The following is a 56,014-nucleotide window of genomic DNA, read 5'->3' as shown; positions in this document are numbered from 1 at the left end:
GTCCTTCCAGCGCTCCATCCTGCTCCTGACGGACAGCAACCTGGCGGCCCAGGCAATCGGGGCTGCCTACCTGGTCCTGCCGGTCATTGGTGCATGGGCCCTGATCCGGGAACTGATGTTCGGGGCCCGGACCGAGCAGATGGCAAAGGTCCTGGAGGCCGAGGGCGGTCTTCCGGTCGACGAGCTGCCCCGCACTCCCGCGGGACGGATCGTCCGCTCGGCAGCGGATGCGGAATTCGAGAAGTACAAGGCCGAGGCCGAGGCCGCTCCGGACGACTGGCGTTCCTGGTTCCGGCTGAGCTGTGCCTATGACGCCGCGGGGGACCGCAAGCGTGCCCGGGCCTCCATGCGCGACGCCGTCAGGCTTTTCCAGGGCAACGCCCCTGCCTAGGAGGGCAGCACTTTAGCCTGGAGCCGCGGCTCTGCCCTGCTACTCACCGGACAGCAACTACCGGACAGCAACTACCGGACAGCCCTGACCTGGCCCCGGCCCACCTGGTTTGCCGCGTGCCCCAGCCATTCGAGAGGGCCGCGCCACTTGAGCAGCACGAACACCATGCCCACAATGACGGCGGTGGCGGCCTGGGCAAAGTACATCCCGTCCTCGGTCCAGCCGGCGGGCAGGGGCTTGAGGTAGAACCCGGAAACCACCCAAACGTGGACGGTGTAAAGGCTCAGGGTCATCGCACCCGCGCCGCGCAGCGGCAGCAGCAGGTCCAGGTCCACCCACTCGGCCAGCCGGCCCAGCAGGAGGCAGGCCCCGATCACGGCCACGGCCACGGCCGATGTGTGCAGCAGGTCCAGGGTGGTTGCCGAGTGCGGCGCGGCAGACGCCAGCCACCACCAGGAACCCTCCTGTGGAATCCCCGTCAGGTTCACCTGCAGCACGCTGTCCAGCGGATACCCGGGGGAATTCAGCACATCCTCCAGGGCGGCGCGGCCGCCCCAGCTTTCCATGGCGGTGACCCCCAGGGTCTTGGCCAGGACGGCAACCACCGAACCGGCCACCAGCAGGACTACCGGAACCATCGCCCTGCCCAGCACCAGCCGGCCCACGATGAGCCCCACCAGCAGGTACGAGAGCCACTGGAACACGGGGTAATAGCCGGTGAAGAACAGGTCAGCCAGTAGCCGTGACGGGGTGGCGAGGTCCTCCCAGGACGGGTTGTGACCCAGTTTGAGTGGAGGCTCGGCCGCCAGGAGCCACGGGCGCAGGAGATACGCCAGGACGGGGGAGCCCAGGATCCAGCCGCCGGCCCAGGCGCAGAGCCGCTTCAGGCCCATCCCGAGGAAGGGCAGGACGCACAGGAACAGCACCGCGTAATGGACCAGGATGATGGCAAGGTTGACTTCCAGCCCGCCCAGGGTAAGTCCGACGGCGGCAATCACCAGGGCGCGGAGCGCGATGCCGCGGCGGGCGGCGGAGAGCTCCGGGCCCTGCACCGGCTTGTGCTTTCCCGTGGACAAGGCCAGGCCCACCCCGGCCAGGACGGCGAACAGCGCCGCCGCCCTGCCCGAAAACGTGAGACCGATCCACGTGGGGGTGAGGTCGGCGTTGGATTCGAAGGTGGGAAGCAAATGGGTGGCCATCATCCCCAGCAGCGCGAGGCCACGGGCCGCGTCGATGCCGTGGAGGCGCCCCGAGGCGGGCTGCCCGCCGGATTTCCGGGACGTTCTGGCCGCATTACGGGACGTCATGACCAGATCGTCTCACACCTCCCTGCGCCGGAGTGGCTGGCCCAACCTCCTTGTATTCGAATATATGTTCGAATAGGATTGCCGCCATGTACACTCCATCATCCGGAAGCCCTGCCGATAAGTCCGGCAGTGACGGGCTCGCCAAGGCCATGAGCCCGGGGGTTGTTGACTACCTGTTCCGCCAACTGGTGGCCGGCCGGCCGGCCGAGGATGTCCAGTGGGAGCAGGAGGGCATCAGCCTCGCCGCCCAGCCCGAGGGGGCGGAACTGGCCCGGCGCCTCGCCGAGACGGACATCGATGCCCTGACCCCTGTTGAGCTCTTCCACTACGTCAGGGCCGCCCAGCGGCTGTCGTCCTGGGCCGAGGACCTCCGCCAGGCCGCCGTCGGACGGTATTGCCACCCGCCGGCCTACCACCCGCCGGCGGAGCCATCCCGCCCCCGGCATCCCGCCTCCTGACCGGCGGTGCACCGCACCTCCTGGCTGGCAGGGCACCCCACCTCATGACCGGCAGCAGCTCCGGCTGCTGGGTAGGTGCCGGGCCGGTGCCCGGAAGATGGGTGGCGGAAAAGGGCGCGGCGGACGTTACGGTGGTTGGGCCAGTCTGTTATTTGACGTGCATCACGCCCCCGGCATTGTCCTAACCAGCCGCGGACAGGGTAACGTTTTTTCCATGGCTGACACATCCGCGCATCTCCCTGCCCTTGGTACTCTCCTGACCGCCATGGTCACACCGTTCACCAAGGACGGCGCAGTGGATTATGAGCAGGCTGCAGCACTGGCCAGCAAACTGGTGGACGACGGCTGCGACGGGCTGGTAGTCACTGGAACCACGGGCGAAACCTCCACCCTCACCGACGAGGAAAACCTCGGCATGTTCCGAGCCGTCAAGGAAGCGGTGGGCGGCCGGGCCGCCGTCATCGCCGGCACAGGCACCAACGACACCGCCCACTCAGTCCACCTGTCCCGGCAGGCAGCAGCCCTCGGCGTCGACGGCCTCCTCCTGGTGACGCCGTACTACAACAAGCCCAGCCAGGCCGGTGTCCGCGCGCACTTCGAGACCGTTGCCAACGCCGTGGATGTTCCCGTCATGCTGTACGACATTCCCGGACGCTCCTCCATCCCCATCGAGCCCGACACCATGATCCGGCTGGCACAGCACCCGAACATCGTGGCGGTCAAGGATGCCAAGGCCGACTTCGTCGCTGCCACCCGCGTCATGGCCGAGACGGATCTCCTGTTCTATTCAGGCGACGACGGCCTGACCCTTCCGTGGATGGCCCTGGGCGCCGTCGGCCTTGTCGGCGTTACGACCCACGTGGCCACGCGCCGTTTCCGTGAGCTCATCGACGCCGTCAACGCGAACGACCTCAGCACCGCCCGGAAGATCAACTTTGAACTCCTGCCCGTGGTGCGTGCCACCATGACGCGGGTCCAGGGGGCCGTTGCGGCCAAGCAGATTCTTAAATGGCAGGGAGTCCTGCCCAACTCGATTGTCCGTTTGCCCCTCGTGGAGCCGGACGAAGCCGAGATCGAAACCATCCGCGGGGATTTGGCGGAAGCGGGGCTGGTCTTTTCCTGAGGAGTAAGACCAGCACCCTTCCGCCTGGAAAGTAGTGCAATATGACCCAAACTGCCCTTACCGGCCTTGTCACCCCTCCCCGCCTGCCGCAGGGAACGCTCCGGATTGTTCCGCTGGGCGGACTGGGGGAAATCGGCCGGAACATGGCCGTGTTCGAGATCGACGGCAAGCTGCTGATCGTGGACTGCGGCGTCCTCTTCCCCGAGGAAACCCAGCCCGGCGTTGACCTGATCCTGCCCGATTTCTCGTACATCGAGAATCGCATGGATGACATCGTGGCCGTGGTCCTGACCCACGGGCACGAGGACCACATCGGTGCTGTTCCGTACCTGCTGCGGCTCCGGAACGACATCCCGCTGGTGGGTTCGCAGCTCACCCTCGCCCTGATTGAGGCGAAACTGCAGGAGCACCGCATCCGGCCTTACACGCTCACTGTTGAGGAAGGGCAGGTGGAGAAGTTCGGCCCCTTCGAATGTGAGTTCGTGGCGGTCAACCACTCCATCCCTGACGCCCTGGCGGTGTTCATCCGGACCGCCGGCGGCACTGTGCTGCATACCGGCGACTTCAAGATGGACCAGCTGCCGCTGGACGGACGCATCACGGACCTCCGGCACTTCGCCAAGCTCGGCGAAGAGGGCGTGGACCTCTTTATGTCGGACTCCACCAACGCTGACGTCCCGGGCTTCACCACCGCGGAAAAGGAAATCGGCCCCACACTGGAGCGCCTCTTCGGCCAAGCTACCAAGCGGATCATTGTCGCTTCCTTCTCGTCCCACGTCCACCGGGTCCAGCAGGTCCTGGACGCCGCCGCCAAGCACAACCGCAAAGTGGCCTTTGTTGGCCGCTCCATGGTCCGCAACATGGCGATTGCCGAAAAACTCGGCTACCTGGACGTCCCGCCGGGCCTCATCGTCGACATCAAGAACATCGACAACCTGCCGGACAACCGCGTGGTGCTGATGTCCACCGGGTCCCAGGGCGAGCCCATGGCAGCCCTGTCCCGCATGGCCAACGGAGACCACCGCGTGGTGGTGGGCGACGGCGACACCGTCATCCTGGCCTCCAGCCTTATCCCCGGCAACGAGAACGCTGTCTTCCGGATCATCAACGGATTGCTCAAGCTGGGTGCCGACGTGATCCACAAGGGCAACGCCAAGGTGCACGTCTCGGGCCACGCCGCGGCCGGCGAACTCCTGTACTGCTACAACATCCTTGAGCCGCTGAACGCCATGCCGGTGCACGGTGAAACCCGCCACCTGATCGCCAACGGCAAGATCGCCATCGAATCCGGCGTCCCGGAAGCGAGCGTCATCCTCGCCGACAACGGCACCGTAATCGACCTTAAGGACCATCGGGCAGACGTGGTGGGCCAGGTTGAAGTCGGCTTTGTCTACGTGGATGGATCCAGCGTTGGCGAGGTCACCGAGGCCGACCTGAAGGACCGCCAGACCCTGGGCGATGAAGGCTTCATCTCCATCATCACGGTCATCCACCGCGCTACCGGCAAGGTTGTGTCCGGCCCGGAGATCCACGCCCGCGGCGTGGCAGAAGATGATTCCGTGTTCGACGAGATCATCCCCAAGATCAACGCCGCGCTGGAGGAAGCCGTCCTCAACCACGCGGACCACACCAGCCACCAGCTCCAGCAGGTAGTCCGCCGGGTGGTGGGCACGTGGGTCAACCGCAAGCTGCGCCGCAAGCCCATGATCATTCCGGTGGTGCTCGAGGCCTAACACCGGCCGCCGCTACCGGCCCGCGTTCCCGTGTCCAACGGGACCGCGGGCCGGAGGCCTTTAAGGGCCGCGAACCGGGGACCGGCGGCACCCAAATCCCCGGAAATCCGGCCCAACTCGGGTACCGTGGCTAGTATGGCCACTCGTACTACTTCCGCGCCCAATGGATCCAGCAGGGGCCGCGCCGGCAGCAAAACCGGCAGCTCCTCCGGCCGCGGCGCTGGCTCCACGGCCGCCAAAACCGGACGTGCCGGTGGCTCCACGAGCACCGCACGCACCCGCCAGCTTCCCGCCGTCGAGCACCACCAGCCGTGGCTGCTGCGCGTGGTGGGCGGGGCCTGGCTGGGCCTTGGCCACCTGGTGGGCGGAGGGGTGCGGCGCATCGGCCATGACGTCAGCGACCTGCCGGCAGAGGACCGCCGGGACGGCGCGGCCCTGTTCAACCTGGCCCTCGGGATCTTCATCGCCACCTTCGCCTGGTGGGGCCTCACCGGCTGGTTCCCGGACGCCGTGTATGCCGTGGTCAACGGGACCTTCGGCTGGATATCACTCCTGCTTCCGCTCATGCTGTTTGTCTGCGCGTTCCGGCTCTTCCGCCAGCCGTCCGACGGCCGGGGCAACAACAGGGTGGGCATCGGCTTCCTGATCATGACCTTTGCCGGCTGCGGGCTTGCACACATCCTGGGCGGGCAGCCCACCGTTGCCCAGGGCTTTGACGGCCTCCGCCAGGCCGGCGGCATGCTGGGGTTCCTTGCAGCGTCGCCCCTGGCCGCCATCCATTCCGCTGTTCCGTTGGTGCTCTACTCCCTGCTGGCGTTCGTCTCATTGCTGATCATCACCGCCACGCCGTTCACTGCAATCCCGCGCAGGCTGCACGCCGCCTACGAGCACCTCATGGGCATCGACCTGCTGGATGAACAGGACCGGGACAAGCACGACCGCAGCTACCTGGAACGCACCCCCGCCGCCGCACCCCCCAAGAATGCCAGGAAGAAGAAGCGCCGCTTCTTCGGCAAGGATGAGGAGGACGGCGACGCCGGCCTGGAAGGCTACGTGGGCGACGAAGCGTTCGAGCACGCCGTGATCGACGACGACGACCCGAAGCCGCCGCGCCCGGCCCCCGGTGTCCGCCGCCCCACCCAGGCGGAGATCGCCGTCGAAAAAATCAAGGCAGCCCAGGGACTCGGGGCAGGCGCCCCCTCTTCCCCCGGGGAGAACGCCACCGAAGCCATCCCGATGATCACCCCCGGCATGGCCCCGCCCGCCGCAAAGCCGGCCGCCGCGCCCACCGTGCCCTCCAACCCGGTGGCACCCGCGCCGCCGCCGGTTCCCATCCCGCAGCGCACCGAGCAGCTGTCCCTCGCCGGCGACGTCACCTACACGCTCCCGGCCTCGGACTACCTGACCCCCGGGTCCATCCCGAAGGAGCGCACGGAAGCGAACGACGCCGTCGTCGCTGCCCTGACCGACACCCTCCAGCAGTTCAACGTCGATGCCACGGTCACCGGCTTCAGCCGCGGCCCCACCGTGACCCGGTACGAGATCGAGCTGGCCCCGGGCACCAAGGTGGAACGCGTCACCGCACTGTCCAAGAACATCTCCTACGCCGTGGCATCCAGCGACGTGCGCATCCTCAGCCCCATCCCGGGCAAGTCCGCCATCGGCATCGAGATCCCCAACACTGACCGCGAAACCGTCTCCCTGGGCGACGTCCTCCGCAGCCAGAACGCCCGCCGCACGGACCACCCGATGGTGATGGGCGTTGGCAAGGACGTGGAGGGCGGCTATGTGGTGGCCAACCTCGCCAAGATGCCCCACCTGCTGGTGGCCGGTGCCACCGGTGCCGGTAAATCATCCTTCGTGAACTCGATGATCACCTCCATCCTGATGCGCGCCACCCCCGACGAGGTGCGCATGGTCATGGTGGACCCCAAGCGCGTGGAGCTCACCGCCTACGAGGGCGTCCCGCACCTCATCACGCCCATCATCACCAACCCGAAGAAGGCAGCCGAGGCGCTCCAGTGGGTGGTCCGCGAGATGGACGCCCGGTATGACGACCTCGCCAACTACGGCTTCAAGCACATCGACGACTTCAACAAAGCTGTCCGCGCCGGCAAGGTGCAGCCGCCGGTGGACTCCAAGCGCGTCATCCGGCCCTACCCGTACCTGCTGGTGATCGTGGACGAGCTCGCCGACCTGATGATGGTGGCTCCACGCGATGTTGAAGACTCGATTGTCCGCATCACCCAGCTCGCCCGCGCCGCCGGCATCCACCTGGTCCTGGCCACGCAGCGGCCGTCCGTGGACGTGGTGACCGGCCTCATCAAGGCCAACGTGCCCTCACGCATGGCGTTCGCGACCTCCTCGGTGACCGACTCGCGCGTGGTCCTGGACCAGCCGGGGGCCGAAAAGCTTATCGGCCAGGGTGACGCCCTGTTCCTGCCCATGGGTGCCTCCAAGGCCATGCGCGTCCAGGGCGCATGGGTCACCGAATCGGAAATCCACAAGGTGGTTGAGCACGTCAAGGGACAGCTCCAGGCCACCTACCGCGACGACGTCGCCGCCGAAGCGCCCAAGAAGCAGATCGACGACGACATCGGGGACGACCTCGAAGTCCTGCTGCAGGCCACTGAGCTTGTGGTCACCACGCAGTTCGGCTCCACGTCGATGCTGCAGCGCAAGCTGCGTGTCGGCTTTGCCAAGGCCGGACGGCTGATGGACCTGCTCGAATCACGCGGAGTCGTGGGACCCTCGGAAGGCTCCAAGGCCAGGGACGTCCTGGTGAAACCGGACGACCTCGCGCCCGTCCTTGCCGCCATGAAGGGCCAGGAAGCCCCGGCAGCACCCGATTCGCAGACCGCCGCGCTGAGCGAGAACGCCAACGCCAACATCGCCCAGGGCGGCTACGCCGAAGACCTGGTGGCGGCAGACCTGGACCAGCGGAAGCAGAACGTCGAATATTACGACGGCTCGGATTCCCCGCCTGGCGGCTATGACGACGAGGACGGCTCCGAAGACGCCTGGTCCCTGACCGGGCGTTAGCCCGGGGACTGTAGCCTAGAAACGTGACTAGCACCGATGCAACCGCCGCCGGCCCAGGCCGTGCCGGGGTCTGGAACCTTCCCAACATCCTGACCATGATCCGCATCGCACTGGTGCCGTTTTTTGTCTGGTTCCTCATCGCGGACGCCCCCGGGCTGCGCAGTGAGGCAGGCGTGTGGCGCTGGGCGGCGGTCCTTGTGTTCGCCGTCGCCATCTACACGGACAAGCTCGACGGCGATATCGCCAGGAGCCGGAACCTCGTCACTGACTTCGGCAAGATCGCCGATCCCATTGCGGACAAGCTCCTCATCGGTTCGGCGCTGGTGATGCTCTCGGTGCTCAGCGAACTGCCATGGTGGGTTACCGTGCTGATCCTGGTCCGTGAATGGGGCGTCACGGCCCTGCGCTTCTTTGTGATCCGCTACGGCGTTATCCCGGCCTCCCGCGGCGGCAAGCTTAAGACCGTTGTCCAGACCGCGGCGATCTTCCTCTACCTCCTGCCGCTGGGCTCGTTTGCCCCGTGGCTCGTGTGGGTGGCGTTCGCGGTGATGATGGCCGCTGTGGTGATCACGGTGTGGACCGGCGTGGAGTACGTGGTGGAAGCCCTGCGAATCCGGGCCAAGGGAAAGCTGCAGGCACGCAACGATAAAGGCCAGGAGCCCGCATGACCAATCTCCACCATTTGTCCGCTGAAGCGGTCCGCAAAGCCCTCGACGCAGGGCGGACGGTGGCCACCGCCGAATCGCTGACCGCCGGCATGGTGTCCGCAGTCCTCGCGGACACTCCCGGCGCCTCCGGCATCCTGCAGGGCGGGGTGGTTGCTTACCAGAACTCTGTCAAGGAAAAGGTCCTGGATGTCCCGTCCGTACTCCTGGCGCGCGTCGGATCCGTGGACCCGGACGTTGCCGCGGCCATGGCGGCAGGAGCCCGGACCGTCCTCAGCGCTGACATCGGCATCGCCACCACAGGCGTTGCCGGGCCGGAGGCGCACGACGGAAAGCCCGTGGGCACCGTTTACGTCGGCGTAGCCACCGCAGACGGAACGGCGGCGTTCGAATACGCGTTTTCGGGAAGCCGTGCAGAGATCCGCGGACAGGCGTGCGGGGCGGCCCTCGAAAGGCTCCTCGAAGCCCTGTCCGGGTAGGGTCCGTACCCCCGAAGTTACTGGGCGTAAAGTTGCCGGGAACAAAAGCCGGTACCGATTAGTTATTACATTGTGTCGCTTCCGGAGAGCGGAGGCGCCTAGGATGAAATGACCACGACGGTTCGCCTTAGGGCGGACCTGACCAATGAGGGAGCAAGGCGATACAGATGGTAAAGCAGCCCGTATCCGTAAACGGCGTTGTCCGCTGGAAGGATGTGGGCCTCGCCGATCAGGGCAAGAGCGAACAGAAGGAGCGCAAGATGGTTGTACTTCGTCACGAAATTGGTGATGTCCTGCGCGATGTCCGCCAGCGTCAGGGGCGTACGCTCCGTGAAGTTTCGCACAGCGCCCGTGTCTCCCTGGGTTACCTCAGTGAAGTGGAGCGCGGCCAGAAGGAAGCATCATCCGAGCTTCTGTCCTCGATCTGCTCGGCCTTGGACGTTCCTTTGTCCAGCATGCTTCGCGAGGTGAGCGACAGGGTGGCGGTTGCAGAAGGCGTTGCCGTTCCGGACACCGTTCCCCAGGAATTCTCCCAGCGTTATGGCCGCGACCTTGAGCGCGACCTCAACACTGAACTTAACGACGAACTTTCCACGGGCCTTCTTTCCGGCGCCCGGTAGGGTCCCGCCGGAAGGCGGCTCCCGGAATGTAACAAGCACAGAAGCCCCCGGCCGCGGCCGGGGGCTTCTGTGCGTTTCGGCTACTGGTTTTCCACGGCGGGCGCCGGGCCATCCTTCGGGAAGCCGTCACGTTCGTAGGTGGAGTTCAGCTTGGCCATGCAGCGGGCCAGTTCCTCCAGTTCCGCAACCGGCCATTCGCCGAGGCGTTCCCGGAACACCTGCCTCCGGGCGTCCTGGACCTGGTGCATCTTTTCCTCGCCCTTGGGTGTCAGCCGGATCGCCTGCGCCCGTCCGTCCAGGGGGTCAGCCTCCTTGGACACAAGCCCCAGGCTCTCCAGGAAATTGATTTGCCGGCTGACGGACGGCTTGCCCACGCCGATGTTCATCGCCAGGTCGGTCAGGCGGATCGGCCCCTCCCTGCGGATCACCGTCAGGAGGCCGTACGCCGCCGGCTCCATGTCCGGATGGACCTCGCGGGAAAGCTGGTTGGAGATCGACCGTGCGCGCCGCCAGAAGAGACTGATCTGGTGTTCCACGTTCTGCACCGCGGCGTCCACGGTCGCCTCGTCGTGGCGGCCCTGCGGGGAGGGGACGTCAGGGGAGTTGCTCATGGCAACAATTCTAGTGCGCGGGATCGTGAGAGACTTTTCTGGTGCGAATCAGCGACTATTGGCGACTCATGGACGACGAATTCGGCGCCGGGTACTCGCGGGTCCTCAGCAGCAGCCTTGTCCTGGCAGGGGTGGGCGGGCGCACCGCGGACCAGGCGCTTGCCGCCGGCATAGAGCCCCGGAGGGTGTGGCTGGCCGTCTGCGACGTGCAGGATGTTCCCGCCGAGCGCCGTCTGGGCCGGGACATCAAGCCCCGCACGGACTAGCCGGTTTCTCCTGACACGCCGTGCGATTGTTCGAATACCTGTTCGGGTAAAGCTATGCTTTTGCTAGCGGGTTATCCACATAGCCGCCCTCACCCGGCCGGAATGTCAGTGGGTCCCAGTAGCGTCAGAGATGACCAATAAACGGCCGCTGAGGCCACTCCAAAGCGAGAAAGCATTAGAGGTGTGAACCATGGCGGCAGCCCCGGATCGTGCAAAAGCGCTCGAAGCAGCGCTGGCCCAGATCGACAAGCAGTTCGGTAAAGGCTCGGTCATGCGGCTCGGCGATGAAGTCCGGGCCCCGATCGAGGTCATCCCCACCGGATCCATTGCCCTGGATGTTGCTTTGGGAATTGGCGGCCTTCCCCGTGGCCGCGTTGTTGAAATCTATGGGCCGGAATCGTCCGGTAAGACCACCGTGGCGCTCCACGCCGTGGCCAACGCCCAGCGCCTCGGCGGCATCGCCGCGTTCATCGACGCCGAGCACGCCCTTGACCCCGAGTACGCCGCAAAGCTCGGTGTGGACACGGACGCGCTCCTCGTCTCCCAGCCGGACACCGGCGAGCAGGCCCTGGAAATCATGGACATGCTGGTGGGCTCCGGCTCCCTGGACGTCATCGTGATCGACTCCGTCGCAGCGCTGGTGCCGCGCGCCGAAATCGAGGGCGACATGGGTGACAGCCACGTTGGCCTCCAGGCCCGCCTCATGAGCCAGGCCCTGCGTAAGATCACCGGCCGGCTGAGCCAGACCAAGACCACGGCGATCTTCATCAACCAGCTTCGCGAGAAGATCGGCGTCTTCTTCGGCTCCCCGGAAACCACCACCGGCGGTAAGGCCCTGAAGTTCTACGCCTCCATCCGTATCGACGTCCGGCGCATCCAGACCCTGAAGGAAGGTGCCGATTCCGTTGGCAACCGGACCAAGGCGAAGATCGTGAAGAACAAGATGGCCCCGCCCTTCAAGGTGGCCGAATTCGACATCATCTACGGCCAGGGCATTTCCCGTGAGGGCGGCATCATCGACATGGGTGTCGAACATGGCATCATCAAGAAGTCCGGCTCCTGGTTCACCTACGACGGCGACCAGCTCGGCCAGGGCATGGAGAACTCCCGCAGGTTCCTCCGTGACAACCCTGAGCTTGCTGCCGAACTCGAGCGCCTGATCAAGGAAAAGCTCGGCGTCGGCGTCAAGCCTGCCGAGCCGGAGTCCAAAGACTCCCCAAAGCTGAAGGCCGTTGACGGGTTCTAGCCGTTGACCGGTTTTGACAATCCGCGTCCCCGCCGGACGAAAGCCGGCGGGCGGCGCGGAGCTTCACATGACGGCGCATTCCAGGACGGCCCGGATCCCGGCTCTTCCGTTGCCGGGGACGCAGAGCCGGATCCGGTGTCCGTTGCGCAGAATATCGTGTACCGGCAATTGACCGCGTCGGCCAAAAGCAGGCTGCAGCTCGCCCGGAAACTCGCCGAACGGAACATCCCGGAGGACGTCGCTGAGGCAGTCCTGGACCGGTTCCAGGAAGCACGCCTGATCAACGACGCCGAATTCGCGGACATGTGGGTGAGGAGCCGCTCCCAGTCGCGCAAACTGGCAAAAGGCGCGCTCCGCCGCGAACTCGCGGAGAAGGGCATCGACCAGGAAACCGCCGCCGCAGCATTGGACCAGCTGACAGACGCGGATGAGGAAGCCGCCGCCCGGCAGCTCGTGGAGCGGAAGCTCCGCCCGGGAACGGATCTGCAGGACCGGGCCGCAAGGGACAAGGCAACCCGGCGGTTGGCCTCCATGCTGGCGCGCAAGGGGTATCAGCCCTCGCAGGCGTTCCGGATTGTCAACGAGGTCCTGGACTCCTCGGCTGGAGCCGACGGCGCCAACCCGTAAAACCGTTACCCTTAACAGGTGAGTTTGACCATCCCTTCCCCTTTTTCCGGTACGGCCCCCTCTGCAGAAGCTGGAGGTGCTCCGCAATCCGGTGCCCCCAAGCCCCGCACCTACCAGGTGCGGACGTTTGGCTGCCAGATGAACGTCCACGACTCGGAGCGGATGGCCGGGATGCTGGAGGACGCAGGGTACGTGCCGGCAAACGGTGAGCAGGCCGACGTCGTGGTGTTCAACACGTGCGCGGTCCGGGAAAACGCTGACAACAAGCTCTACGGCAACCTTGGCATCCTGGCTCCGGTGAAGGCAGCAAACCCCGGCATGCAGATTGCTGTGGGCGGCTGCCTCGCCCAGAAGGACAGGGAAACCATCCTTAAGAAGGCACCGTGGGTGGACGCCGTTTTCGGCACCCATAACGTTGGCGCCCTGCCTGCCCTGCTGGACCGTGCCCGGCACAACAACGAGGCGCAGCTGGAAATCCTCGAGTCGCTGGATGTCTTCCCGTCCACGCTTCCCACCAAGAGGGACTCCGTCTACTCAGGCTGGGTATCCATCTCCGTCGGCTGCAACAACACCTGCACTTTCTGCATCGTGCCCGCCCTCCGCGGAAAAGAGAAAGACCGCCGGCCGGGAGACATCCTGGCGGAGATCCAGGCTTTGGTGGACGACGGCGCCATCGAGGTCACGCTCCTGGGCCAGAACGTCAACTCCTATGGTGTGGAGTTCGGCGACCGGCAGGCATTCTCCAAGCTCCTCCGGGCCTGCGGGGACATCGAAGGCCTCGAGCGTGTCCGCTTTACGAGCCCGCACCCAGCCGCCTTCACCGACGACGTCATTGACGCCATGGCCGAGACCCCCAACGTGATGCCGCAGCTGCACATGCCGCTGCAGTCGGGGTCGGACAAGGTGCTTCGGGACATGCGGCGTTCCTACCGGTCCAGCAAGTTCCTGGGGATCCTGGACAAAGTGCGCGAAAAGATCCCGCACGCGGCAATCTCCACCGACATCATTGTGGGGTTCCCCGGCGAAACCGAGGAGGACTTCCAGGCAACATTGGATGTCGTGGAGAAGTCACGCTTTGCCACCGCCTTCACGTTCCAGTACTCCAAGCGCCCCGGAACCCCTGCCGCTGACCTGCCGGACCAGCTGCCCAAGGCAGTGGTCCAGGAACGGTTCGAACGCCTGACCGCCCTTCAGGACCGGATTGCGGCAGAGGAGAACCGGCGCCAGCTCGGCCGCCGCGTTGAGGTCATGGTCACGGCGCAGTCCGGACGGAAGGCAGGGGAGACGCACAGGCTGTCCGGCCGTTCGCAGGACCAGCGGCTGGTGCACTTCTCGGTCCCTGAGGGTGCGCCCGCTCCGCGGCCGGGAGACCTGGTCACGGTGACCATCACCGAGGCCGCCGCTTTCCACCTCGTCGCCGATCCCACCCCGGAGGATTACAGCCTCCGGCGTTCCCGGGCCGGCGACGCCTGGGACAGGTCGCAGGCGGACTCCTGCGGAGCACCCGCACCCGGGGACGGGGCCGGCGGCAAGGGCGTTTCGCTGGGCATGCCCTCCTTGCCCGTCCGCACCCGCTGACCGGTGGGCACACCGCCTGTCATCGCCGTCGTTGGCCCCACAGGGTCCGGCAAGTCAGACCTCGCCGTCAGCCTTGCCCTTGAACTCGGCGGGGAAGTCATTAACGCCGACGCCATGCAGTTCTACCGCGGCATGGACATCGGCACGGCAAAAATCACGGACGCTGATCGCAGGGGAGTTCCCCACCACCTGCTGGACATCCTGGAGGTAACCCAGGAGGCCAGCGTGTCGCAGTTCCAGCAGCAGGCCCGGGAGCTCATCTCGGACATCCACGGCCGCGGCAAGCGGGCCATCCTGGCCGGGGGGTCCGGCCTCTACGTGCGGGCCGCGCTGGACGTCCTTGAGTTCCCGGGCACTGATCCGCTGGTGCGGGAACGGCTGGAAGCCGAACTCGCTGCGCAGGGGACCGCGGTGCTGCTGGAACGGCTGCGGGAGGTGGACCCTGTGTCCGCCGGCAGGCTCTCGGATGACCGGCGGATCATCCGGGCCCTGGAGGTCCACCAGCTCACCGGGCGGCCGTTCAGCTCCTTCATGCCGCAGCGCGAGTACTTCCAGCCTGCCGTCCAGATCGGCCTGGCAGTGGACCGCGAGGCGCTTCGGGACCGGCTCGCCCAACGCGTCCACCGCATGGTGGACGCCGGCCTGCCCGCCGAGGTCCAACGGCTGGACGCCCGCGGGCTGCGGCAGGGAAAGACCGCCCCCCGCGCGCTGGGGTACTCACAGTTCCTGTGGGTTATCGACGGCGAATGGACCGTTCCCGAGGCCGCGGAGGCCACCATCGTGGCCACCCGGCAATTCGCCCGGCGCCAGCTCACCTGGTTCCGCGCCGATCCGCGCATCCACTGGCTGGACTGGCAGGATCCGGCCCTGGTGGCCAAAGCGGCGGGGCTGTCCCGTTTTTAGGGCTGCACCGCCCGGCCGGTACCCTTGGAACCATGGACACAACCCTCGCAGAAACCACCGAGCCGGCCTTCCGCACCCTGAGCGGGCTCCGCTTTTCCAAGGGGCACGGCACCGGCAATGACTTCGTCCTGGTGGCTGATCCCGAGGGCGTCCACACCATCACTGCCGAAGCCGTGGCCGCCCTGTGCGACCGGCACCGGGGGATCGGCGGGGACGGGCTCATCCGGGCGGTCCCGTCGCGCTTCCTTCCGGAGGGCCGCGAGCTGCTGGCCGCCGCCCCTGACGCCGAGTGGTTCATGGACTACCGCAACGGCGATGGCTCGCTGTCCGAAATGTGCGGCAACGGCGTCCGCGTGTTCGTCCATTTCCTACGGACCGAGGGCCTGATCGAACTGCCCGACGGCGGCGCCCTGGCCATCGGCACCCGCGCCGGGGTCAAGACCGTGGTGCGCACGGGCGACGACTATGCCGTGGACATGGGGCCGTGGGAGTTCATCTTCCCCGGGGAAGCTACGGCAAAGGCCATGGATTCACTGGTGACCGCCGAGGGCCTGGAGGTTCCCCGCCCCGCCCTGTCCGTCAGCATGGGCAACCCGCACACCGTTGTTGCCCTCGCCGAGCTTTCCGAACTCGCCGGAACCCGGCTGTTCACCGCGCCCGTGGTGGACCCCGTACCTGCCAACGGGACCAACGTGGAATTCGTCGTGCCGTCCGAGCCCCTGGTGCATGACGGCGTCGGCTCGGTGACAATGCGGGTGCATGAACGCGGCGTAGGGGAGACCCAATCCTGCGGAACAGGTGCCTGCGCTGCCGCAGTGGCCATCCGCCACTGGGCAGGAGCGGAAGCCCCGGACTCCTGGCGGGTCCACGTCCCCGGAGGCGTCGTGGGAGTGAAGTTCTTCGCTGGTCCCGCAGGCCACGAACACGTGGAGCTCAGCGGTCCGGCAGTTATTGTGGCAACCGGGACGCTTTCCTGACCTTGAGGATCCGGAACGACTTCGACGTCGCTTCCCGGCTGACGCTGAACGATTCGTCCAGCTCAGCTGCGAGCCACCGCTGAAGCGAGTCCGCCCCCAGGTTTTTCTGCACCACCAGCCAGGCCGTCCCGCCCGGAGCCAGGCGGGGCAGCCACAGCTTCAGCAGGGAGTGCAGTTCGTCCTTGCCGATCCGGATGGGCGGATTGGACCAGATCGTGTCAAAGCGCAGGTCGGGGTCCACTGCGTCAGGGGTGCTGGCCGTAACGTTGGCCAGCCCCAATGCTGCGGCGTTCTCGTTTGTCAGCGCGATGCAGCGCTCGTTGACGTCCACCGCGTAGACCCGGGCGGACGGCGCCTTGAGGGCCATGGTCAGGGCAATCGGACCCCAGCCGCAGCCGATGTCCAGAAGGTTTCCCTGCGGCGCCGGCGCGGGCACCTCGGTGAGCAGGATGGCCGTGCCTTTGTCGATCCCGTCAGGGCTGAAGATGCCGGAGGAAGTCTGCAGCCTGCGCGTTTGCCCCGCCAGTTCAACAGTCAGGGGCTTGCGGGTGAAAGGGCCGGCGGGTGTTGCGCTGAAATAATGTGCGGACTCCATAACTGGCCAGAGTAGTTCCCCTTGCAGCGTAAAGGGAAACCGCGGGCAGGGCCCTCTGCTAGGCTGGAGGGCATGTTCCTGATCTTCGAGTAACCGGCACGGGCCACGCCCGTCCCGAAGCCTGCCCTCCAGCGGCAGCATGTCCCACCCAGCGACGCAGGTCCTCCGACCCTTCCGCTGCGTGCACCGGGCCAAGCGGATATCCCTTTGTTCCGGTCGCCGGACCACACTCGAAAGTCAGCCTCCTGCTGAACTTATCGCCGTTTTCCGGCTGCCTTTTTCCGCCGCGTAAGTGTACGTGGCACGTCTGCCGGCGCCGCCATCACCGGCGCCGGCCCAGCAAGCCAGGAGGCTTGGATGACCGCAGGCCGTCAGCCCAGCGCGAATACTTCCCCCACCACCAGCAATCGGCACTATTCTGGAACTGCCGAATCTTCAAAGGAGACCATGACCAGCCAGCCCAACACCGGATCAGATCCAGCCGCCCAGGACATGAGTCCCGAGGAAATCCAGGCTGTGATCGACCGGATTCTCTCCAAGGACGTACCTGCCAGGAACCCCAGCACGCAAAGCGGCGATGGGAAGGGCAGCGACGGAAAGGCAGTTTTCGGCAAGGCCCAGGCAATTTCCGGCCTGGACGAAGAACATTCAACGTACGACGGCGACCAGCAGGACCTTGAGGAACGGCGCGCCCTGCGCCGTACCGCAGGACTGTCCACCGAACTGGAAGACGTCACCGAGGTCGAGTACCGCCAGCTGCGCCTTGAACGGGTGGTCCTGGCTGGGCTCTGGTCCGAAGGCACGCTGGCCGACGCAGAGAACTCGCTCCGGGAGCTCGCTGCCCTTGCGGAAACAGCCGGCTCCGAGGTCCTTGACGGACTGGTCCAGCGCCGGGACAAGCCGGACCCTGGAACATTCCTTGGCTCGGGCAAGGCGCTTGAGCTTCGGGACATCGTGATGTCCACCGGCGCGGACACCGTGGTGGTGGATGCCGAGCTTGCACCTTCCCAGCGCCGAGGCCTGGAGGACATCGTCAAGGTCAAGGTCATCGACCGGACAGCCCTGATCCTTGATATCTTCGCCCAGCATGCCAAGAGCCGCGAAGGCAAGGCCCAGGTGGAGCTGGCGCAGCTTGAGTACCTCCTGCCGCGCCTCCGTGGCTGGGGCGAGTCGATGTCCCGCCAGGCCGGCGGCCAGGTGGGCGGCGCCGCGGCCGGCATGGGTTCGCGCGGTCCCGGTGAAACGAAGATCGAGCTGGACCGCCGTCGCATCCGCACCCGCATGGCCAAGCTGCGGCGGGAGATCGCCGCGATGAAGCCGGCCCGCGAGACCAAGCGGGCCAACCGCCGTCGTAATTCCGTGCCGTCCGTAGCGATCGCCGGGTACACCAACGCGGGCAAGTCCTCGCTGCTCAACCGGCTGACCGACGCCGGCGTCCTGGTGGAGAACGCGTTGTTCGCCACCCTGGACCCGACTGTCCGCAAGGCGGAAACCGCGGACGGGCTGGGTTACACGCTCGCGGACACTGTGGGCTTCGTCCGGTCCCTGCCGACGCAGCTGGTGGAGGCGTTCCGCTCCACGCTGGAGGAAGTTGCCGACGCCGACCTGATCCTCCACGTGGTGGACGTTTCGCACCCGGACCCTGAGGGCCAGATCGCTGCGGTCCGGAAGGTCTTCAGCGAGGTGGATGCCCGCAAGGTGCCCGAAATCATCGTGCTCAACAAAGCCGACGCCGCTGATCCCTTTGTGGTGGAACGGCTCCGGCAGCGCGAACCGCGGCATGTGGTGGTGTCCGCCCGCACGGGGCAGGGCATCGCGGAACTGCTGAAGGCAATCAGTGACGCCATTCCCAGGCCAAGCGTCAAGCTGGAGCTGCTCATCCCGTACGACCGCGGAGACCTGGTCAGCAAACTCCACGAGTCCGACGCCGAGATCATCAGCGTGGACCACGTGGAGCAAGGCACGCGGGCCGTGGTAATGGTCCGTGAAGGCTTTGCGGCCGAACTGGAACCCTTCGTCAGCAATGACTGACCTCGTGGCCACGGAAGCCACGGAGACGGCCGGCGAGCAGTTCGTGATCGAACTGCTCGACCGGGCCGTTGCCGGCATGGGCGGGCAAAGCCGTGACGGCCAGCATGAGATGGCCAGGCAGGTGGCCCGTGCCCTGGAAACGGGGGACCACCTCCTGGTCCAGGCAGGCACGGGCACCGGAAAGTCGCTGGCCTACCTGATACCCCTCATCGCGCACGCCCTGGAAAGCAACAAGCCTGCCTTGGTCTCCACGGCCACGCTTGCGCTCCAGACGCAGATCGTGGGCAGGGACCTGCCCCGGCTGCTCAAGGCCATCACTCCCGCCCTGGACAGGCCCGTCAAGGTGGCCCTGGTCAAGGGGCGGTCCAACTACGTCTGCCGGCACAAGCTGGAAGGCGGCTTCCCGAGCGAGGAACCGGCGGAAGGCCAGCTGTTCAGCCTGGGTGAGGACACCAGCGTCCCGCACTTTGCCGCAGCCGTGGGCGGGCCCTCGTCCCAGCTCGGCAAGGAAGTGGTGCGGCTGAGGGAGTGGGCGGAGAAGACCGCCACGGGCGACAGGGATGAGCTCCTGCCGGGCGTCACGGACCGCGCCTGGCGCCAGGTGTCCGTGACGTCCATGGAATGCCTGGGCGCCCAAAAGTGCCCCATGGCAGCAGAGTGCTTCAGTGAACTCGCCCGCCAGGACGCTGCTGAGGCCGATGTCGTGGTCACGAACCACGCCATGCTTGCAGTCAGCGCCTTTGAGGGGCTGGCGGTCCTGCCCGAGTATGACGTGGTGGTGGTGGACGAGGCGCACGAACTCCAGGACAGGGTTACCGGTGCGGTGTCCGGCCAGCTGTCGGTGGCCATGGTGCACGCCGCTGCCGCCGGCGCCCGCAAGCACACCGCCATCACCGTTGACGCGCTCAACGCCGCGGCCGCCAACCTGGAGCTCGCCCTCGCCGGCGTGCCGAACGGGCTGCTGCCCAACGGACTGAATGACGAACAGCTGGACTGCGTGGACCAGTTGCGCGACGCCTGCCGGGCCGCCCTCTCGGATTCGAAGGGGGACAGCACTGCAACGCCCGACGGCGGCCGGCAGCTTGCGCGGTCCCGCCTGATGCTCATCCTGGAACTTTGCGAACGGCTCCTCGCTGCCCGGGAAAACCGCGAAGTAGTGTGGTTTTCCCGCGCCAGCTCCTTTGATCCCGCGCAGGGATTCTCCCCGCCGGATGACACAGCGCCGGCGTTGATCAATATTGCGCCCCTCTCCGTGGCCGGGCGGCTGCGGGAAGGCCTGTTCGCCGGACACACCGTTGTGCTGACCTCCGCCACACTGGCCATCGGTTCAGCATTTGAACCTGCCGCCGGCGGGCTGGGCCTCGTGGGTGAGGGTGCTCCCCGCTGGAAGGGCGTGGACGTGGGCTCGCCGTTCGACTACCCCAAACAAGGCATCCTCTATGTGGCAGGGCACCTGCCGAAGCCCGGCAGGGGCGCATCCCCTGAAGCGCTGGACGAACTCGAGGCCCTGATCCGTGCTTCCGGCGGCGGCGCACTGTGCCTGTTTTCTTCCCGGCGCGCCGCAGAGGAAGCCGCCGAGGCCCTGCGCCCAAAGCTGGACATGACGGTCCTGTGCCAGGGCGACTCCACCATGACCGCACTGGTGAAGCAGTTCGCCGACGAGCCCGACACCTGCCTGTTCGGAACCATGTCCCTGTGGCAGGGCGTGGATGTTCCGGGCGGTTCGTGCCGGCTTGTGGTGATAGACCGGATTCCCTTTCCGCGGCCGGACGATCCGCTCATGACGGCGCGCTCCCGTGCCGTGGCACAGGCCGGCGGAAACGGCTTCATGTCGGTGTCGGCCACCCATGCTGCCATCCGGCTCGCCCAGGGCGCAGGCCGGCTGATCCGCTCCACCGGGGACAAGGGAGTAGTGGCAGTCCTGGACTCCAGGCTGGCCACCGAGCGCTACGCCGGGTTCCTTCGGGGAGCGCTGCCGCCGTTCTGGTCCACAACGGACCGGAAGACGGCAATCGCGGCCTTGGAGAGGCTGGCCGGGGAGAACGCCTGACGCCCTGGACATGCTGGGGCTCTGCGAAGCCGGCCCGGGGCACGGCCGGATCTGCCCAAGGTGGATCCGGCCACGCACTGCGCAGGGCCGGATCCACCCCGGGCTAATTGTGCTGTGGGTTGGTTCTGCCTGGGCCAGGAGCGGGCGGCTACAGCGAGCGGAGGACTGACACGACCTTGCCCATGATGGTGGCGTGGTCCCCGAGGATGGGCTCGTACTGGGTGTTCTGGGGGAGCAGCCAGGTGTGGCCGTCACGCTGCCTGAACGTTTTCACGGTGGCCTCGTCGTCAAGGAGGGCAGCGACGATGTCGCCGTTGGCTGCGTCCGCCTGGCGGCGGACCACCACCCAGTCGCCATCACAGATGGCTGCATCCACCATGGAATCCCCGGCCACCCTAAGCATGAACAGTTCGCCCTGGCCCACCAGCTGCCGGGGGAGCGGCATAACATCCTCCACCTGCTGGTCGGCAAGGATGGGGCCACCAGCAGCGATGCGGCCAACGAGTGGGACCATCGCCGTGTCCAAGGCCGTTGGCAGCTCCGAGACGGTGGCCCCGCCTGCGGAGATTCCCGCTGATGGCTGGCTGGCCGGCTTGGCCGCGCCACCGTCCAGGGTCAGGGGCATGAGGACTTCCATGGCGCGCGGACGCTTCGGGTCACGGCGGAGGTAGCCGAGTTTCTCCAGCTGGGCCAGCTGGTGCGTGACGCTTGAAAGGCTGGCCAGTCCCACCGTGTCACCGATCTCCCGCATGGACGGGGGGTAGCCGTTCTCATTGACGGAGCGCTGGATGGTTTCGAGGATCTTTTTCTGCCGTGGCGTCAGGCCCTTGGCGGTCCTCTTCGGTTGCGCGGTTGCCCTGCCCCCGGCGGCTGCTGCTGCCATATTCGCCAATGCCTTTCGGTGTCCGCGGGGCCCCTCCACGGCCAGGCCCTGGAGGATCCCGCCCCATAATGTCAGACCCTGCTGATCGACTGTCCGGGTGGTTGTTCTTTCGTTCAAAGCTAGGCCAGCCACACTGCTTTTTCAAACATTTGTTCTAGCGAGTCTCGACAATGTTCGTTGATAGGTGCTAAAACTGAAGAAGCAAAGTTCGAACATATATTCTACTGCGAACTCGGGCCATTCGAAGACGGCGCCGGAATGCCCCTGCCGGGGCGCGGAGCAGAACATCCGGGCAGCACAGTATGGTCCAGGAGGGCTCAGTTCATGTCAGCTACATCTGTTTCGCGGGGTTCACGTCCACAGCTGCTCTCAGTGCAGCAACTCTTGTCCGGGCCTGAAGAGCGGAAGCCGGAACGGCCGGCACCCCTTCCGCCCCTGCGGCTGACCCGCCGCGGCCGCATCGTGCTGATCGGGATTCCCCTGGTGCTGCTGGCCGCCCTGCTGCTCTCCCTGGCAGGCTTCTTCAACTCCCCGGCGAAAGCCTCCGACTCTGCTGCGGACCTTGAGACGACGTCCGCGGTCAGCGTGACGGTCCAGCCCGGCCAGTCGCTGTGGGGCATCGCGGCCACCGTGGCGCCGGAGCGCGACGCACGTGATGTTGTGGCGGACATCGTGCAGCTGAACAACCTGTCCGCAGGCACGGTCTTCCCGGGGCAGCAGCTGTTCGTACCCGCCGACTAATGCGGCACATGCCGAGGGCGAACAGGATGCCGTCACATTTTCCGGCACCCGGCACGGGCACTAAACTGTTCAGGTGAATGACCAGCTAGAACGCCTGAACCGGCTTCCCCTCCGCAGCAACCTCCGCGGGCTTACCCCTTATGGTGCGCCGCAGCTGGACGTCCCCATCCTCCTCAACGTCAACGAGAACACCCATGGTGTTCCGGCTGACGTGCGGGCTGCCATCAGCGCGGCGGTGTCCGAGGCCGCCGCAGGGCTGAACCGCTACCCGGACCGGGAGTTTACGGAACTGCGGAAAGCGCTGGCAGAATACCTGGGCCATGGATTGGACGAGACCAACCTCTGGGCCGCCAACGGCTCCAACGAGGTGCTCCAGCAGATCCTCCAGGCCTTCGGCGGCCCTGGACGCACAGCGCTCGGCTTTCCGCCCACGTACTCCATGTACCCGCTGCTGGCCAGTGGAACGGACACCGAGTACATCATCGGTGAGCGCGCCGAGGGCTACGGCCTCAGCGCCGAATCCGCGGGGCGGCAGGTCAAGGAACTGCAGCCCAACATCGTGTTCCTCTGTTCACCCAACAACCCCACGGGGACGGGACTGGGGCTGGACGTCGTGGAGGCCGTCTACGAGGCCGGTGAAGCGAGCCAGACCATCGTCATTGTGGACGAGGCCTACCACGAGTTCGCACACGACGGGACGCCCAGTGCACTGACCTTGCTGCCAGGCCGGGAGCGGCTGATCGTGTCCAGGACCATGAGCAAGGCCTTCGCGCTGGCGGGAGCCCGCCTGGGCTACATGGCTGCAGCACCCGAAGTTGCCGATGCGCTGCGCCTGGTCCGGCTGCCGTACCACCTCTCCGCCATCACGCAGGCCACCGCATTGGCCGCCCTCCAGCACCGTGAGGCGCTGATGGCGGATGTGGAAGACATCAAGAAGCAGCGGGACCGCATCGTGTCGGAGCTGACGCGCATGGGCCTCAAGCCCGCCGCGTCCGACTCCAACTACGTCTTTTTCGGCGGACTGGAGAACCCGCACCGGGTCTGGCAGGAACTGCTGGATGCGGGCGTACTGATCCGGGACGTGGGGATTCCGGGCCATCTTCGCGTCACGGCCGGAACTGAGACCGAAACCACAGCCTTCCTCACATCCCTGGAAAGCATCCTTGCAAGCCAGGCCACGCTTCCCGCCTAGACTGGAAGCAGCGGCGCTGGACGCCCTGAACCGCCCCTTCTGCCCAAAAGGACCCAACGCATGAGTACCACCGGACCGAACGCGGCTGCGGCCCGCACTGCGCGCATGGAACGTGCCACCAGTGAGTCGTCCGTGCTCGTGGAAATCAACCTGGACGGCACCGGCACCTCGGACATCGACACGTCGGTACCGTTCTACGACCACATGCTCACGGCGCTGTGCAAGCACTCGCTGATCGACATGACCGTCAAAGCCACGGGCGACATCCACATTGACGTCCACCACACGGTGGAGGACGTCGCCATCACCTTCGGAGAGGTGCTGCGCACCGCGCTGGGGAACAAAGCCGGCATCCGCCGGTTTGGCGAGGCCACCGTCCCCCTTGACGAGGCCCTGGCCCACGCCGTCGTCGATGTTTCCGGGCGTCCCTACCTGGTGCACGGCGGCGAGCCCGCAGGCCAGGAATACCACCTGATCGGCGGCCACTTCACCGGGTCACTTACCCGCCACGTGTTCGAGGCCATCACGCTGCACGCGGGCATCTGCCTCCACATGAACGTCATCGCAGGCCGCGATCCGCACCACATCGTCGAGGCCCAGTTCAAGGCGTTCGCGCGGGCGCTCCGTGCTGCTGTGGAACCGGATCCCCGTGTTGAGGGGATCCCCTCCACCAAGGGTGCGCTGTGAGCGGCCAGGTCCTGCGGGACGGTGCCATCGTGGATCCCTCGGCCTCCCGGAAGCTGCCCTCGCCCGAGGGCAAGCCCACCGTCACTGTCCTGGATTACGGCTCCGGAAACGTCCGGTCCGCCGTGCGGGCGCTGCAACGGGCCGGTGCGGAAGTCATCCTGAGCTCAAAGCCGGAGGACGTCCTGAACGCCGACGGCCTGGTGGTCCCCGGAGTCGGGGCCTTCGAAACCGTGATGCGTGAGCTTAAAGCCGTGGACGGCATCCGCCTCATTGGCAGGCGGGTGGCCGGCGGACGGCCGGTCCTGGGCATCTGCGTGGGCCTCCAGGTCCTCTTTGAGGCTGGAGTGGAGCATGGCACCGAAGCTGAAGGCATGGGTGAATGGCCCGGCAAGGTGGAACTCCTGCCGGCGGACGTCGTGCCGCACATGGGCTGGAACACCGTCAAGGTACCCGAGGGCTCAAAGCTGTTTGCCGGCATCGAAAACGAGCGGTTCTACTTTGTGCACTCCTATGGGGTCCAGGAATGGAACTTCGATGTCATTCAGCCACGGATGGCAGCGCCCCTGGTCACGTGGTCCGAGCACGGCGCTCCGTTCATTGCCGCCGTCGAGAACGGTCCGCTCTGCGCCACCCAGTTCCACCCCGAGAAATCCGGTGATGCGGGCGCGCGCCTGCTCCACAACTGGGTGGAAGCCCTGCGCAGGCCCGCTGCCGTCGGCCAGCCCGACAGCACCCAGGCCAACAGCACCCAGGCCGGCGGTGCCCCGGCCAACGGCGGGGTGCCGGATTCGGAAGGCGGCACCGCCTAGATGTGGTCCGTTCTCCTGATGGGGCTTGCCGGCGTACTCGTCGGCGGCGCCCTGTCCTTCAGGCAGCAGCACAAGCCGCTCTGGACCCAGATTTCGTTTTATGTTCTTGCGGGCATGTCGCTGCTCGCCGCCTACCTGCTGACGCTGCCGGGCAACTGACCGCGGCAGGCCATCCTGCCCCCACCCTGAGGATTCACCATGACCACTGCAACTGACCTTCCCGTTCTCGAACTGCTGCCCGCCGTCGACGTCGTCAACGGCCAGGCCGTCCGGCTGGTGCAAGGGGAAGCGGGCAGTGAGACCAGCTACGGGACCCCGCTCGAAGCAGCGCTGAACTGGCAGCAGCAGGGAGCTGAATGGGTTCACCTGGTGGACCTGGATGCAGCCTTCGGCCGCGGCTCAAACGCCGAGCTGCTCCGCGAAGTGGTGGGCCGGCTGGACATCAACGTGGAGCTGTCCGGCGGGCTGCGTGACGATGCAACCCTCGACGCGGCGCTGGACCTCGGAGTTACCCGCGTGAACCTGGGAACTGCCGCGCTGGAAAACCCCGAATGGACCCGCCGGGCCATCGAGCGCTTTGGTGACAAAATCGCCGTCGGGCTCGATGTCCGCGGAACCACGCTGGCCGGCCGCGGCTGGACGAAGGAAGGCGGAGACCTCTGGGAGGTCCTGGGCCGCCTCGAGGAAGCCGGCTGCAGCCGCTATGTGGTCACTGACGTGACAAAGGACGGCACCCTGCAAGGGCCCAACGTGGAACTCCTCCGCCAGATGGTGGAGAAAACCGGCAAGCCCGTGGTGGCCTCCGGCGGTATCTCCAGCCTCGACGACCTGAAGGTCCTGCGCTCCCTGGTGCCCCTGGGTATTGAAGGTGCCATCGTGGGCAAGGCCCTTTACGCCGGCGCCTTCACGTTGCCCGAAGCCCTCGACGTGGCCGGCCGCCGCTAAGGGCGCACGCCGGCATGGCCAGCAACGAATCAGGCACCCCGTCACCCCGCCAGCTGCCGGGGCATATCGCTGCGGCGCTGGCAGGGGCCGGCGGCGCCACGGACTCCGCAGGGCAGCCCTGGACAGGCCGGAGCCTGGCGGGCGACGACGCCAGGATCCACAACTTCGAGAACGACGACGGGACGGCAAGCGGCGCCTATCTTGCCGCCATAGCGGCACTCCGGGACGGAACCGGGGACGAGGCGGCCGTCGTCGCCTCGCTCGCCACCGCACGGGTGTTCATCCCGATCGTGGCCCAGCTCGCGGAGGAAGCGGAAGGCCAGGACGGCCTGCAGGCCGACAAGCAGGCCGACATGGCGCTGGTCACGCTCAAAGCCGCCGACGGCAGGACAGCAATGCCAGCCTTCACCTCCACAGCGGCGCTGTCCGCCTGGCATCCCGGAGCCAGACCCGTTGCTGTGTACGCCGCACGCGCCGCGCTCTCTGCCGTCGCCGAAGGCGCAGAGTTGCTGGTCCTTGACCCGGGCTCTGCCTTCACGTTTGTGGTGCGGCGCCCTGCCGTGTGGGCGCTGGCCCAGCAGCAGCAGTGGACGCCGTCCTACAAGGACCAGGAACTTGCCGCCGAGATGGGCAGTGCGGCCGCCGCTTTTCCCGCCGTCCGGAACCTCGAACTGGTACAGGGCAGGGGAGTGGCCGCCCGTGCCGCCGACGGGACCGTGGCAGCAGGCGGAGGCGCCGGGCCGGAACTGCAGGTGGTGCTTTACCTGGAGGACGGGCTGGATGCCGCGGGGGTCCAGGAACTGGTGGGCGGACTCCAGGCCCAATGGTCCCGGAATGTATTGTTTGGGGAGCGCGTCGACTCGATCGACATCAAGTTGAGGCGTGCAGACCACTAGCCGGCAGCCAGCGGGGTGATCCCCAGCCACTGCGGCAGGACCTAAGGATCACTCAGTGAATTTCGCTCTCTACAGGGAGTTGCTCGCCGTCCGGCCTATCCGCCGGCTGTTGCTGGTGGGCATGGTCGCCCGCATTCCCCACTCCGCTGCCGGGGTACTGCTGACCCTCCACATCGTCCTGACCCTGAAGCAGGGGTACGCCGCCGCGGGCGCTGCCGCCGCCGTCATGACCATCGGCATTGCCGTGGGTGCACCGTGGCGCGGGAGGCGGGTAGACACCGTGGGCCTCCGGACAGCACTCATCCCCTCCGTGATCTCGGAAGCGGTTATCTGGTCCGTTGTTCCGCACGTGTCCTACCAGTGGCTCCTTCCGCTGGTGTTCGTGGGCGGCCTGCTCACGCTTCCCATCTTCAGCGTGGTGCGCCAGTCCCTGGGCGTGCTGGCCGACGGCGACCAGCGCCGTACCGCCTTCGCCCTCGATGCGATCACCACTGAGGTGGTGTTCATGATCGGTCCCGCTGCGGGCGCCATCGTTGCCACCAGCGGCTTCACGGTGCTGGGCCTCACCATTGTGGGGGTCTCCACGTCGCTGGCCGGGCTGTTCCTGATGTGGTTCAACCCGCCCACCCGAAGCCCGGCGCAGGATGAGGAACGCAGCGTAGATGAGCGCCACGCCGCCGAGGCCGCCGTGGTGTCAGCCGCCCCTGCCCACCTGCAGGAGGCTGCGGCCGAACTGGTGCCTGCGGGCGCAACACACCGCGGACCGGGCCTGCGCGGCAAGGTAGCCCACAACTTCGCCTGGTTCACCGCCACCGTGGCGGCAGTCTTCGCCGTGGCGGCGGGCGCGGGCATGGTGCTGAGCGGAACCGACGTCGGCATCGTCGCCGCCCTGGAAACCGGGGGGCGGCAGGCCGAAATCGGCATCGTCTTCCTCTTCTGGTGCGCCGCGTCCGTGGTGGGAGGCCTGATCTACGGGGCCATGCACCGCCCGGTCTCGCCGATCCTCCTGCTGCTTGGAATGGCCGCGCTGACAATTCCCATGGGGTTCGCGAACGATACGTGGGCACTGGCGTTCACCGCGATCCTGCCGGGACTTCTCTGCGCACCCGTGCTGTCCTCCGCGTCGGAAAAAGTTGCGGACCTGGTGGCTGAGGAACGCCGCGGGGAGGCCATGGGCTGGTACGGCTCGGCACTGACTGGCGGCGTGGCGCTGGGTGCACCGCTCGCGGGTGTCTTCATTGACGGCACGGGGCCATCCGGGGGCTTCGTTTCGGTGGGCGTTGCCGGCGTCGTGCTCTGCTTCGCAGGCCTTATCCTCCAGCAGCGCCGCCGGGGCAAAATCGGGGCCCAGTAATTTCCAGCCCGGCAGGCCGGGTTTTTGTCCAGATATGCCGGCTTCCGAGGCGCTAAAGTCTGCATATCTGGACAAAAAATCCATTAAATGCGCGACGGCGGGACGACCTGTGAAGCCGTCCCGCCGTCGTCGGGGGTTCAGAAAAGGGTGTTGCGGTCCGGTCAGTTAACTGCCCCGGTGTACTTCTCGCCCGGGCCCTTGCCCGGGGCATCGGGGATCAAAGACTCTTCGCGGAACGCCAGCTGCAGGGACCGCAGCCCGTCACGCAAGGGTCCGGCATGCTGGGAACCGATCTCCGGGGCGGCGGCGGTCACCAGGCCGGCCAGAGCGGTGATCAGTTTCCGGGCCTCGTCCAGGTCCTTCAGTTCTTCCGCGTTGTCCTCGGCTGCGAGTCCCAGCTTCACTGCGGCTGCACTCATCAGGTGGACGGCGGCCGTGGTAATGACCTCGATCGCCGGCACCTCGGAAATGTCGCGGACGTGCTGCGAGACGTCGCCAGCGGCACCTGCCTCATCCGCCGCAGGCTCGAAAACGTATGAATTACTGTCTGGGGTGCTCATACTGGTAAGCTTGACACAGACCGACTGGATGTCGTTATTTCAGAGATTGTTCCAAACGATCAAGGTTCCCACCGGCGCTGCACAGCGTTGACGGGAATTTTTTCTGTAAGATGGCATGCAGTTTGCAAGCGGAGTTCTCTCCCACCCGCGCCAGCCGCTGTTCCAACACTTTGGAACTCAAGGTTGCCGGGTACCTGGTTGGGCATGGAGCCGGCATGAGCCGGAGCCATGTGCGCAGTCCCTTCGCGGGACCTGCATCCGATCTTTCAGAGGCCTTCGATTGCTCCGGCAATTGGGGGCCTTCTCTATTTGCCGGATTCCACAACAAAAACAGGAGCTTTAACATTAGCGAGCCAAGAATCAATGAGCGTATCCGCGTCCCCGAGGTGCGGCTGGTCGGCCCTGCAGGTGAACAGGTAGGAATCGTCCGTATTGAGGATGCCCTGCGTCTGGCTGCCGAGTCCGACCTTGATCTCGTTGAAGTTGCACCTCAGGCGAAGCCTCCGGTGTGCAAGCTGATGGACTTCGGCAAGTACAAGTACGAGGCCGCGGTTAAGGCACGTGAAGCACGGAAGAACCAGACGAACACCGTTCTGAAGGAAATCCGCTTCCGCCTGAAGATCGACACCCACGACTACGAGACCAAGCGCGGGCACGCACTGCGCTTCCTCGGCGCCGGGGACAAAGTCAAGGCCATGATCCAGTTCCGTGGTCGCGAGCAGCAGCGTCCGGAAATGGGCATCCGCCTGCTCCAGCGCTTCGCCGACGACGTTGCGGAAGTTGGCGTTGTTGAGTCTAGCCCCCGCATCGACGGCCGCAACATGGTCATGGTGGTTGGTCCGCTGAAGAACAAGGCAGAGGCCAAGGCCGAAGCCCGCCGCGCCACGCAGCGAGCCGAGGCAAAGGCGGAGAACGAAGCCAAGGCTTCGGGCCGCGTTGACACCTCCGGTGATGATCAGGCGCCCCTGACCCAGTCACTCGCGGATCTGCTCCCGGAGGGGTTCGCCATCACCACCGAGCCGGAAACCGAAGCACCTGTGCAGGAGCCGGCCGCCGTCGTCGAATCCGCCGAAGCCCCTGCCAAGGCCACTGAGGCACCGATGCAGGAAGCACCCAAGGCCGAAGCCCCGAAGCAGGAGGCCCCCAAGGCCGAAGCGCCGAAGGCTCCTGCTGCACCCAAGGCGGCTGCTGCTCCCAAGGCAGCAGAGCCCAAGGCTGCACCGGCACCGAAGGCCGCAGCGGAGAAGCCTGCTGCTGCTCCAGCCGCCGCGCCGAAGCCCGCAGCAGTGCCTGCTCCGCCGAAGCCGGTGGCCAGGCCCGCTGCACCGAAGCCTGCCGCACGGCCCGCCCCCAAGGCAGCGCCCAAGCCGGCCGGCAAGAAGACCACTTAGTCCACAGCTGCCGGAGGTCGCCCTCCGGCAGTCAGCAACCAGCACGCCGCCCTGAGGGGCAGCTGCGCGATAGAGCTGCAGGCCCAGCCTGCGGAACGTAAGGAGATCGGTTCCCATGCCGAAGATGAAGACCCACAGTGGTGCCAAGAAGCGCTTCAAGCTGACCGGCAGCGGCAAGCTGCGCCGCCAGCAGGCCAACCGCCGCCACTACCTCGAGCACAAGTCCTCCAGGCTGACCCGCCGCCTCGCCGGCGACAAGATTGTCTTCAAGGGCGACGCCAAGGTCATCCGGAAGATGCTCGGCATCTAGTTTCCAAGTTCTTAGACTGACCACCACCTGGTGTAAGTCACCTACCAAAAAGCCTTCTCAGGCCGCCGGGACTACCGGCAGTAGATGCTTGGGAGCAGAATTTTCGAAGGAGTACGCACGTGGCACGTGTGAAGAGGGCGGTCAACGCCCACAAGAAGCGCCGGGTTATCCTTGAACGCGCAAAGGGCTACCGTGGACAGCGTTCACGTCTGTACCGCAAGGCCAAAGAGCAGCTGCTGCACTCGTTTGTGTACAGCTACGGTGACCGCAAGAAGAAGAAGGGCGACTTCCGCCGCCTGTGGATCCAGCGCATCAACGCTGCATCCCGCGCCAACGGACTCACCTACAACCGCCTGATCCAGGGCCTGAAGGCCGCTGAGGTTGAGGTTGACCGCCGTATGCTGGCCGAGCTGGCCGTTTCCGACGCCAACGCTTTCGCAGCGCTGGTCAAGGTTGCCAAGGATTCCCTGCCTGCCGACACCTCCGCCAAGAAGGCTGTCGCCTAGCAAACGGTTGTTCCCGTCAGGGACAGTTCAAGAACCGGTGGCAGCAGCCACTAAAGTTCTTATATGAACGAAACCGGGCGCCCGCAAGATTTTCCACTGTCCAATCCCCGAGCTGATCGGGTGAGGGACGTGGCAAAACTTGCCGGGCGCCCGGCCCGTTTAAAGCGCGGACAGTTCCTTGCCGAGGGGCCGCAGGCAGTGCGGGAAGCGCTCAGGCTCCATCAGCAGCGTCTTGCCGTGGGCCAGCCTGGCGTGGTCACCGAGGTGTTCGCCAGTGAAAGCTGCCTGGACCGGCATCCGGAATTCGAGGAACTGTCCCAGGGAGTCAATGCCCGCCTGGCCACGGACGAGGTCCTGGCAGCCATGGCGGACACCGTCAACCCGCAGGGGATCGTCGCCGTCTGCCGTTTCCTTGACGTGACGCTGCAGGAAGTGCTCGACGCCGGCCCCCGCCTGGTTGCCGTGCTCTGCCAGGTCCGCGACCCCGGCAACGCCGGAACGGTCCTCCGCGCGGCGGATTCAGCGGGAGCCGACGCCGTTATCCTCACAGCGTCCAGCGTTGACATCTACAACCCCAAGGCCGTCAGGTCCACGGCCGGTTCGCTTTTCCACCTACCGGTGGTGCTGGGGGCGAACATTGACGAACTGTCGGCTGCCTGCCGAGCCAGGGGTATCGGCGTCCTGGCGGCCGACGGCTACGGGCCCCTCAACCTCGACACCCTGCAGGACGAGAACGCCCGGCGCCGACTGACCGGCGAAGGGCCGCAGTCCGAGTACGCACTGGAGCAGCCCACGGCCTGGCTGTTCGGCAACGAGGCCCAGGGCCTGTCCCCGGAGGAGCTCGCGCTGGCGGACCACCGGGTCGCCGTGCCGGTGTATGGTTCCGCGGAAAGCCTCAATTTGGGGACAGCGGCTACGGTCTGCCTCTATGCCAGCGCGCGCTCCCAGCACCTGCCGGTCCCGGTAACCGCCTAGCATTGGACGCCCCGCACTGCCTATGCCTCAGGCAGTGCGCGCCTCAACAGACAGGCGGGATTAAACATATAAGGGCTCCGGTTCGCCGGAGCCCTTGCTGTTGATGTTGTCCTGCGAGCGGATCAGGGTGCGCGGGTGGCCTTGCCGCGACCGGTGATAGCTCCGTAGATGCCGGCCACAACCAGGCCGCCGACGATAGCGAGAATCCAGGTGCCGAGGTCGAAGAAGGCAAGATCGCCCCTGTTGAACAGGAGGCTTCCGATCCAGCCGCCGACGATGGCGCCTACGACACCCAGTACCAGGCTGGTCACCCAGCCGCCGCCAACCCGTCCGGGCATGACAGCCTTAACAATGGCCCCTACGATGAGGCCCAGAATAATCCAAGCAAGAAAACCCATGTCTCCTCCTTATACTGACCGGGATCTCATGGTCCCGATGTGGCTCAAGCTAACATACGGGTCCCCTGATGTCAGCAGGCTTACAGGCAGTTGACCCGGTAGGCCGGCGGGCAGGGCCGCCGGGTGCCGGGCCACGAGTGAATCATCACTCCAGGGATCAGGCGGCCAGCGGCCTCTTTCGCTCCAGCAGTCCGCTGGTGATGGCGACGCCGAGACCCAGCAGGGCGAGGACGGCACCTACCAATGCGGGGGCTGTGTAGCCCCAGCCCAAGGCGATCACCAGCCCGCCCAGGAATGCCCCGAGGGCGTTGGCGACGTTCAGCGCCGCGTGGTTCAGTGATGATGCGAGGGAGGGTGCATCCGGGGACGCGTCCAGGAGCCGGGTCTGCAGTGCGGGGATCAGCATGGACCCGGAAGCACCCACCACGAACACCATGACAAAGGCGGACCACGGCCACTGGACGGCCACGGCGTACACCACCAGGGCAACGGCGATGCCGGGCAGCACCTTGTAGAGGGTGCCCATCACGGACCTGTCCGCAATCCGGCCGCCCACAATGTTGCCGGCCACCATCCCCAGCCCATACAGGGCCACCACCAGGGGAATCAGTGAGGACGGGATGCCTGCCACCAGGGTCATGGTGTGGGCGATGTAGGTGTAGGTGGCAAAGAAGCCGCCGAAGCCGACAATACCGATCAGGATGGCCAGCCACACCTGCAGGCGTTTGAGGGCGCCCAGTTCGCGCCGGATGCTCGCATCCGGGTGGGCTTCGTGGAAGGGGACGAATTTCCATACCAGGGCAATGGTCAGCAGGCCGATCAGTCCCACCAGGACAAACAGGAGCCGCCAGCCGTACGTCTGGCCCATCCAGGTGGCAAACGGAACTCCCACCACGTTGGAAATGCTCAGGCCGGCCATCACCATTGAGATGGCCCAGCCCCGCCGGGTGGGTGGAACCAAGGAAGCGGCGATGACGGCTGCCACCCCGAAGAATGCGCCATGCGGCAGCCCGGCGGCGAAGCGCGACACCAGCATTGTTCCGTAATCCGGGGCGAGGAAGGACGCCAGGTTGGCCACTGTGAAGAACACCATCAGTCCGAGCGCCAGGTGCTTGCGGGGGAGCTTGGCACCCACCGCGGCCAGCAGCGGGGCTCCCACCACGACTCCCAGGGCATAGGCGGAGATGAGGTGGCCGGCTTCCGGCGTGGAAACCCCAAGGCCCTGCTCGACTTCCTGCAGCAGGCCCATCATGGTGAATTCCGTAACCCCGATGCCCACCCCGCCCATGGCGAGGGCGAGGATGGCCATGGCCAGGTTGCTGGATCGGGCGGGGGCTGCCGTGGACGTTTGGAGGACGCTGCTCATAAGCCTGCTTTTCGAAGGAGGAAAGTGATGGTGGACCAATGCCACGGCAGTGGGGCTGATGAGGTCCGGACCCTGCAAACAACCCGGAAAGGGGAACCAGTATTCCCCTGGCAGAAGGATATTTGCAGCTGGTCCATTCATTGTCCCCCATAGAATGGGGCGGTGAACGGACAGATACAGGTGGTAGGCGGAGCCGTCGTGGACAGCCTGGCGGAACCCTCCATGCTGCTGGTGGCGCGGCGCAGCGCTCCGGAGCAGTTGGCAGGACTCTGGGAGTTCCCCGGTGGAAAAGTGGAGCCCGGCGAGGAGCCGGAGGCGGCGCTGGCCCGCGAACTGCTCGAGGAGCTGGGGATAGGGGTTCGGCTCGGCGCTGAGCTCCCGTCGCAGGTTCCGGGCGGCTGGCCACTGAACCACCGGGCCAGCATGCGGGTGTGGTTTGCGGAGATTGCCCACGGGGAGCCGAAGGCGCTCGAGGACCACGATGAACTTCGGTGGATGGCGCTGGAGAATCACAGGGGTGTCCTTGACCTGCCGTGGATTCCCGCGGATTTTCCGATAGTCCGGGCCCTGCTTGGCGCCGTCAGGGCAGAAGGCGCACGGTCCTAGAAGAGCGTTGCCTGTCCCTCGGAAGCTTGCTTTTTTCCGGACAGTTCCTGGCCGGGTGCGGCCGCCTGGGGGATGATGCCTGCGGGATATTCGGCTTCCTCACCCCGGGGATCGTCCTCCAGATCCCTGTGGCTGAAGCCGGACGTGTTGGTAAACCCGTGGCGGGCTTTGAAGTACCGGACTTTGCCCGCAAGCCACGAGCGGTATTCCTTGGACGCGTACGAACCTGTCCCGTAGAGCCGCCGGTAGCGGCCCGCCAGCCCGGGATGGTTGGCGGCAATCCACTTCATGAACCACTCCCTGGTCCCTGGCTTGAGGTACAGGGCTCCGGCCGTGACGCCGGTTGCGCCCGCAGCCGCCAGGGACGCAAACAGCGCGTCGAGGGCCTCATCGCTGTCCGAAAGCCACGGCAGGATGGGCATGGCCATGACACCGCAGGGCAGGCCGGCTTCACGGAGGCGGGAAACGAGCTTGAGTCGCGCCCGGGGTCCGGGCGTTCCAGGCTCAATGGCCTCGGACAGGGCTTCGTCTGTCATGGCTAGGGAGATGCCAATGCCCACGGGCACCTGGGCGGCCGCGCTCTTGAGTAGGGGAATGTCGCGGGCAAGCAGGGTTCCCTTGGTGAGGATGGACAGGGGAGTGCCGGACTCGGCAAGTGCGGTGATGATGCCGGGCATGAGCTGGTAGCGGCCCTCAGCCCGCTGGTAAGGATCCGTGTTGGTACCCAGGGCAACCTGCGGACGCGTCCACGATGGCTTGGCCAGTTCCTTCCGGAGAACCTCAGCCGCGTTGACTTTCACCACCACCTGGCTGTCAAAGTCCAGCCCGGCGTCAAAATCAAGGTAGGTGTGGCTCTTGCGGGCAAAGCAGTACACGCAGGCGTGGCTGCAGCCCCGGTAGGGGTTGATGGTCCACTCGAAGGGCATCCGTGAACCGGCAGGCACCTTGTTGAGCACCGATTTGGCGGTGACCTCATGGAAGGTGATGCCAGCGAACTCGGGGGTCGTGATGGAACGGACCAGGCCGGCCAGGGGAAGCAATGCGGGGGATGGGGTTTGCGCAGCCGTTTCCGCTGGCCGGGGCATCAGTGCTTGGGCGTCCCATCTCATGCCGTCCATTCGAATCTATGTTCGAACCAATGTCAAGCATGCGCGGCGTGGAGCGGCCGGCTGGTGCCAGTGCGGCGTGCGCCTAGGTGCCGGCCAGGAGCTCCCACTCCACGCTGACTGCCGCGTCCACCACGGAATCGCCAGCCTCCACGCTGAGGGATTCCACGGCAGCCGCCCGCTGCATCCGGGGCAGCGGCACCGGGCCCCGGCCCGGTCCGTCCTCGGCTATGGAAAGCACCCGTCCCAGCCGGGCAGAGGCAAGCTGCGCGTACTGCGTGGCGGTGCTGAGGGCGTCCAGCCAGGCGGCCTCCCGAGCGCGTGCCCGCACAGCCGCGTCATCGCTGAAGGTGAGTTCCACGCCGTTCAGCCGGACATCGTTTCCGCCCGCGTCAACTGCCTCCGAAGTGGCGGCTGAGGCGGAACCCAGGTCCCGCAGCTTCACGGTGAGGGTGCTGGCTGCCACGTATCCGGTGACCCGCTGTCCTTCGCCGTCCCGCCAGGCGAGTTCCGCGCGGACGTTAAGGCCCGACGTGCGGATGTCGGAGTCGGCCACCCCATGCCTGCGGAAAGAGGCCGTCACGGCGTCCGAGCCGGCTCCCGCCCGCGCGTAGGCGTGCCCCACCGAATCGGCCCGGCACTCCACCCCGATCGAAACCACCGCAAGGTCAGGCGCGGCTTCCGCCGAGCCCGCGCCCGACACGCGGACTGTGCCGGGCGAGGCATTGCCACGGGTGGCACCGCCACCGGCTTCATCGGCGTCGTACGCAGTGGCCATGGGTCAAACCTCCACTTCAGACGGGCGGCGGCGCGGAGGCCGGCGCCGGGTTTTGCCCGTAGGGTAACCGCCGGCTTCAAGGCCGGCGTGGCGCTCGAAGATGTTGCGCGTCCCCGGGTTGCCGGAGCGCACCAGCGACCAGCCTGCGGCCAGCAAATACAGGGGAAGGAACGGCGCGCCCAGGCACCAGGCGTACTGCGTGCAGTGCTTCTCCTCGTGGCCCAGCAGGGCCGGGCGGGACAATAACTCGGCGGCGGTGCCTCGGCACAACACCACGTTGCCCAGGGTAAAAGCTCCGGCGAAAGGCAGCCGCGGCCTGTACCCGGACGCAAGGATCAGGCCGCGGGGGCCGCTGCTGATCCGTGTGCGCGCGGCAAGGGCCACCGCCAGGCCAAGGACAGTGCTGCCGTTAGCCAGGTTCGCCGCCTGCCGCAGTCTCTGCGCAGCCGTGAGGCGCTTCTGGGCTCCCGGGCGCCGGCGCACTGTCATGAGGCTATGGTAGCCGGAGCCTTCAATTAGACTGGAGGGCAGTGGCCGCCGGCTCAACCGGTGTGCCCTGACCTGGTCATTGAATGAACCGGAATGCACAGTTGGCATTGGGGACATTCATCCATGACCTGCCAGTGACGGACGCGCCGCCGGGAAACCGTGCAGGGCTGCCCCGTTCACCGGCAGCCACGACTCGTAGCTAAGAACAGTAGATGACTGAAACTTTGCCGGGCGCCGCCATCCCGAACCCCACGGATGAAGCCGCCATCACTGCCGCTGTAGACCAGGCCGTCGCCGCCATTGCCGGCGCGGGCACCCTTGATGAGCTGAAGGCGGTGCGGCTCGCCCATACCGGCGAGAAGTCCCCGCTCAGCCTCGCCAACCGTGAGATAGGCAAGCTGCCCAAGGACCAGAAGGCCCTCGCCGGAAAGCTGATGGGCGCATCTCGCGGACGGGTCAACAAGGCGCTCGCCGACCGCACAGCAGAGCTGGAAGCGGAAAACGACGCCCGCATCCTCCTGGAAGAGACCGTGGACGTCACCGCCGCGCCGCGCCGCCGTCGTGCCGGTGCACGGCACCCGCTCTCCACGCTCCAGGACCGCGTGGCGGACATTTTTGTGGGCATGGGCTGGGAGATCGCCGAGGGGCCGGAAGTCGAATCGGAATGGTTCAACTTCGACGCCCTGAACTTCAAGCCGGACCACCCTGCCCGCGAAATGCAGGACACCTTCTTCGTGGAACCGCCCGAGGCGCACCTGCTGATGCGCACGCACACCTCGCCGGTGCAGGTACGCTCCATGCTCGAACGCGAGCTGCCCATCTATGTGCTGTGCCCGGGCAAGGTGTTCCGCACCGATGAACTGGACGCCACCCACACTCCGGTGTTCCACCAGTTCGAAGGCCTTGCCATCGACAAGCACCTGAGCATGGCGGACCTCCGCGGCACGCTTGAGCACTTCGCGCGGCAGATGTTCGGCGACGAGGCCCAGATCCGGCTGCGTCCCAACTACTTCCCGTTCACCGAACCGTCGGCGGAGCTGGACATCTGGCACCCCGGCGCCAAGGGCGGTCCGCGCTGGATCGAGTGGGGCGGCTGCGGCATGGTCAACCCCAACGTGCTCCGCGCCGCCGGCATCGACCCGGACGTCTATTCAGGTTTTGCCTTCGGCATGGGCATCGAGCGCACCCTTATGTTCCGCAACGAAGTGGGGGACATGCGCGACATGATCGAAGGCGATGTACGTTTCAGCGAGCACTTCGGGATGGAGATCTAACAGTGCGTATCCCACTTTCCTGGCTGCGTGAATTCGCAGAGGTACCGGCCGGAGCAACGGCAGAAGACGTCATGACCGAGCTGGTCAAGGTCGGCTTTGAAGAAGAGGACGTCCACCGCCCCACGGACACCCTGCAGGGGCCCATCGTGGTGGGCCAGGTCCTGAGCCTGGTCAAGGAACCCCAGACCAACGGCAAAACCATCAACTGGTGCCAGGTCCGGGTGGTTCCCGAAGGCCAGGAGCAGACCCTCACCGGCGACGGCATTGACCCCTCCGGTGTGCAGGGCATCATCTGCGGCGCGCACAACTTCGTTGAGGGGGACAAGGTGGTGGTCACCCTGCCGGGCGCCGTGCTGCCGGGCAACTTCCACATCTCTGCCCGGAAGACCTACGGGCACCTGTCAGCAGGCATGATCGCCTCCGTCCGCGAACTCGGCATCGGCGAGGACCACGACGGCATCCTGGTGCTGTCCCGCATCGGGCTGGACCCCGAAATCGGCACTGACGCCATGGAGCTCCTGGGCCTCTACGACCAGGCTGCCGAGATCAACGTGACGCCGGACCGCGGCTACGCGTTCTCCATCCGAGGGGTTGCCCGCGAGTACGCCCACGCCACCGGCACCACCTTCACGGACCCCGCTTCCCGCGTCACCGCTCCTGCGGAGCTGTCCGGCGGCTACGGCGTCAAGATCAATGACGATGCCCCCATCTACGGCAAGCCCGGATGCGACAGGTTCGTGGCCCGAACCGTCCGCGGCGTGGACGCCACAAAGCCCACCCCGCCGTGGATGGTTTCGCGGCTGCGCCTCGCCGGCATCCGTTCCATCTCCCTGCCGGTGGACATTTCCAACTACGTGATGCTGGAACTCGGCCAGCCCACGCACTGCTACGACCAGGACACGCTGTCCGGGGACATCGTGGTGCGCCGGGCCCTGGCCGGCGAGAAGATCACCACCCTCGATGGCAAGGAACGCACGCTCGACGCCGAGGACCTCCTGATCACGGACGTCTCCGGACCGATCGGCATCGCCGGAGTGATGGGCGGCGCCGCAACAGAGGTGGGGGATTCGACGTCGACCGTCCTGGTGGAAGCCGCGCACTTTGACGAGGTGTCCATTGCCCGTTCCAGGCGCCGCCACAAGCTGCCGTCTGAAGCGTCCAAGCGCTTTGAGCGCGGCGTGGACTGGCACGTGGCCGGCATCGCCGCCCAGCGCGTGGTTGACCTGCTCGTCGAGCTGGCCGGCGGAACGGCGGACCAGGCCGGAACCGATGTGGGGACCGCCCCTGACTCCGTCAGCATAGAACTTCCGGAGGCCTTCGCTGCCGCCCGCATTGGCATCGACTTCACTGAAGAGCAGATCGTCACGTCCCTGCAGGACCTCGGCGCCGCGGTGGAAAAGAACGACGGCGGCTGGACCGTTACGGCCCCCAGCTGGCGGAACGATCTGGAAACCAAAGAGGACCTCTCCGAAGAGATTGCCCGGCTGGTGGGCTACGACAAGATTCCCGCCACGCTTCCCGTGGCGCCTCCCGGGCGCGGCCTGACGCGGGTGCAGCAGCAGCGCCGCCGCCTGATCCAGGCCCTGGCGGATGCCGGCCTCACCGAAGTCCTGTCCTACCCCTTCGTGTCCAAGGCAGCCAATGACACGTTTGGGGTGGCCGAACAGGGCGCGGACCGGACCGCGGTCAAACTGGCGAACCCGATCAGCGAAGAGCAGGGCTTCCTGCGCACGTCCATCCTGCCGGGGCTCATCGAGGTGGCCAAGCGGAACCACTCGCGCGGTTTCCGCGACCTGGCACTCTTCGAGTCTGGCCTGGTGTTCCTGCCCGGCGGCACGGTAGGCACCGCCTCCATCCCGCCGCTGGGGGCCAAGCCTTCCGATGAGGTGCTGGACGGACTTTACGACGGCGTCCCGGACCAGCCATTCCACCTCGCCGCAGTGCTCACGGGACACGATTCCCCGGCAGCCGCCGGCCATACGCCGCGGCCCTGGGACTGGGCTGACGCGCTGGACCTTGCCCGCATTGCCGGGGACGTCCTTGGCGTGGAGGTCCTGGCCAGCCAGGGCAGCCACCAGGCTTTCCACCCCGGCCGTGCGGCCAGGCTGTCGCTCCGCAACGGGGACGTGGTGGGCTACGCCGGTGAGCTGCATCCCAAGCTGCTGGCGGCATCGGATATGCCTGCACGCTCGGTGGCCCTGGAGCTCAATGCTGACGCGCTGTTCGACGCCGCGCCGGACGTGATCGTGGCGCGCCACATCTCCACGTTCCCCGTGGCCACCCAGGATGTGGCGCTGGTGGTTCCTGCTGAAGTCCCCGCCGACGACGTCCTGGCGGCCCTGCGCGAAGGTGCCGGTGAACTGCTGGAGGACGTGGCGCTCTTCGACGTCTACGCAGGCAAGGGCATTGAGGACGGCAAGAAGTCCCTCGCGTTCGGGCTTCGGTTCCGCGCCAACGACCGGACCCTCACGGCGGACGAGGCATCAGCGGCACGGGAAGGCGCGGTGGCCCTGGCGGCCGAGCGCTTCGGCGCCGTCCAGCGCTGACCGGAAGCACGCATCAACAGAGAAGGTCCCCGCAGCCGCACGGCTCGGGGACCTTTCCTGTCTCCCGTTGCTGTCCGTCCTACGGAACCAGGATGACCTTTCCGGTGGTTTTCCGCCCCTCAAGGTCGCGGTGTGCCTGGGCGGCCTGCACCAAGGGGTACCGGGCGCCGATCCGGACCTTCAGGCTGCCGTCCGCCGCGGCCGCGAACACTTCGCCGGAGCGCCAGCGCCGCTCCGCAGCGTCCCTCAGGTAGTGCCCCATGGTGGGCCTGGTCAGGAACAGCGAACCGCCGGCATTCAGGCGCTGGGGATCCACGGGAGGGACCGGGCCGGAGGCAGCGCCGAAAAGCACCAGCATGCCCCGGACGCGCAGAGCGGCCAGTGAGCCGTCGAACGTGTCCTTCCCAACGCCGTCGTACACCACGTCGGCGCCGGTGCCGCTGGTGATCTCCCTGACCCTCTCAGCGAAGCCTTCGTACTGCAGCACGTGGTCGGCGCCGGCGCCGCGGGCGAGCTGCTCCTTTGCGTCCGTGGAGACTGTGGTGATGACTTCCGCCCCCCGGGCCTTGAGCAGCTGGATCAGCAGCAGGCCCACGCCCCCCGCACCCGCGTGCAGCAGGACGGTGTGGCCCGGTTCCACCTTGAAGGTGGAGTTCATCAGGTAATGGGCGGTGATGCCCTGCAGGGGAAGCGCAGCCGCCGTCAGGTCGTCCAGGCCGCGCGGGACCGGCAGGGCGGCGGCCTCATCAACGAGCGCGTAGTCCGCGTAGCAGTTGATGCCCTCCGCCGTGGCCACCCGGTCGCCGGGGACGAACCCCGTGACGCCATCGCCCACCGCTTCAACGGTGCCGGCGGCTTCGGACCCGGGGGTGAACGGGAAAGGGACCTTGTAGGTGCCGCTGCGCTTGTACGTGTCAATGAAGTTGACGCCCGCTGCCCCCACCTTCACCAGGAGCTGGCCGGGCCCCGGGACAGGGCGTTCGATGTCCTCGTAGGTAAGGACTTCCGGTCCGCCTGCCTGACGTGCGACGATTGCGTGGGTCATTGCTCACCTTTCCCGGTCCCGGCGTTTCCGGCTCCGGCTGCTGCCACCATCCTAGGGACAGTCCGCGGAAGCCCCATAGCGGGCACCCTCCCCTGCATGCATAAATATCGGCATCAGTGAATACTTTTGCTGTATGGTGGTGGTCATGACTATTTCTGTTGCAGTGTCCGGTGCCAGCGGATACGCCGGGGGAGAGATCCTGCGCCTCCTGGCCGGGCATCCTGGCGTCACCATTGGAGCCATCACAGCCCACAGCAATGCCGGATCCCGGCTCGGCGAACTGCAGCCCCACCTGCACGGGCTCGCAAGCCGCATCCTCGAGGACACCTCGGTGGAGAACCTGTCCGGCCACGACGTCGTCTTCCTGGCCCTGCCGCACGGCGCCTCCGCGGAGATAGCAGCCCAGCTGCCGGCGGGGACCGTCGTCATCGACGCCGGCGCAGACCACCGGCTGGAGGACGCGGCGGCGTGGGAAAAGTTCTACGGTTCCGCCCACGCCGGCACCTGGCCCTACGGCCTGCCGGAGCTCCCGGGCCAGCGCGAGGCCCTCAAAGGTGCCAACCGCATCGCCGTGCCCGGCTGCTACCCGACGTCGGCCCTGCTGGCCCTTGCGCCCGGCTTCGCCGCCGGGCTCCTCCAGCCCGACGACGTCGTCATCGTTGCTGCCTCCGGCACCTCCGGTGCAGGCAAGGCCGCCAAAGTGAATCTCATCGGTTCAGAGGTCATGGGTTCCATGAGCCCGTATGGCGTTGGCGGCGGACACCGCCACACACCCGAGATCGAACAGGGCCTGTCCAACGCCGCGGGCGAACAGGTCACCGTGTCCTTCACGCCCACCCTGGCGCCCATGAGCCGGGGTATCCTCACGACGGCGACGGCGAAGGTCAAAGCCGGCACCACGGGGGAGCAGCTCCGCCAGGCCTGGACCGATGCCTATGACGACGAACCGTTCGTGCACGTCCTCCCGGAAGGCCAGTGGCCCGCCACGAAATCCGTGCAGGGGTCGAACCATGCTGCCATGCAGCTGGCGTTCGATTCCCACACCGGCCGGGTGATCGTCACCTGCGCCATCGACAACCTCACCAAAGGGACCGCCGGCGGCGCCGTCCAGTCCATGAACATTGCCCTCGGCCTCGCGGAAACCGCCGGCCTTGACCTGCAGGGAGTTGCCCCGTGACCGTTACCGCCCCCCGTGGATTCCGGGCCGCCGGCGTCACCGCCGGACTCAAGGCCTCCGGCAAACCGGACCTTGCCCTGGTGGTGAATGACGGCCCGTCCAAAGCCGCCGCTGCCGTCTTCACCAGCAACCGCGTCGCCGCAGCGCCCGTGCACTGGTCCCGCCAGGTTGTCTCGGACGGCCGCGTGGACGCGGTTGTCCTCAACTCCGGCGGAGCGAACGCCTGCACGGGGCCGGCCGGCTTCCAGAACACGCATAGCACCGCCGAAAAGGTGGCCAAGGTCCTGGACATTTCCGCCACGGACGTGTTCGTGTGTTCCACCGGCCTGATCGGCGAGCAGTTGCCCATGGACAAAATCCTTCCCGGCGTGGAGGCTGCTGCTGCCGCGCTGAGCGCCGACGGCGGCCCCGAGGCAGCGACCGCCATCATGACCACCGACTCCGTTCCGAAGGCAGCGCTGTTTATCGGCACCGATGCGGACGGCGAGGAATTCGCCATCGGCGGGATCGCCAAGGGTGCGGGCATGCTGGCTCCGGGCCTGGCTACCATGCTGGTGGTCCTCACCACTGATGCGGCCGTGGACGCGGAACTGCTCGACGTCGTCCTCCGCGACGCCACCCGGGTCACGTTCGACCGGGCAGACTCGGACGGCTGCATGTCCACCAACGACACCGTGGTCCTGCTGTCCTCCGGTGCCTCCGGCGCCGTGCCGTCGGCAGAGGCCTTCGGTGCCGGCCTGACCCAGGTCTGCGCCGAACTTGCCCGGAAGCTCATCGCCGACGCCGAGGGTGCCAGCCACGACATCGCCATCCGCACCTTCAACGCTGCCAGCGAAGCGGACGCCGAAACCGTCAGCCGTTCCGTGGCCCGCTCCAACCTCTTCAAGGCCGCTATTTTCGGCAAGGATCCCAACTGGGGACGGGTACTGTCGGCCGTCGGCACTACTGACGCCGTCTTCGAACCCGACCAGCTCAACGTGGCTATGAACGGTGTCCAGATCTGCCGCAACGGCAGCATCGGCGACGACCGCGGCCTGGTGGACCTGGAACCGCGCGAGGTCCTGGTGGAAATCGACCTTCAGGCCGGCGACGCCGAGGCCACCATCTGGACGAACGACCTGACCCACGACTACGTGCACGAGAACAGCGCCTACTCAAGCTGACGCACCACCTGAGCCGGCCCCTTCCGGCGCCCGGCAACCTTGGAGAAACTGCCTGATGAACACCCGCACCCGCGAAACCACGTCCACGCTTGATGCCCAAAGCAAGGCCGGCACCCTGATCGAGGCGCTGCCCTGGATCCAGCGCTTTGCCGGCACCACCATGGTGATCAAGTATGGCGGCAACGCCATGGTCAACGACGAGCTGCGCCGTGCCTTCGCCGAGGACGTTGTGTTCCTGCACCACGTGGGCATCCACCCTGTGGTGGTGCACGGGGGCGGGCCCCAGATCAACTCCATGCTGGCCCGGCTGGGCATCGAGTCCGAGTTCAAGGGAGGCCTGCGGGTCACCACTCCGGAAGCCATGGACGTGGTCCGCATGGTCCTCACCGGCCAGGTGGGCCGCGAACTCGTGGGCCTGATCAACTCCCACGGCCCCTACGCCGTGGGCATGTCCGGTGAAGACGGCGGACTGCTGCGCGCCGTGCGCACCGGCACCGTCATCGACGGCGAGGAAGTGGACCTGGGGCTCGTGGGTGAAGTGGTGGGCGTAAACCCGGAAGGCATCCTGGACATCCTCGCCGCCGGACGCATTCCCGTGATCTCCACGGTGGCCCCGGAGATCGACGTCGAGGGGTTCGCAGCAGACGGCAGCGTCCAGACCACGGGACAGGTGCTCAACGTCAATGCGGACACCGCGGCGGCAGCCCTGGCCGAAGCCCTCGGTGCCTCCAAACTGGTGATCCTCACCGACGTCGAAGGCCTGTATGCCAACTGGCCGGACAAGACCTCGCTGATCTCCTCCCTGAAAGCATCGGACCTGCGGGAGCTCCTGCCCTCGCTGGAATCCGGCATGATCCCCAAGATGGAGGCGTGCCTCAAGGCGATCGACGGCGGCGTGGAGCGTGCGCACATCGTGGACGGACGCCTGGCCCACTCCATGCTGCTGGAAACCTTCACCACCGCGGGCATCGGCACGCAGGTGGTCCCCGACGAGGAGACAAACGCATGAACGAAACTGTTGACGTAAGTCCGGTCAGCGACCGGGACGCCAAAGCTTCCGTGATGACCGGCAGCGGCAGCGGCCCAGAGTGGCTGGCCCGCTACTCCAGCTCCCTCATGGGCGTCTTCGGCACCCCGCAGCGCGTCCTGGTCCGTGGCGCCGGCTGCCTCGTGTGGGACGCCGACGGCAAGGAGTACCTGGACCTGCTCGGAGGCATCGCCGTCAACGCGCTGGGCCATGCCAACCCGTTCGTCACGTCGGTGATCTCCAGCCAGCTGGCCACCCTCGGCCATGTCTCCAACTTCTTCACCAGCCCCACGCAGATCGCGCTGGCCGAAAAGCTCCTGGCCCTCACCGACGCCCCTGCCGGTTCCAAGGTGTTCTTCACCAACTCCGGCACCGAGGCCAACGAGGCCGCCTTCAAGCTGGCCCGCCGCAATACGGGCGGCAGCGGCGCCAAGCGGACCAAGATCATCGCCCTGGAAGGGGCCTTCCACGGCCGGACCATGGGCGCCCTTGCGCTGACCGCCAAGGAGGCCTACCGCGAGCCGTTCGAGCCGCTGCCCGCCGGCGTCGTGCACATCCCCTTCGGCGACGTGGAGGCACTTAAGGACGCCGTTGACGAGACCGTGGCCGCCGTCTTCCTGGAGCCCATCCAGGGCGAGGCGGGCGTGCGTCCCCTGCCGCCCGGATACCTTCGGGCCGCCCGCGAGCTGACCGCCAGGGTGGGAGCACTGCTGATCCTCGACGAAGTCCAGACCGGCATCGGCCGCACCGGGAAATGGCTTGCCAGCGAGGATGCCGGGATCATGCCGGACGCCGTTACCCTGGCCAAGGGCCTGGGCGGCGGCTTCCCGATCGGTGCCCTGATCACCTATGGTCCGGAGACGTCGTCGTTGTTGGCTGCGGGCCAGCACGGCACCACGTTCGGCGGGAACCCGGTGGCGACGGCGGCCGCCCTCGCCACCCTGCACGCCATCGAAAGCCAGCACGTGCTGTCCAATGCCTCAGCCGTGGGTGGGCACCTGCGGGCCGGACTGGCACTCCTGCCGGGCGTCACCGAAGTCCGCGGCGAAGGCCTCCTCATCGGCTTCGACCTGGATGCGGACGTCGCCCCGGCCGTGGTGCAGGCGGGCCTTGACGCCGGGTTCATCGTCAACAGCCCCGGCCCCCGCACCATCCGCCTTGCGCCGCCGCTGGTCCTGACCATGGCGCAGGCAGACACCTTCCTCGCCGCCTTCCCGGCAATCCTCCAAGCAGCTAAGGACGCCCAGTGACACCAGCAGCCAGCGCTACCCGGCACTTCCTCAAGGACACGGACCTCAGCCCCGCCGAACAGGCCGAGGTCCTCGGCCTCGCGGCCCGGATGAAGGCGGCGCCCTACAGCGTCCAGCCGTACGCCGCCGAGGGCAGCGGCCGCAAGACGGTGGCCGTGATCTTCGACAAAACCTCCACCCGGACCAGGGTCTCGTTCGCCACAGGGATCGCGGACCTGGGCGGCAACGCCCTGATCATCAACCCTGGAGAGGCACAGATCGGGCACAAGGAATCCGTGGAGGACACCGCCAGGGTCCTGGAGCGGATGGTGTCCACCATCGTCTGGCGGACCGGCGCCCACTCCGGCCTGGTGGCCATGGCGGAGAACTCGAGGGTTCCGGTGATCAACGCCCTGTGCGACGATTACCACCCCTGCCAGCTGCTGGCGGACCTGCTGGCCGTGAAAGAGCACAAGGGCGAACTCAAAGGCCTCACCATGAGCTACCTGGGGGACGCCGCCAACAACATGGCCAACTCCTACCTGCTGGCCGGAGTCACGGCCGGGATGCACGTGCGGATCGCCGGGCCGGAGGGCTACCTGCCGGCAGCAGACATCGTGGCCGCAGCCGAGGAACGCGCTGCGGAGACGGGCGGCTCGGTGCTCATCACCACTGACGCGGCGGAGGCCTTGAAAGGCGCCGACGTCGTTGCCACGGACACGTGGGTGTCCATGGGGCAGGAAGCGGAAAAGGAAGCCCGGATGCAGCGGTTCCGGGAGTACGCCGTGGATGAGGCCGCCATGGCACAGGCCGCGGAAGACGCCGTCGTGCTTCACTGCCTGCCTGCCTACCGCGGCTACGAAATCTCTGCCGGCGTCATCGACGGACCGCAGTCCATCGTCTGGGACGAGGCCGAAAACCGGCTGCACGCACAGAAGGCCCTGATGGCCTGGCTGATGCACCGGTCGGGCCTGGCCTTCGTCGACGGACTCGCACCCGTTGAAGGCACAGGGGAGAGCACGTTCTAGTGTCCGCCCAACCGGCGTCGCCGGGCTCCAGCCCGGCGACCAAGACAGCCCGCCAGGCGCGCATCACCGCCATCCTGACGGGGGAGTCCGTGCGTTCCCAGGCGGAGCTGGCAGCACTGCTGGCGGACGACGGCGTGCAGGTCACCCAGGCAACGCTGTCGCGGGACCTCGTGGAACTCGGTGCGGTCCGGGTCCGCGGAAAGGAGGGCGTGCTGGTGTACGCCGTACCCGGCGAAGGCGGCGAACGGGCTGCCCGGAGCGGCGTGAGCCAGGAGATCCTGGACGCCCGGCTGGCCCGGCTGTGCAGTGAACTGCTGGTCACCGCGGAGGCCTCGGCCAATATCGCCGTGCTCCGCACCCCGCCGGGGGCCGCGAACTTCCTGGCACTGGCCATCGACCACTCGGTGATGCCGTCCATCCTGGGCACCATTGCCGGGGACGACACCGTGCTGCTGGTGGCCCGGGACCCGCAGGGCGGCCAGGACCTCGCCGCCAGGTTCCTGCAGCTGGCTGAAGAAGCCGGGCAATAAGCTTGAAGACAACATCAACAAACCCCAATCACAAGGAGCATTCGAAGTGACTGAACGCATTGTGCTCGCCTACTCGGGCGGCCTGGACACCTCAGTAGCCATCGGCTGGATCGGTGAAGCCACCGGCGCCGAGGTCATCGCCGTGGCGGTTGACGTCGGGCAGGGCGGTGAGTCCCTGGAAACCATCCGCCAGCGTGCCCTCGGCTGCGGCGCCGTCGAAGCCTACGTGGCCGACGCCTCCGACGAGTTCGCCAACGAATACTGCATGCCTACGCTGAAGGCCAACGGCCTCTACCAGGGCCACTACCCGCTGGTGTCCGCCATCTCCCGTCCGGTCATCGTCAAGCACCTGGTCAAGGCTGCCCGCGAATTCGGCGCCACCACCGTGGCCCACGGCTGCACCGGCAAGGGCAACGACCAAGTCCGCTTCGAAGTGGGCATCCAGACCCTCGGCCCGGACCTGAAGTGCATCGCCCCGGTCCGTGACCTGGCGCTCACCCGCGACAAGGCCATCGCCTTTGCCGAGGAGAAGGGCCTGCCGATCGAGACCACCAAGAAGAACCCGTACTCCATTGACCAGAATGTCTGGGGCCGCGCCGTGGAAACCGGCTACCTCGAGGACATCTGGAACGCCCCCACCAAGGACATCTACGACTACACCGCCACCCCGGAATTCCCGCCGGCACCGGACGAGGTCGTCATTTCCTTCGAAGCCGGCATTCCGGTGGCGATCGACGGCGTCAAGGTCACCCCGCTGCAGGCCATCAAGGAGCTCAACCGCCGCGCCGGCGCCCAGGGCGTGGGCCGCATCGACGTCGTCGAGGACCGCCTGGTGGGCATCAAGTCCCGCGAAATCTACGAGGCCCCCGGCGCCATGGCCCTCATCACGGCCCACAAGCACCTCGAGGACATCACCGTGGAGCGCGAGCAGGCCCGCTTCAAGGCCACCGTTGGCCAGCGCTGGTCCGAGCTGGTGTACGACGGCCAGTGGTTCTCCCCGCTGAAGCGCTCCCTGGACGCGTTCATCGAGGACACCCAGAAATACGTCTCGGGCGATATCCGCATGACCCTGCACGGTGGCCAGGCCATCGTCAACGGCCGCCGGTCCGACACCTCGCTCTACGACTTCAACCTCGCCACCTACGACACCGGCGACACCTTCGACCAGTCCATGGCGCGCGGCTTCATCGAGCTGTGGGGCATGTCCGCCAAGGTTGCGTCCGGCCGCGACATCCGCGTCGCCGGAAAGTGAGTCAGCAACAGGGCCCACGGGCGAAGGGGTCCCCGGCCGAGCGAAGCGAGGCTGGGGCGCGCCCGGGGACGAAGGCTGAGGCGACCAACACCGGTGCACTGTGGGGCGGCCGGTTTGCTGGCGGCCCCGCGGATGCCCTGGCGGCGCTGAGCAAGTCCACCCACTTTGACTGGCGGCTTGCCCGCTACGACATTGCCGGATCCAAGGCGCACGCCCGCGTGCTGCACAAAGCCGGCCTGCTGGACGACGCTGAACTGGAAGGCATGCTGGCCGCCCTCACGCAGCTGGATGAGGACGTGGCCTCCGGCGCCTATGTGCCGGCGGAGTCCGACGAGGACGTGCACGGCTCGCTGGAGCGGGGCCTGATCGAGCGCGCCGGAACCCAGCTGGGCGGCAAGCTCCGCGCCGGCCGTTCACGGAACGACCAGGTGGCCACGCTGGGCCGCATGTTCCTGCGGGACCACGCCCGGATCATTGCCCGCGGCGTGCTGGCCACGGTGGATGCCCTGGTGGACCAGGCCAAGGCGCACCACGGTGTTGCCATGCCCGGCCGCACCCACCTGCAGCACGCCCAGCCGGTGCTGCTCAGCCACCACCTGCTGGCCCACGCCTGGGCGCTGCTGCGCGACGTGCAGCGGCTCCAGGACTGGGACAAGCGCGCCGGCGTCTCGCCCTACGGTTCGGGCGCCCTGGCCGGCTCCTCGCTGGGGCTGGACCCGGAGGCGGTGGCCGCGGACCTGGGCTTCTTCTCCGCCTCCCACAACTCGATCGACGGCACGGCCTCGCGCGACGTCTTCGCCGAGTTCGCCTGGGTGTGTTCCATGATCGGCGTGGACCTCTCGCGGGTGTCGGAGGAAGTCATCCTCTGGGCAACCAAAGAGTTCTCCTTCGTCACGCTGCACGACTCCTACTCCACGGGTTCGTCCATCATGCCGCAGAAGAAAAACCCGGATGTGGCGGAACTGGCCCGCGGCAAGGCAGGCCGGCTCATCGGCAATTTGACCGGGCTGCTGGCCACGCTCAAGGGCCTTCCGCTGGCGTACAACCGCGACCTGCAGGAGGACAAGGAGCCGGTGTTCGACGCCGCAGACACCCTGGAGCTCCTGCTTCCGGCAGTCTCCGGCATGATCGCCACCCTGAAGTTCAACACCGAAAGAATGGAGTCGCTGGCACCGCAGGGCTTCGCGCTGGCCACTGACATTGCTGAGTGGCTCGTCCGCCAGGGCGTTCCGTTCCGGGAAGCCCACGAGCTGTCCGGCGCGGCCGTGAAGCAGGCCGAATCCCGCGGCGTGGAGCTGTGGGACCTGACGGACGGGGAATACGCTGCCATCTCGGAGCACCTGACGCCGGAGGTCCGCACGGTCCTGTCCACGGAGGGCTCCCTCAACAGCCGTAACTCCCAGGGCGGAACTGCGCCCGCCGCCGTCGAACGCCAGCTGGTCGCGCTGGAGGCGGAGCTGAAGGAAGCGCGGCACTACGCCGGGTAGAACGCTCTCTCACTTGATGCAACGTTTCCGGCAACGCTCCTGCACCGGGTGCAGGAGCGTTGCCGGTTTTCCTGCATCAAGTGAGAGAGCGTTAGGCGCCGGACGCTCCCCGCTAGCATGGTGCAATGAGCGAACCGTTCCGCAGGCAACTCCGCGCGCTTCCCGATTTCCCGGACACGCTGCCGGGCTTTGACCCGGAGGGCGCCCCCACGGATCCTGCCGAGCTGTTCAGACACTGGCTGGGGGAGGCGCTGGCAGCGGGGGAGCGGCAGCCGCATGCGTGCAGCCTGGCCACGGCGGGCGGCGACGGCAAACCGTCGTCCAGGATGCTGATCCTGAAGAACATCGACGACGACGGCTGGCACTTCGCCACGTCCCGCACCTCACGCAAGGGCAGGGAACTCGGCGCCAACCCGCATGCCGCCATGACCTTCTACTGGCCGTCCCAGGGCCGGCAGGTCCGCGTGGCCGGGGCCGTCGTCGAACTGTCCGCCGAGGCCTCCGCGCAGGACTGGGCGGAGCGGCCCCGTGCCGACGGCAGCACCAACCCGCACTGGCAGCTTTACGCCCTCCGGCCCGCCGAGATCGAGTTCTGGCAGGCCAGCAACGACGGCAACCATGTCCGCCACCGTGTGGCCCCCGACGGTTCGCCCCTGGGTTAGGCTGTCGCCATGACAGCTTCCGCACCAGACGAACTGCTTCCGGCGCTCCACAAGGCCGCAGCTGACGTGGCAGCCGACGCTGCAAAGTTCAGCGATTCCGACGTGCAGGCGCCCTCCGCCCTGCCCGGCTGGACGAGGGGGCACGTTCTGGCCCATCTCACAGGCATCTCCAACGCCATGGCCCGGCAGCTTGAGTACGCTGCGCGCGGAGAGGCCGTGGAGCTTTACGACGGCGGCATGGAAGGCCGGAACAAAGCCATCGACATGGCAGCGGGTCACGACGCCGCCACCCACCGCGCGGACCTCACCGCCGCGCTGGACCGGGCACTCAAGGCCTTCGACGCCCTGCCCGGCGTGAAGGATTCAGCCGCGAACCGGACCGGCTGGTACGCCCCCATCACGTATCGCGGCGGCGTGGTCCTGGACGGCGGACTGGCGCTGTGGCGGGAACTGGTCATCCACACGTCGGACCTGCTGGCGGGGAGGGGACCCGAAACCTGGAGCCGGCCGTTCTGCGAGCACCTTTTTGATTTCCTGGCGGCCAGGGTCCAGCCCGACGACAGGCTCGTGCTGCAGCCACTGGGGCTCCAGCCGCTGGCCATCGGCAGCGGCACCCGGTCCACCGTCATTAGCGGCATGATCACCGACATCGCAGCCTGGCTTGCCGGCCGCGAGCCGACGCTTGGCAGCCTCAAGGCCTCCGCCGCGGCCGACGGCGTGGACCTGCCGGTGCTGCTGCCGTGGCCGTCCGGAACCCCCGCCGCCACACAGGGCTGACCGGAAGGGCTAACCGGCTTCGCGTGCCAGGAGGCTCCGCTTAACTGGAAGCCCCCAGCGGAAACCGCCCAGCGTGCCGTCCGTGCGGATCACCCGGTGGCAGGGCACGAACAGTGCGGCAGCGTTGAAGGCGCAGGCGCTGGCGGCTGCCCGCACGGCCCTGGGGTTGCCGGCGAGCTCCGCGTACCGGGCGTACGTGACGGGCTGTCCCGGCTGCACCAGCCGCAGGACATCCCAGGCGTGGACCCGGAAAGGTCCCGACACCTGCCGCACGGGAACGCTCATCGCCGGCACCGGGTCACCGGCATAGAAGGCTTCGACGGCGGAGGAGATGTCCCCCAGCCCGGTGACCGGCTCCAGCGTGCCCGGCCGGAGGGACGGATGGATCTGCCCGGTCAGCTCACCAGGGTTGTCTGTCCATCCGCTGGAGAGCACGACGCCGTCCTGGGCCAGGATGGTGAACGGACCGTCCGGGGTGGTCATCTGAAGCAGCTGGGCCTTCATCGGTTCGCTTCCTCTGCTGGTCTGGTGCCTTGGTTTGTGTGTGCTGCTGTGCGCCTGCGGGTACCGGACGCCGGCCGGGCTGCCGCCCGCCACAGGTGCATGGTGGCGTATGAGCGCCAGGGGCTGGCTTCCCGGAAGTCCGCGCTGGACGCCGCGGTACCCTCCCCCAGGGCACGGATCCCGTTCCGTACCGCTGCGTCGTTGGCCAGGAAAACGTCCGGGGCGCCGAGGATGCGCATGGCCAGGTATCCCGTGGTCCATGGTCCCACGCCGGGAAGCGGAAGCAGTTTGGCGGCCAGGCTTTCCGGGCTGTCGCCATAGCCAAAGTCGAGTCCGCCGTCCGCCATGGCGGCAGCTGCCGCGAGGAGGGCCCCGATCCGCCGTTGCGGTCCGCGCAGGACCGCGGGGCCGCCGCCGGCGATTTCGGCCGGGGTGGGAAACATCCGCTCCAGGCCCTCGCCGGGGCTTCGGCTTGGACGTCCGACGGCGGCCAGCTGGGTGAGGGCGGTCCGCGCCGCGGCAACGGTGATCTGCTGCCCGGCCATGGCCCGGACCAGCATTTCCGCCGGATCCATGGCACCGGGCATCCTGATCCCGGGAGTGCCCGCCACTGCGGCAGCGAGCCTGGCATCCCCTGCCAGTGCACTGTCGATCGCCACAGGATCCGCATCGAGGTCAAAGAGCCGCCGTACCCGGCTCAACAGGGCCGGCAGGTCCCTAAGGTCCACCGCGCCGATAGTGAGGGTCAGCGGCCGGCCCGGAGCACCGGCGTCGTACTCCACCCGGAACCTCGCATCACCCTGGGGCAGCCGCAGGGTTCGGGCGTAGGACGTGGGCGTTCCCGCTTCGATCCCGGGGATGGCGCGGACAGCCAGGAAGTTGAAGACGCCGGGGTCGAAAGGTTCCCGGTAGGGGAGGTTGAGGGTGAGGGCGGTGGAGCCGGCGGGGGCCCTGGGATGCCTTGCGGTGCGGAGCGCGGTGGGCGTCATGCCAAAAACTTCCGCCATGGTTTCGTTGAACTGGCGGACGCTGCTGAACCCGGCCGCAAAGGCGACGTCGGCGAGCTTCATGGAGGTGGAGACCAGCAGGGTACGGGCAGTCTGCGCGCGGCCGGCCCGTGCAAGCGAGAGGGGGCCCGCCCCGAGCTCCTGGTTGAGGATGCGGTTGAGCTGGCGGGAGGAATAGCCCAGGCGGGCGGCCAGGCCGTCGACGCCGTCCCTGGTGACCACGCCGTCACTGATCAGCCGCATGGCGCGCCCGGCAATATCCTGGCGAAGGTTCCAGGCGGGTGTGCCGGGAACCGCCTCCGGAAGGCAGCGCTTGCAGGCCCGGTAGCCGGCGTCGTGCGCTGCTGCGGAGGTTTCATAGAAGGTGACGTTGGAGGCCTTCGGAGTCCGGGCCGGGCAGGACGGGCGGCAATAGATGCCCGTGGTCCGGACGGCAGTGTAGAACTGCCCGTCGAACCGGGTGTCCCGGGCGTCGATCGCCCGGTAGCGCTGCCAGAAGTCCATTCCTCCATCGTGCCAGCCCTCCCACGCCCCGGCTAGCGGAAATCGGACACGGCCGTGGCGCCTCCACCACGTGAATGGCGGGGCGGCGGCGCCGGCGTTGGATAGAGTCTGGCCATGAGCAGAAATCCGCTGACGGCCGGTCAGCCGCTGCGGGAGTTCCTTTCCGGAGATGCCCGCCAGCTGGCGCCCCTGCTGCTGGGCGCCGTCCTGACCCATGACTCCAGGGATGGTGCAGTATCGGTGCGGCTTACCGAAGTGGAGGCCTACCTGGGGCCAGAGGATTCCCTGCACCCGGATCCAGGATCACATACCTACCGCGGTCCCACACCCCGCAACGCCCCCATGTTCGGCCCGGCCGGCCACCTGTACGTCTACTTCACCTACGGGATGCACCACTGCACGAACATCGTGTGCGGGCCGGAAGGAACGGCGTCGGCCCTGCTGCTGAGGGCAGGGGAGATCGTGGACGGTGTTGAACTCGCCCGGCACCGGCGGACCACCTCCAAAAGCCCCGCCGACCTGGCAAGGGGGCCTGCCCGGCTGGCCAAGGCCCTGGGACTAACGACGGCGGACAGCGGCCGTGATGCGCTCGCGCCGCCGTTCGGGCTGGTCCTTCCCTCCCGGCCGGCAGTGCCGGTGAGCTCCGGGCCAAGGGTTGGGGTCTCCGGCGCAGGAGGGACGGACCGGTACGCATGGCGCTTCTGGATCACCGGCGACCCCACAGTCTCCCAGTACAAGCCGGCCAAACCCAGGGGAGCCAAACCGGATCCGGCAACGTTTCACGGGCGTTAACGGAAATGGTTGTAGAATGGTAGGTCTGTCTTTTGCGATAGGGGAACGTTAAATGCTTGACGCCGATTTGGCCCATGAACGCGACTATGTAGCCGGCCTGTACGCACGGCTGGAAGAGCTGCGCGAGGAAAAGCGCCGCCAGCTGGCGCAGGTCCGCCGGGCCGGGGCTGTGGGCACCATGCAGAACGTCTCCGAGCGCGACGCGTTCGCTGCTCTCTACGAGGACCGGCTTGCCCAGCTGGACGCGGTGGACGACCGGCTGGTCTTCGGCCGGCTGGACCTGGACTCCGGCGAAGCCCAGTACATTGGCCGCATCGGCCTCACCACCGAGGACCTGCAGCGGCTCATGGTGGACTGGCGTGCGCCCGAGGCCGGCCACTTCTACCAGGCCACGGCCTTTGACCGGCAGGGTGTGCGCCGCCGCCGGCACCTGATCCTGCAGGGCCGTGAGGTCAAGGCCATCGAGGATGACGTCCTTGACGCCGGGATGCTGGCGGACAACGAATCGCTGCAGGGGGAAGGCGCCCTGCTCGCCGCCCTGAATTCCAAGCGTACCGGCCGGATGTCCGACATTGTCAGCACCATCCAGTCCGAGCAGGACCGCATCATCCGGTCATCCATCTCCGGGGCGCTCGTGGTGCAGGGCGGACCCGGCACCGGAAAGACCGCCGTGGCCCTCCACCGGGCTGCCTACCTGCTCTATACCCACCGCGACCGCCTCAAGACCGCAGGTGTGCTGCTCGTGGGCCCGTCGTCGTCGTTCATGAAGTACATCGAAAGGGTGCTGCCCTCCCTGGGCGAGACCGGCGTGGTGATGGCCAGCGTGGGCCGCCTGATGCCCGGCATCCACGCCGTGCCGGAACCGGACGCCGACGTCGCTGCCATCAAGGGCCGCCTGGACATGGCCACCGTGGTGGCCAACGCCGTGGCCAACCGCCAACGGATTCCCGCTGAAGACCGGATCCTGGAGGTGGACGGCCGCAAACTGGTGCTGACGCCGCGCCAGGTTCGCCGTGCCCGCGAGCGTGCCCGCTCCACCGGCAAGCCGCACAACGAGGCGCGCGTGACGTTCGTCAAAATCCTGCTCCGCGAACTCACGGAACAGATGACCGAACTGGTGGAAGCCGGGAACATCGGCAACAACGCAGACCGCTCCTACCTTGCCGAGGATGTCCGTTCCGCACGCGATGTACGGATTGCCCTGAACCTCTGCTGGATGCCCATGACGCCGGAGAAGCTGATCTCCGAGCTCTTCAGCAAGCCGGCCATCCTGGAATTCTGTACCCCCACCATGTCTCCGGCTGAACGGGCGCTCC

At 67.0% G+C, this 56,014-nt stretch carries 56 protein-coding genes (1 of these 56 only partly in view); 43 read left to right on the top strand and 13 right to left on the bottom strand.

Annotated elements, in window-relative coordinates; translation table 11 throughout:
• Nucleotides 1-391, top strand: partial view of a hypothetical protein gene (locus tag IEX33_RS16905; protein WP_066274857.1) — the 3' portion only. Its footprint begins 89 nt before the window's first position; the window shows 391 of its 480 coding nt (coding positions 90-480); the start codon falls outside the window, past its left edge; its stop codon occupies nucleotides 389-391.
• 71 nt (nucleotides 392-462) lie between these two features.
• On the opposite strand, the gene IEX33_RS16900 is transcribed toward IEX33_RS16905, so the two are convergent.
• Nucleotides 463-1,698, bottom strand: coding sequence for a heparan-alpha-glucosaminide N-acetyltransferase domain-containing protein (locus IEX33_RS16900; RefSeq protein WP_188732090.1), 1,236 nt, complete (start codon nucleotides 1,696-1,698; stop codon nucleotides 463-465).
• A 149-nt stretch (nucleotides 1,699-1,847) separates the two neighbouring features.
• Between IEX33_RS16900 and IEX33_RS16895 the strand changes: the two genes are divergently transcribed.
• The 7 genes from IEX33_RS16895 to IEX33_RS16865 all read left to right on the top strand — a co-directional run bounded on the left by IEX33_RS16895 (nucleotide 1,848) and on the right by IEX33_RS16865 (nucleotide 9,818).
• Nucleotides 1,848-2,156: a hypothetical protein gene (locus IEX33_RS16895; RefSeq protein WP_188732198.1), complete on the top strand. Its 309-nt coding sequence runs from the start codon at nucleotides 1,848-1,850 to the stop codon at nucleotides 2,154-2,156.
• A gap of 214 nt (nucleotides 2,157-2,370) precedes the next feature.
• Complete coding sequence (gene dapA, locus IEX33_RS16890; protein WP_188732089.1) at nucleotides 2,371-3,279, top strand: 4-hydroxy-tetrahydrodipicolinate synthase; 909 nt, start codon at nucleotides 2,371-2,373, stop codon at nucleotides 3,277-3,279.
• Between the two features lie 41 nt (nucleotides 3,280-3,320).
• Entirely contained in the window at nucleotides 3,321-5,012 is a 1,692-nt protein-coding gene (locus tag IEX33_RS16885) for a ribonuclease J (RefSeq protein WP_188732088.1), read from the top strand.
• Nucleotides 5,013-5,147: 135 nt separating this feature from the next.
• A complete protein-coding gene (locus IEX33_RS16880) occupies nucleotides 5,148-8,054 on the top strand; it encodes an FtsK/SpoIIIE family DNA translocase (protein ID WP_188732087.1) in 2,907 nt (968 codons plus the stop codon).
• A 23-nt stretch (nucleotides 8,055-8,077) separates the two neighbouring features.
• A complete protein-coding gene (gene pgsA / locus IEX33_RS16875; protein ID WP_188732086.1) occupies nucleotides 8,078-8,722 on the top strand; it encodes a CDP-diacylglycerol--glycerol-3-phosphate 3-phosphatidyltransferase in 645 nt (214 codons plus the stop codon).
• Complete coding sequence (locus IEX33_RS16870) at nucleotides 8,719-9,198, top strand: CinA family protein (protein ID WP_188732084.1); 480 nt, start codon at nucleotides 8,719-8,721, stop codon at nucleotides 9,196-9,198. The genes pgsA and IEX33_RS16870 overlap by 4 nt, the downstream gene beginning before the upstream one ends.
• A gap of 167 nt (nucleotides 9,199-9,365) precedes the next feature.
• Nucleotides 9,366-9,818 carry a helix-turn-helix domain-containing protein gene (locus tag IEX33_RS16865; protein ID WP_041652016.1) on the top strand — a complete coding sequence of 151 codons (453 nt, stop codon included), beginning with the start codon at nucleotides 9,366-9,368 and terminating at the stop codon, nucleotides 9,816-9,818.
• Between the two features lie 80 nt (nucleotides 9,819-9,898).
• On the opposite strand, the gene IEX33_RS16860 is transcribed toward IEX33_RS16865, so the two are convergent.
• The gene (locus IEX33_RS16860; protein WP_188732083.1) at nucleotides 9,899-10,429 is read right to left on the bottom strand and encodes a MarR family winged helix-turn-helix transcriptional regulator; all 531 of its coding nucleotides are present in this window, start codon (nucleotides 10,427-10,429) and stop codon (nucleotides 9,899-9,901) included.
• A 41-nt stretch (nucleotides 10,430-10,470) separates the two neighbouring features.
• Here IEX33_RS16860 and IEX33_RS16855 point away from each other — a divergent pair, with 41 nt between their 5' ends.
• The 6 genes from IEX33_RS16855 to dapF all read left to right on the top strand — a co-directional run bounded on the left by IEX33_RS16855 (nucleotide 10,471) and on the right by dapF (nucleotide 16,026).
• A complete protein-coding gene (locus tag IEX33_RS16855; RefSeq protein ID WP_066274882.1) occupies nucleotides 10,471-10,695 on the top strand; it encodes a DUF3046 domain-containing protein in 225 nt (74 codons plus the stop codon).
• A 190-nt stretch (nucleotides 10,696-10,885) separates the two neighbouring features.
• Nucleotides 10,886-11,941 carry a recombinase RecA gene (recA, locus tag IEX33_RS16850; protein ID WP_066274884.1) on the top strand — a complete coding sequence of 352 codons (1,056 nt, stop codon included), beginning with the start codon at nucleotides 10,886-10,888 and terminating at the stop codon, nucleotides 11,939-11,941.
• A 135-nt stretch (nucleotides 11,942-12,076) separates the two neighbouring features.
• Complete coding sequence (locus IEX33_RS16845; RefSeq protein WP_188732197.1) at nucleotides 12,077-12,568, top strand: regulatory protein RecX; 492 nt, start codon at nucleotides 12,077-12,079, stop codon at nucleotides 12,566-12,568.
• Between the two features lie 18 nt (nucleotides 12,569-12,586).
• Nucleotides 12,587-14,146 carry a tRNA (N6-isopentenyl adenosine(37)-C2)-methylthiotransferase MiaB gene (miaB, locus tag IEX33_RS16840; protein ID WP_188732082.1) on the top strand — a complete coding sequence of 520 codons (1,560 nt, stop codon included), beginning with the start codon at nucleotides 12,587-12,589 and terminating at the stop codon, nucleotides 14,144-14,146.
• Between the two features lie 3 nt (nucleotides 14,147-14,149).
• A complete protein-coding gene (miaA, locus tag IEX33_RS16835; RefSeq protein WP_188732081.1) occupies nucleotides 14,150-15,049 on the top strand; it encodes a tRNA (adenosine(37)-N6)-dimethylallyltransferase MiaA in 900 nt (299 codons plus the stop codon).
• 32 nt (nucleotides 15,050-15,081) lie between these two features.
• Nucleotides 15,082-16,026, top strand: a complete 945-nt coding sequence (gene dapF / locus IEX33_RS16830; protein ID WP_188732080.1) for a diaminopimelate epimerase — start codon at nucleotides 15,082-15,084, stop codon at nucleotides 16,024-16,026.
• On the opposite strand, the gene IEX33_RS16825 is transcribed toward dapF, so the two are convergent.
• A complete protein-coding gene (locus IEX33_RS16825) occupies nucleotides 15,998-16,621 on the bottom strand; it encodes a class I SAM-dependent methyltransferase (RefSeq protein ID WP_188732079.1) in 624 nt (207 codons plus the stop codon). The genes dapF and IEX33_RS16825 overlap by 29 nt on opposite strands.
• Nucleotides 16,622-17,068: 447 nt before the next feature.
• Between IEX33_RS16825 and hflX the strand changes: the two genes are divergently transcribed.
• Complete coding sequence (gene hflX / locus IEX33_RS16820; RefSeq protein WP_188732077.1) at nucleotides 17,069-18,652, top strand: GTPase HflX; 1,584 nt, start codon at nucleotides 17,069-17,071, stop codon at nucleotides 18,650-18,652.
• Nucleotides 18,645-20,702 (top strand): ATP-dependent DNA helicase, encoded by a 2,058-nt coding sequence (locus IEX33_RS16815; protein WP_188732076.1) that lies wholly within the window; start codon nucleotides 18,645-18,647, stop codon nucleotides 20,700-20,702. The genes hflX and IEX33_RS16815 overlap by 8 nt, the downstream gene beginning before the upstream one ends.
• A gap of 148 nt (nucleotides 20,703-20,850) precedes the next feature.
• On the opposite strand, the gene lexA is transcribed toward IEX33_RS16815, so the two are convergent.
• Nucleotides 20,851-21,585 carry a transcriptional repressor LexA gene (lexA, locus tag IEX33_RS16810; protein WP_104189906.1) on the bottom strand — a complete coding sequence of 245 codons (735 nt, stop codon included), beginning with the start codon at nucleotides 21,583-21,585 and terminating at the stop codon, nucleotides 20,851-20,853.
• A 324-nt stretch (nucleotides 21,586-21,909) separates the two neighbouring features.
• On the opposite strand from lexA, the gene IEX33_RS16805 reads away from it, so the two are divergent.
• From IEX33_RS16805 to IEX33_RS16770, 8 genes are all read left to right on the top strand, one after another.
• Entirely contained in the window at nucleotides 21,910-22,326 is a 417-nt protein-coding gene (locus tag IEX33_RS16805; protein WP_188732074.1) for a LysM peptidoglycan-binding domain-containing protein, read from the top strand.
• 73 nt (nucleotides 22,327-22,399) lie between these two features.
• Nucleotides 22,400-23,518, top strand: coding sequence for a histidinol-phosphate transaminase (locus tag IEX33_RS16800; protein WP_188732072.1), 1,119 nt, complete (start codon nucleotides 22,400-22,402; stop codon nucleotides 23,516-23,518).
• Nucleotides 23,519-23,578: 60 nt separating this feature from the next.
• Entirely contained in the window at nucleotides 23,579-24,205 is a 627-nt protein-coding gene (gene hisB, locus IEX33_RS16795; RefSeq protein ID WP_188732070.1) for an imidazoleglycerol-phosphate dehydratase HisB, read from the top strand.
• The gene (hisH, locus tag IEX33_RS16790; protein WP_188732068.1) at nucleotides 24,202-25,014 is read left to right on the top strand and encodes an imidazole glycerol phosphate synthase subunit HisH; all 813 of its coding nucleotides are present in this window, start codon (nucleotides 24,202-24,204) and stop codon (nucleotides 25,012-25,014) included. The genes hisB and hisH overlap by 4 nt, the downstream gene beginning before the upstream one ends.
• On the top strand, nucleotides 25,015-25,173 hold the full coding sequence (locus IEX33_RS16785) for a hypothetical protein (RefSeq protein WP_181038237.1): 159 nt from the start codon (nucleotides 25,015-25,017) through the stop codon (nucleotides 25,171-25,173).
• Between the two features lie 39 nt (nucleotides 25,174-25,212).
• Nucleotides 25,213-25,959 carry a bifunctional 1-(5-phosphoribosyl)-5-((5-phosphoribosylamino)methylideneamino)imidazole-4-carboxamide isomerase/phosphoribosylanthranilate isomerase PriA gene (priA, locus tag IEX33_RS16780; RefSeq protein ID WP_188732066.1) on the top strand — a complete coding sequence of 249 codons (747 nt, stop codon included), beginning with the start codon at nucleotides 25,213-25,215 and terminating at the stop codon, nucleotides 25,957-25,959.
• A gap of 14 nt (nucleotides 25,960-25,973) precedes the next feature.
• Nucleotides 25,974-26,855, top strand: a complete 882-nt coding sequence (locus IEX33_RS16775) for an SseB family protein (protein WP_188732064.1) — start codon at nucleotides 25,974-25,976, stop codon at nucleotides 26,853-26,855.
• Nucleotides 26,856-26,910: 55 nt separating this feature from the next.
• Nucleotides 26,911-28,209 carry an MFS transporter gene (locus IEX33_RS16770; RefSeq protein WP_188732063.1) on the top strand — a complete coding sequence of 433 codons (1,299 nt, stop codon included), beginning with the start codon at nucleotides 26,911-26,913 and terminating at the stop codon, nucleotides 28,207-28,209.
• A 161-nt stretch (nucleotides 28,210-28,370) separates the two neighbouring features.
• Here IEX33_RS16770 and IEX33_RS16765 read toward each other — a convergent pair whose 3' ends face one another.
• Nucleotides 28,371-28,769, bottom strand: coding sequence for a DUF1844 domain-containing protein (locus IEX33_RS16765; protein WP_188732061.1), 399 nt, complete (start codon nucleotides 28,767-28,769; stop codon nucleotides 28,371-28,373).
• A 386-nt stretch (nucleotides 28,770-29,155) separates the two neighbouring features.
• Here IEX33_RS16765 and infC point away from each other — a divergent pair, with 386 nt between their 5' ends.
• The 4 genes from infC (at nucleotide 29,156) to IEX33_RS16745 (ending at nucleotide 31,951) form a co-directional block, all read left to right on the top strand.
• Nucleotides 29,156-30,160: a translation initiation factor IF-3 gene (gene infC / locus IEX33_RS16760; RefSeq protein ID WP_229675437.1), complete on the top strand. Its 1,005-nt coding sequence runs from the start codon at nucleotides 29,156-29,158 to the stop codon at nucleotides 30,158-30,160.
• 115 nt (nucleotides 30,161-30,275) lie between these two features.
• Complete coding sequence (gene rpmI / locus IEX33_RS16755; RefSeq protein WP_009358635.1) at nucleotides 30,276-30,470, top strand: 50S ribosomal protein L35; 195 nt, start codon at nucleotides 30,276-30,278, stop codon at nucleotides 30,468-30,470.
• Nucleotides 30,471-30,589: 119 nt separating this feature from the next.
• Nucleotides 30,590-30,976: a 50S ribosomal protein L20 gene (rplT, locus tag IEX33_RS16750; protein WP_013600575.1), complete on the top strand. Its 387-nt coding sequence runs from the start codon at nucleotides 30,590-30,592 to the stop codon at nucleotides 30,974-30,976.
• Nucleotides 30,977-31,039: 63 nt separating this feature from the next.
• Nucleotides 31,040-31,951: a TrmH family RNA methyltransferase gene (locus IEX33_RS16745; RefSeq protein WP_188732058.1), complete on the top strand. Its 912-nt coding sequence runs from the start codon at nucleotides 31,040-31,042 to the stop codon at nucleotides 31,949-31,951.
• 122 nt (nucleotides 31,952-32,073) lie between these two features.
• Here the strand turns inward: IEX33_RS16745 and IEX33_RS16740 are convergent, their stop codons facing one another.
• Nucleotides 32,074-32,349, bottom strand: coding sequence for a GlsB/YeaQ/YmgE family stress response membrane protein (locus IEX33_RS16740; protein WP_009358633.1), 276 nt, complete (start codon nucleotides 32,347-32,349; stop codon nucleotides 32,074-32,076).
• A 157-nt stretch (nucleotides 32,350-32,506) separates the two neighbouring features.
• On the bottom strand, nucleotides 32,507-33,715 hold the full coding sequence (locus IEX33_RS16735) for an MFS transporter (protein WP_188732056.1): 1,209 nt from the start codon (nucleotides 33,713-33,715) through the stop codon (nucleotides 32,507-32,509).
• Between the two features lie 162 nt (nucleotides 33,716-33,877).
• Here IEX33_RS16735 and IEX33_RS16730 point away from each other — a divergent pair, with 162 nt between their 5' ends.
• Complete coding sequence (locus tag IEX33_RS16730; RefSeq protein WP_308421995.1) at nucleotides 33,878-34,321, top strand: (deoxy)nucleoside triphosphate pyrophosphohydrolase; 444 nt, start codon at nucleotides 33,878-33,880, stop codon at nucleotides 34,319-34,321.
• Here the strand turns inward: IEX33_RS16730 and IEX33_RS16725 are convergent.
• The 3 genes from IEX33_RS16725 to IEX33_RS16715 all read right to left on the bottom strand — a co-directional run bounded on the left by IEX33_RS16725 (nucleotide 34,318) and on the right by IEX33_RS16715 (nucleotide 36,694).
• The gene (locus IEX33_RS16725) at nucleotides 34,318-35,430 is read right to left on the bottom strand and encodes an Rv2578c family radical SAM protein (protein WP_188732195.1); all 1,113 of its coding nucleotides are present in this window, start codon (nucleotides 35,428-35,430) and stop codon (nucleotides 34,318-34,320) included. The two genes, IEX33_RS16730 and IEX33_RS16725, sit on opposite strands and share 4 nt — an antisense overlap.
• Before the next feature lie 82 nt (nucleotides 35,431-35,512).
• A complete protein-coding gene (locus IEX33_RS16720; RefSeq protein ID WP_188732054.1) occupies nucleotides 35,513-36,205 on the bottom strand; it encodes an SIMPL domain-containing protein in 693 nt (230 codons plus the stop codon).
• Nucleotides 36,206-36,208: 3 nt separating this feature from the next.
• Nucleotides 36,209-36,694: a hypothetical protein gene (locus IEX33_RS16715; protein ID WP_188732052.1), complete on the bottom strand. Its 486-nt coding sequence runs from the start codon at nucleotides 36,692-36,694 to the stop codon at nucleotides 36,209-36,211.
• 212 nt (nucleotides 36,695-36,906) lie between these two features.
• On the opposite strand from IEX33_RS16715, the gene pheS reads away from it, so the two are divergent.
• Together pheS and pheT are read left to right on the top strand one after the other, a co-directional pair.
• The gene (gene pheS, locus IEX33_RS16710) at nucleotides 36,907-37,968 is read left to right on the top strand and encodes a phenylalanine--tRNA ligase subunit alpha (protein ID WP_188732050.1); all 1,062 of its coding nucleotides are present in this window, start codon (nucleotides 36,907-36,909) and stop codon (nucleotides 37,966-37,968) included.
• Between the two features lie 2 nt (nucleotides 37,969-37,970).
• Nucleotides 37,971-40,514 carry a phenylalanine--tRNA ligase subunit beta gene (pheT, locus tag IEX33_RS16705; protein ID WP_188732048.1) on the top strand — a complete coding sequence of 848 codons (2,544 nt, stop codon included), beginning with the start codon at nucleotides 37,971-37,973 and terminating at the stop codon, nucleotides 40,512-40,514.
• A gap of 79 nt (nucleotides 40,515-40,593) precedes the next feature.
• On the opposite strand, the gene IEX33_RS16700 is transcribed toward pheT, so the two are convergent.
• Nucleotides 40,594-41,559: a quinone oxidoreductase family protein gene (locus tag IEX33_RS16700; RefSeq protein ID WP_188732047.1), complete on the bottom strand. Its 966-nt coding sequence runs from the start codon at nucleotides 41,557-41,559 to the stop codon at nucleotides 40,594-40,596.
• A 145-nt stretch (nucleotides 41,560-41,704) separates the two neighbouring features.
• Here IEX33_RS16700 and argC point away from each other — a divergent pair, with 145 nt between their 5' ends.
• The 10 genes from argC to IEX33_RS16650 all read left to right on the top strand — a co-directional run bounded on the left by argC (nucleotide 41,705) and on the right by IEX33_RS16650 (nucleotide 51,891).
• On the top strand, nucleotides 41,705-42,736 hold the full coding sequence (gene argC / locus IEX33_RS16695) for an N-acetyl-gamma-glutamyl-phosphate reductase (protein ID WP_188732045.1): 1,032 nt from the start codon (nucleotides 41,705-41,707) through the stop codon (nucleotides 42,734-42,736).
• Entirely contained in the window at nucleotides 42,733-43,899 is a 1,167-nt protein-coding gene (argJ, locus tag IEX33_RS16690; RefSeq protein ID WP_188732043.1) for a bifunctional glutamate N-acetyltransferase/amino-acid acetyltransferase ArgJ, read from the top strand. The genes argC and argJ overlap by 4 nt, the downstream gene beginning before the upstream one ends.
• A 55-nt stretch (nucleotides 43,900-43,954) precedes the next feature.
• Nucleotides 43,955-44,908: an acetylglutamate kinase gene (argB, locus tag IEX33_RS16685; protein WP_188732041.1), complete on the top strand. Its 954-nt coding sequence runs from the start codon at nucleotides 43,955-43,957 to the stop codon at nucleotides 44,906-44,908.
• 53 nt (nucleotides 44,909-44,961) lie between these two features.
• Entirely contained in the window at nucleotides 44,962-46,176 is a 1,215-nt protein-coding gene (locus IEX33_RS16680; RefSeq protein WP_377090210.1) for an acetylornithine transaminase, read from the top strand.
• Nucleotides 46,173-47,183: an ornithine carbamoyltransferase gene (argF, locus tag IEX33_RS16675; protein ID WP_188732039.1), complete on the top strand. Its 1,011-nt coding sequence runs from the start codon at nucleotides 46,173-46,175 to the stop codon at nucleotides 47,181-47,183. Before IEX33_RS16680 ends, argF begins: the two co-directional genes overlap by 4 nt.
• The gene (locus IEX33_RS16670) at nucleotides 47,183-47,713 is read left to right on the top strand and encodes an arginine repressor (protein WP_174180327.1); all 531 of its coding nucleotides are present in this window, start codon (nucleotides 47,183-47,185) and stop codon (nucleotides 47,711-47,713) included. Before argF ends, IEX33_RS16670 begins: the two co-directional genes overlap by 1 nt.
• A 46-nt stretch (nucleotides 47,714-47,759) precedes the next feature.
• Nucleotides 47,760-48,965, top strand: a complete 1,206-nt coding sequence (locus IEX33_RS16665; protein ID WP_188732038.1) for an argininosuccinate synthase — start codon at nucleotides 47,760-47,762, stop codon at nucleotides 48,963-48,965.
• A complete protein-coding gene (gene argH / locus IEX33_RS16660; protein WP_188732037.1) occupies nucleotides 48,962-50,452 on the top strand; it encodes an argininosuccinate lyase in 1,491 nt (496 codons plus the stop codon). Before IEX33_RS16665 ends, argH begins: the two co-directional genes overlap by 4 nt.
• A gap of 125 nt (nucleotides 50,453-50,577) precedes the next feature.
• Nucleotides 50,578-51,114 carry a pyridoxine/pyridoxamine 5'-phosphate oxidase gene (locus tag IEX33_RS16655; RefSeq protein WP_188732036.1) on the top strand — a complete coding sequence of 179 codons (537 nt, stop codon included), beginning with the start codon at nucleotides 50,578-50,580 and terminating at the stop codon, nucleotides 51,112-51,114.
• Between the two features lie 9 nt (nucleotides 51,115-51,123).
• Nucleotides 51,124-51,891, top strand: coding sequence for a maleylpyruvate isomerase family mycothiol-dependent enzyme (locus IEX33_RS16650; protein WP_188732035.1), 768 nt, complete (start codon nucleotides 51,124-51,126; stop codon nucleotides 51,889-51,891).
• A 9-nt stretch (nucleotides 51,892-51,900) separates the two neighbouring features.
• Here the strand turns inward: IEX33_RS16650 and IEX33_RS16645 are convergent, their stop codons facing one another.
• Entirely contained in the window at nucleotides 51,901-52,395 is a 495-nt protein-coding gene (locus tag IEX33_RS16645) for a methylated-DNA--[protein]-cysteine S-methyltransferase (RefSeq protein WP_188732034.1), read from the bottom strand.
• Nucleotides 52,392-53,906 (bottom strand): DNA-3-methyladenine glycosylase 2 family protein, encoded by a 1,515-nt coding sequence (locus tag IEX33_RS16640; RefSeq protein WP_188732033.1) that lies wholly within the window; start codon nucleotides 53,904-53,906, stop codon nucleotides 52,392-52,394. Before IEX33_RS16640 ends, IEX33_RS16645 begins: the two co-directional genes overlap by 4 nt.
• 114 nt (nucleotides 53,907-54,020) lie before the next feature.
• On the opposite strand from IEX33_RS16640, the gene IEX33_RS16635 reads away from it, so the two are divergent.
• Entirely contained in the window at nucleotides 54,021-54,698 is a 678-nt protein-coding gene (locus tag IEX33_RS16635; protein ID WP_188732032.1) for a DNA-3-methyladenine glycosylase, read from the top strand.
• A 52-nt stretch (nucleotides 54,699-54,750) separates the two neighbouring features.
• Nucleotides 54,751-56,014, top strand: a 1,264-nt coding sequence (locus IEX33_RS19420; RefSeq protein ID WP_407681609.1) for a HelD family protein, incomplete at its 3' end; no start/stop codon positions are given.

It is taken from the genome of Pseudarthrobacter scleromae (assembly GCF_014644515.1).
In the GTDB taxonomy this organism is placed as follows: Bacteria; Actinomycetota; Actinomycetes; order Actinomycetales; family Micrococcaceae; genus Arthrobacter; species Arthrobacter scleromae.
The sequence above is the reverse complement of the archived record's forward strand: the minus strand, read 5'-3'. Positions and strand labels throughout refer to the sequence as shown.

Bases quoted from the DNA above. Each gene is read 5' to 3' on its own strand.
- IEX33_RS16900 (WP_188732090.1), bottom strand. From the start codon at position 1,698: ATGACGTCCCGTAATGCGGCCAGAACGTCCCGGAAATCCGGCGGGCAG.
- IEX33_RS16895 (WP_188732198.1), top strand. From the start codon at position 1,848: ATGAGCCCGGGGGTTGTTGACTACCTGTTCCGCCAACTGGTGGCCGGC.
- dapA (WP_188732089.1), top strand. From the start codon at position 2,371: ATGGCTGACACATCCGCGCATCTCCCTGCCCTTGGTACTCTCCTGACC.
- IEX33_RS16885 (WP_188732088.1), top strand. From the start codon at position 3,321: ATGACCCAAACTGCCCTTACCGGCCTTGTCACCCCTCCCCGCCTGCCG.
- IEX33_RS16880 (WP_188732087.1), top strand. From the start codon at position 5,148: ATGGCCACTCGTACTACTTCCGCGCCCAATGGATCCAGCAGGGGCCGC.
- IEX33_RS16870 (WP_188732084.1), top strand. From the start codon at position 8,719: ATGACCAATCTCCACCATTTGTCCGCTGAAGCGGTCCGCAAAGCCCTC.
- IEX33_RS16865 (WP_041652016.1), top strand. From the start codon at position 9,366: ATGGTAAAGCAGCCCGTATCCGTAAACGGCGTTGTCCGCTGGAAGGAT.
- IEX33_RS16860 (WP_188732083.1), bottom strand. From the start codon at position 10,429: ATGAGCAACTCCCCTGACGTCCCCTCCCCGCAGGGCCGCCACGACGAG.
- recA (WP_066274884.1), top strand. From the start codon at position 10,886: ATGGCGGCAGCCCCGGATCGTGCAAAAGCGCTCGAAGCAGCGCTGGCC.
- dapF (WP_188732080.1), top strand. From the start codon at position 15,082: ATGGACACAACCCTCGCAGAAACCACCGAGCCGGCCTTCCGCACCCTG.
- IEX33_RS16825 (WP_188732079.1), bottom strand. From the start codon at position 16,621: ATGGAGTCCGCACATTATTTCAGCGCAACACCCGCCGGCCCTTTCACC.
- hflX (WP_188732077.1), top strand. From the start codon at position 17,069: ATGACCAGCCAGCCCAACACCGGATCAGATCCAGCCGCCCAGGACATG.
- IEX33_RS16815 (WP_188732076.1), top strand. From the start codon at position 18,645: ATGACTGACCTCGTGGCCACGGAAGCCACGGAGACGGCCGGCGAGCAG.
- lexA (WP_104189906.1), bottom strand. From the start codon at position 21,585: ATGGCAGCAGCAGCCGCCGGGGGCAGGGCAACCGCGCAACCGAAGAGG.
- IEX33_RS16805 (WP_188732074.1), top strand. From the start codon at position 21,910: ATGTCAGCTACATCTGTTTCGCGGGGTTCACGTCCACAGCTGCTCTCA.
- hisB (WP_188732070.1), top strand. From the start codon at position 23,579: ATGAGTACCACCGGACCGAACGCGGCTGCGGCCCGCACTGCGCGCATG.
- IEX33_RS16785 (WP_181038237.1), top strand. From the start codon at position 25,015: ATGTGGTCCGTTCTCCTGATGGGGCTTGCCGGCGTACTCGTCGGCGGC.
- priA (WP_188732066.1), top strand. From the start codon at position 25,213: ATGACCACTGCAACTGACCTTCCCGTTCTCGAACTGCTGCCCGCCGTC.
- IEX33_RS16775 (WP_188732064.1), top strand. From the start codon at position 25,974: ATGGCCAGCAACGAATCAGGCACCCCGTCACCCCGCCAGCTGCCGGGG.
- IEX33_RS16765 (WP_188732061.1), bottom strand. From the start codon at position 28,769: ATGAGCACCCCAGACAGTAATTCATACGTTTTCGAGCCTGCGGCGGAT.
- rpmI (WP_009358635.1), top strand. From the start codon at position 30,276: ATGCCGAAGATGAAGACCCACAGTGGTGCCAAGAAGCGCTTCAAGCTG.
- IEX33_RS16745 (WP_188732058.1), top strand. From the start codon at position 31,040: ATGAACGAAACCGGGCGCCCGCAAGATTTTCCACTGTCCAATCCCCGA.
- IEX33_RS16740 (WP_009358633.1), bottom strand. From the start codon at position 32,349: ATGGGTTTTCTTGCTTGGATTATTCTGGGCCTCATCGTAGGGGCCATT.
- IEX33_RS16735 (WP_188732056.1), bottom strand. From the start codon at position 33,715: ATGAGCAGCGTCCTCCAAACGTCCACGGCAGCCCCCGCCCGATCCAGC.
- IEX33_RS16725 (WP_188732195.1), bottom strand. From the start codon at position 35,430: ATGAGATGGGACGCCCAAGCACTGATGCCCCGGCCAGCGGAAACGGCT.
- IEX33_RS16720 (WP_188732054.1), bottom strand. From the start codon at position 36,205: ATGGCCACTGCGTACGACGCCGATGAAGCCGGTGGCGGTGCCACCCGT.
- IEX33_RS16715 (WP_188732052.1), bottom strand. From the start codon at position 36,694: ATGACAGTGCGCCGGCGCCCGGGAGCCCAGAAGCGCCTCACGGCTGCG.
- pheS (WP_188732050.1), top strand. From the start codon at position 36,907: ATGACTGAAACTTTGCCGGGCGCCGCCATCCCGAACCCCACGGATGAA.
- IEX33_RS16700 (WP_188732047.1), bottom strand. From the start codon at position 41,559: ATGACCCACGCAATCGTCGCACGTCAGGCAGGCGGACCGGAAGTCCTT.
- argC (WP_188732045.1), top strand. From the start codon at position 41,705: ATGACTATTTCTGTTGCAGTGTCCGGTGCCAGCGGATACGCCGGGGGA.
- argB (WP_188732041.1), top strand. From the start codon at position 43,955: ATGAACACCCGCACCCGCGAAACCACGTCCACGCTTGATGCCCAAAGC.
- IEX33_RS16680 (WP_377090210.1), top strand. From the start codon at position 44,962: ATGACCGGCAGCGGCAGCGGCCCAGAGTGGCTGGCCCGCTACTCCAGC.
- IEX33_RS16655 (WP_188732036.1), top strand. From the start codon at position 50,578: ATGAGCGAACCGTTCCGCAGGCAACTCCGCGCGCTTCCCGATTTCCCG.
- IEX33_RS16650 (WP_188732035.1), top strand. From the start codon at position 51,124: ATGACAGCTTCCGCACCAGACGAACTGCTTCCGGCGCTCCACAAGGCC.
- IEX33_RS16645 (WP_188732034.1), bottom strand. From the start codon at position 52,395: ATGAAGGCCCAGCTGCTTCAGATGACCACCCCGGACGGTCCGTTCACC.
- IEX33_RS16640 (WP_188732033.1), bottom strand. From the start codon at position 53,906: ATGGACTTCTGGCAGCGCTACCGGGCGATCGACGCCCGGGACACCCGG.
- IEX33_RS16635 (WP_188732032.1), top strand. From the start codon at position 54,021: ATGAGCAGAAATCCGCTGACGGCCGGTCAGCCGCTGCGGGAGTTCCTT.